Raw genomic sequence first — 51,799 nt, forward strand, 5'->3', positions numbered from 1 at the left:
GTGCTTTTAGTGGCGTGTAAAATTTAAATCATACAATTATGGCAGGTTTGGGAAAATATTCGTTTGGAACAGGTGATCGATTTGGAAAAGAGGGCGTGGCGCAGTTAAAAGCCGTTTTAAAAGCCAGGGAAGAAGGTATAGAAGTGACGCCCGTTTGGAATAAATCGCACCGTGAACATAAAACAGTGAATTCTAAACCGCATTTGGTCAGGGAAGAGGCTGATGCATCGGTTAAATCGCTGGGTTATTCCGGAAAATATTTTGTAGACGCCGATCATATCGATCTTGATATAGTTGATGAATACTTAGCTGTGAGTAATTTTTTCACCATAGATGTTGCCGATTATATTGGAAAAAGTGCTGCTGAAAAAGAGAAAGATGAGTTTTTAAAATATATTGCTAAATTTCAACAAAAAGTAAATATTCCGGGAATCGCTACAGAATTTAAAATTTCTGAAGCAGCCTTAAACGAAATTCTGAACACATTTTTATTCGCCGCAAAAAAGGCTTCGGAAGTTTATCAGTATATCAAAGAAAATAAATCAGAAGATTTTGTAGTTGAGATTTCAATGGATGAAGTTGAGAATCCGCAAACTCCTGTAGAGTTATTCTTTGTGCTGGCAGCCTTTGCTTTTTTTGAAATTCCAGTAAATACCATTGCACCAAAATTTACTGGAAGATTTAATAAGGGAATTGACTACGAAGGCGATTTAAACAAATTTACTAAAGAATTTGAAGAGGATTTATTAGTGTTGGCTTTCGCTAAAAAGGAATTTGGTCTGCCCAAAGATTTAAAACTTAGTATCCATAGTGGAAGCGACAAATTTTCCATTTACCCGATTATGAATCGGCTGATAAAAAAGCATGATGCAGGTTTACACGTAAAAACCGCAGGTACTACCTGGCTGGAAGAGATAAATGTAATTGCCGAAAGCGGTGATGATGGTTTCGAATTTGCTGCTTTCATTTATAAAGAAGCCCTGGACCGTTTTGAGGAATTAACTTCTCCCTATCCCGACGTTTTAGATATCGATAAAAGCAAACTCCCGGAAGTCAGTGAATTAAAAAAAGCCGGTAGGGAAAGAATGGGAAGAACTCTTAGACATAATCCTGAAGAACAAGACTTCAATCCACATTTCAGGCAATTAATGCATTGTGCTTATAAACTAGCCGGCGAAAATGAATTGGAATTTTTTCGGTTGCTCGACAAATATCGGAAGAAAATTGAGAAGCGTGTAACCGAAAATATTTTCGATAAACACCTCAGGAAAATATATCTCATCTAGTCTTTAATATCCGGATTATCAAGCCTATTTGTTATTCAAATTATTTCAAAAGCTTCTAACTTCAGAAACTTACTTCAATGCGCTTCCTCATTGCGTTCAGAAAAACAAACAACCGAACTGTAAATTTATGATAGTCAGTTTTTTGACTCTAATTCATTATTTTTGAATATGACGTCATCTCACCATGGTAAATGGTTAACTAATAGTATGAAGATGTTTGTCGGAACCTACAATCAATACTAACCCTAACCTTACTTTTTGGAGAGAATTCGGAAATCCACTTAATTATGAAAACACCAAAAGAAACCAAAGAGCAAAAAACCGGAGGCGCTTTTTTGATCCGTCCTGCGAAAGACAGCAATTTCCACGATGCCCTTTTTTCCGAAGAAGAGGAAATGATCCTGGGCAGCGTCAAAGAGTTCATAAAGCGGGAAGCTCAACCCCTGGCAGATGAGTTGGAGCACCAGAAAGAGCATAGCCGTTAAGTTGCCCTGCTGGAAAAAGCCGGGGAGCTGGGGCTTTTGGGTCTTGGAATCCCCGAAGAATATAGAGGCATGCCGGTTTCTTTCACCACCAGTCTCCGGGTAACAGAGGAGGTGGGCCGGGTATCGGGATTCTCTCCCACCTTTGGGGTGCAGACCAGCATAGGCATCGCGCCTATCCTTTTTTATGGTTCCGAAGCCCAAAAGCAGCGGTACCCTCCAAAATTGGTAAGCGGGGAGTGGAAGAGCTGCTATTGCCTTACCGAACCAGAGGCGGGATCTGATGCCAACTCAGGAAAGACCAGGGCCACGCCAGTGGAGGGCGGAGCCGCTTATCTGCTCAACGGGCAAAAAATGTGGATTACCAATTCGGGATTTGCCGATATTTTTATTGTATTCGGCAAAGTGGAGGATGACAGGAATCTCTCCGCTTTTATTGTGGAAAAGGAGTTCGGTGGTATCAGCCTGGGTGAATAAGAGCGCAAGATGGGGATTAAGGGCTCGTCCACGCGGCAGGTATTTTTCAATGACGTGCGGCTGCCTGCAGAAAATATGTTGGGGAAACGGGAAGAAGGATTTAAGATAGCCCTTAATGTGCTAAACACCGGGCATATCAATCTGGGGGCAGCGGCTATTGGAACCTCAAAAAGGGCGTTTGATCTCGCTGTGAAATATGCCTTGGAGCGGAAGCAGTTCGGGAGCTCCATTAGCAGTTTTGGAGCCATTCAGCATAAGCTGGCACAAATGGCGGTAAGGATATTTGCTATGGAAGCCGCAACCTATCGCACGGGGCAATTTATAGACGAAAAGATGGCTGCCCTGGAAGCCGAAGGCTTTTCAGTAGAAAAAGCAGAGGTCGCAGCAGTATCGGCTTATGGGATCGAGTGCGCTATCCTGAAGGTTTTTGGGTCAGAATGCCTGGCCCTGGTTGTAGATGAAGGGGTGCAAATCTTTGGCGGAATGGGCTTTTCTGAAGACGCGCCTATGGCCAGGCTTTACCGAAATGCCCGAATTACACGTATCTATGAGGGTACCAATGAGATCAACCGGATGCTGATAGTCGAAATGTTGCTGAAGAAATCCAATACCGGGGAGTTGGAGCTGTTACAGGCAGCAAAGCAGGTACAAAAGGAGCTCACCTCCAATCCTGCTGAAAAGAGGCAGGCCGGGGGTGGTCCGGTGGCAGCCTTTGCGATCCTGAAAGATCTTAAAAAGGCAACCCTTATCACCTTTGGGGCAGCGTCGCAACGGCTCGCGAAAAAGCTTAAGGAAGAACAAGAGGTGCTGATGCATATTTCAGATATGATCATTCAGGTATACCTTCTGGAAGCCGTGCTGACCAAAGCTGAAAATCTAAGAATCAACGGGGAAGTGAAGACTCTAATCACATAGCCGACATCAGCCGTGTCTTTTTGTATGAGTCTGTGGAAAAGGTTAGGCAAGCAGGCCAGGAGGCTATCCTCAGCTTTGCGGAAGGGGAGGAGCATTCACAGTTACTGATGGGTCTGAAACACTTCACCCAAGGCCAGAGATTCAATATCAAAGATGCCCGTAGAAGGATTGCCCGGACCATGATAGCTGAAGGGAAGTATGTGTAAGCTCTTTTCCCGGAGTCCAGGAGGGCTCTTATAACGAATTCCTTATTATTAAAAAGCGTTTAACTTCAGCAGCACACTCCTTTGAGATTCCTTACTCCACCTGTCCTGGACGGTAGTCGAAGGGTTTGGAATGACAAACAACGGAAAAGTGATACCCCTAATTATTCCTTTCCTCAATCTCTTTCAGTTTTTGGCCAATCTTTTCTTCCGGGTACCAAAGTCCGCGCACCATCACCCCGGCCCGATTTTGTACATTCGTGATATCTTCCAGAGGATTAGCGTTTAGCAGGATCAAATCTGCCCGACGACCTTGCTGCACGGTTCCAAATTCCTCCGGTGTACCAAAATAATCAGCCGCATTTTTGGTACCGGTGACCAAAACCTCATAAGGAGAGAGGCCGGTGTTCACCATCATCTCCAGTTCGTAGTGGATGGAGAAGCCCGGCACGTTAAAAAATTGCGGAGCATCAGATCCCAGCACTATTCTGGCCCCGGCTTCGTAAAGTTTTTCGGTGAGTTCCCTCCTAAATGCTACAAGAGCTGCGGTGTTTTCCGGTTGGAAATCTTCGTGTTGTACGTAATCATTTTTGAACTTTACCCAGTCGTTAAGGACAGGCTTGGGCATATAGCGCATTTCCGGCCGGATTACCATTTCTTCAGCGGCTTCTTCGCTGGCGAGATGTTCAACCAGACTTGATACTGATTGTATTAATTTGATATTTCTAAAACTAAAAATTAACCCAAAGAACTATAAAATGCATCAAAAGGCACTATTTAAGATTATGGCTTTTTCAGACATTTACTTTTTTCATCTGGAGCATTTTCCTTTTTGATGTCGAAAAGGAACAAAAGTATAGTTGAATGACAGTTTTTGACCCTTCTGTTCATTTACTTCTTTCAGCGCCTTCGCATTCCCTTTTGATGCCGCTGTATTTTCAAGCTTTGAAATTATAGAGGAGCTATAAATAGCCTGTCGTTTTATGTGCTCCGGTTAATTTTAAAGCTTGTTCCTTTAGCAGCAAAAGGGGAGGCGGTAAGCAAGAGGTTTTAAAAGAAAAAGAACTAAAGTTTTGATTGGTAAATTATTTATAAAAATCAGGATGCGTGTCGTCCTGCTCGTAATCTCTTTTCCTATTCGAGTAATTATTTTTTGGATCTGCAGCTTCCATTAAAGCTTCTAAAATGGCTAAAGTTGGGTTTATTTTCTTCTTCTCAATATCCTTTAAAATTGCGATTACTGCATCTATTCTTTTTTTGATAAGTTGTTCAATACTCACTTTTGAAGGCACTAAGGTTTCAAAAGGAGAGAGGTTATTTTTCTCAAAAAAGTCAAGAATCAGGTCTAAAGTTTCAGACTGGTTACTATTGTTCTTTTTAGAAAATTCCCGGAACCTTTTCGCTGTACTTGCTTTCACTTGAAGTCTTGATTTTGCTTTCATGGTTAAAAATTTTAATTAAACTGGCTACATTCATCTTGATTTTATAGGCTCTCCCAAGCGGATATATCCACCGAGGTGGATATATCTGTATTTCTTTTGTTTTTAAAACGTTAAAAAACAACGAGTTAGATATTCCGATAATCGAAAAACATCGCTCTGCGTGTTATCCTCTTGCTCTTCGATTTCGTCCCTCCAGGGACAGAAACTTCAACTATTAAATTGAATTTAATAGCGCTTTTGATGAATAAAAAATGAATCTTGATTTTTAAGATTGGAAAAGAAAATTTTTGAAATTAATTATAGTCGTTGGGGATAATTATTACGAATCCTGTAAAAGAAAAACGGATTTTAAGAAATTATATCCTTGTTAGAAACTTGAAAATCTTTAATAATCAGGAAACGATTTTTAGGAAGGTGAGGCGATTAAAATCCCAAATGGTCTCAAAAAGTTATTATAATTGAGTTGATTATTATAGTAGCCTCTGGAATTTAATTTCTCCCCAGCGGACTTGAGTTTAAAAGCTTTTTCATCTTATTTCATTTACAAATTATTTTCAAAGCTTTTTGGCTCGTGTCCAAGATAATTTGGAATGAATCTCTATGATTGAAACGAAGCTTTTGCGAAGTGGAGGGAAAGTGGTGAGTGGTTTAGAAATTCCATTTCTGATTTTTTACCCGAAAAGAGTTTACGATTATTTGAACCTGGTTTTGGATAATATAACCTGTAATTCAAATCTTTAAACTTTGTTAAAGGTGTGGAATTCGGTGAGTGAAAAATGTAAACCCCTGTAAGTCTTTAAAAATAGTGCTGTACGGATATTTCGAGATCGCATTCCGAAGTATCGGAAGTAAAAGCTCGTCAATTGAGAAGCTCTTTTATGCTCAAAAATTTGTGGTAAACCTCAAACTTCCATAAGATTAAGGAATCAAGCCTAATTGTTGTGTTTAAGCGAAAATTGTGGATCAATATATGTAAAAGGATTACATTTTTTACTCCTTTAAACTCTTTTTTAAATGATGCGATTAATGGTTCAAATCAGATGCCTTAAAAAATCACGAACAATTATTAAGTGTGAAAAAACAATTAAAATAATTTATTTAAAATTGGGCTAAATTTATAATTTACAAAATATGCAAAATATTTATCCTTTTGCCCTTAAAATTATAGGCATTTTTAGTGTAACTATATTATTAGGATTTAGTCTTATTGCCCAGGATTTAAAGCAGAATCAGTTTGATAATCCGTTAGCCTTACAAAGAGCAGATCCTTTTGTTACAAAATCAGAAAATGGAAATTATTATTTTATTGCGACCGTTCCCCAATATGATCGAATTGAAATTCGTAAATCAAAAACTATTAATGGGATAAAAGAGTCTGGGCCGGTGGTGATATGGCGTAAGCACAAAAAAGGTGTTATGGGCAATCATATTTGGGCACCTGAACTACACCGGATAGAAGGAAAATGGTATGTATATTTCGCAGCAGGTTCGGCTGAAGAAAAATGGAATATAAGAATGTACGCTCTTTCAAATACTTCAGATGATCCCACCAAAGGAAAATGGAAAGAGGAAGGCCAGGTTGTTAGTAACAGAGATGATTTTTCCCTGGATGCTACTACCTTTGAATTCAGGGGGCAACGATTTATGATCTGGACTGACAGAGCTTCAGACTCTATAGTCAATACAGGATTATATATTGCAGAGATGACGAGTCCAACTACTCTTGCTGATAAACAGGTGGTTATTTCACAACCTACTTATGACTGGGAAATACAAGGCCACAGGGTGAATGAGGCGCCTGCCGTATTGATACGGAATGGGAAGGTTTTTGTGACTTTTTCCGCAAGTGCTACAGATGCTAATTATTCAATTGGTTTATTGTGGACTAAGGAAGATTCAGACTTTCTTGATCCTGAATCATGGAATAAATTACCGGACCCTGTATTTTATAGTAATCCTGATCTTAATCGTTTTGGTCCCGGACATAATAGTTTTACTAAATCTGAAAATGGAGAGATAGATGTGATGATTTATCATGCCCGTGATTACAAAGATATTGATGGAGAGCCTCTTTACGATACCAATCGCCATACTCGTGCAAGGATACTGACGTGGACTGATGATGGGATGCCATACTTTGGTCAGAATCTGAGTGATGATGAAATGAGTTTGAAAAAGCTAATAAAGGACTAATTTTAAAAGTTCTAAATCACTACTGTTAAGACTGGAAATCTTAGTAAAAAGATGATCCGGACAGGTTAAATAACTAATTTATCCAAGGCTATTTTTTAATTACCAATTATGGTGAATTATTTTTATTTAGCTTGAAAAGCTTATCTATCACTGATTTTTTTAATCCTAATTTTTTTAAACTCTACACCTTGTCCTTCAGCTTGGAGGGCAATATAACCTTCACTAAGGGACTTTCCATCTTTTTTGATCTTGGGATCATAACCACTTACCACTTCACCGCCGATTTGAGGTTTGGTATATTCCAAAACTTTTTCTCCATTTACCTTGTGAATTACTAGGGAGTCGCCGTAAACGATTAATTCGGCTTGTACCCATTCTCCAAGGGAGTAAGTATCTGAGGAAGATTCTATACAGTGCCGGGGATCCATTTCCCCTTCAAAAAATACTTCGGTACCGGGAGAACACATGTTTCCGGTTGGCCGCGGCTTCCCGTCCCCAGCGTTGGCTAGCATCTGGTATTCTACTGATATTGGCCAGTCCTGTTCTTTTAAAATAGTTTCCGGCGCCTGGGAATGAAACATCACACCGCTGTTTCGGTAAGCATAATCGGGGGCGTCCTCCATCCACTGGTTTGTAAAGCGGTAATCAAATTGTAGGTGATAAGATGAAAACGGCTCCTTGTAAAATAAATGTCCGTATCTTTCATCAAAGCTTGTGTAATCTTCATAATTTACCTGAATAACTCCGTCTTTCACTCTAAATGTATTAGCGTAGTTTTCTCCCACCTCGTGATGATGAAACTTAGGAATCCAACCATCCAGGTTTTCTCCATTAAACAGGTTTACCCATTCGCTTTCCGATTCTTCTTCTTTATCATCTTTAGCATCTGATTTACAGGTCAAAAAAGAAATGATAGAAATTATTGATAGTAAAAGGATGTAATTTTTCATTTTATTCTTTTGATACGTTTTTTTTATTATTTAAATGTCCCGATTTAAATTCCGAACTTGAAAAATTGTGAAAGATTTAAGGATAATAAAAAAAAGAATTAGTCCCTATTTCCGGTAGATACAGTCTTTATAAATTAGACGCCAAAACTGAATGAAGTTTTTTGAATTTCTGGAAAAATATCGAAAATCTACCAAAACGGTTATTTACAATTTATAAGTTTAAAAAATATTTAGGGAGGATTTTTTATTGCTGCATTAGCTTTTTCAGAACTTCTTCAGGTACTTTTAATATACTCCCATGGCGAATATCTTCAGGGAAGCTAACTTTATCTGAAATATCTTCCCAGTTTTCCAGGTCATGTGAACGTACTGCCCCAAACTCTTTTTCAGTATACTTATCAAAAAACACAAAATAATCGTCCCCGATTTTTACTGAGGTTGGTCCTTCTGCCCAATAATCACCGGTTATGGGTTCGCTCGCCTCACTATAAGGTCCTTTGAGATTTTTGGCGGTAGCGATCCTAATATTTTTCTCAGCAGGTTTACGCGTTTCATCCTTAAGAAACATTACAAACTGATCTTTATACTTTTTTATACTTGCGTCAATAACGTTAAAGCCGGGTTCATAAAGAATTTTTGTGTCGCTAAAATTTTCAAAATCTTTAGTGCTTACATAGTACATTCGATGGTTATAACCATCGTCTGCATCTATTTGGGTTTCAGGAAACTTACCTTTAATAGTGGTTGCCCAGTATATGACATATTCATCATTTTCTTCATCGTAAGTAACCTCCGGAGCCCAGGTATTTCTTGCATTTTCTTCGTGTTCCATTACCGGTATGTATTGCTGTTCACTCCAGTTGATAAGATCATCAGAAGAAGCATAACCAATTCCTTTTTCGGTCCAGCCTACTGTCCATACCATGTGGTATTTACCGTCTCCGCCTTTTATAATACAGGGGTCGCGCATCAATTTTTCCTTGCCCAATTCAGGTTTTAAAAAGGATTCACCATTATTTAGAGCTTTCCAGGTATAGGCATCGTAACTATATGCCAGATGCAGGCCATCTTCGCCATTTCCGGTGAAGTAAGAAAAAACCATAGGTTCTTTTTTAATTAAACCGTGTTGATCTAACCATTTTTCAAGATTTTTTGGCCAGAAACTGTTGGTTCCTTTTTGTCCCAAACCGAAACCGTGGCCACCATCTTCAAATACGTGCATTTCCACAGGAACATTATTTTCTTTTAAAGCTTTATAATATTCCAGACTGTTTTCTACAGGAACAGCTTTATCATCTGTTGCATGTACTAAAAAGCTGGGAGGCGTTTGGGCTGAAACCAGGTACTCATTTGAAAATTTCCTTAGCAAGTCTTCATCTGCATTTTTCCCTAATAAACTCTCCTGAGAACCCTTATGTGTGAATTCGTTCATCATTGAAATCACCGGGTAAATGAGAATACTAAAATCGGGTCTTGCTGAAATACCCTGATCTTCTGAAGCTATTTTTTCCTCAAATCGAGTTGAAAGGCTCGCCGCCAAATGGCCGCCGGCCGAAAAACCTAATACACCTATTTGATCTGGATTAAGGTTCCAATCTTTAGCCTTATTCCTTATTAATCGCATAGCTTGTTGAGCGTCTGCCAGAGGAGCAAGGCTTTTATCTTCCATAATTTCATCAGAAGGTAACCTGTAGTGTAAAACAAATGCATTTAAGCCTAAAGAATTAGCCCATTTTGCAACTTTTCTCCCTTCCTTTTCTACTGATAGATGAGAGTAACCTCCTCCGGGGAGGATTAAAATAGAGGCATTTTTTCCCGGATTTTCAGTTAGGAATATTTTCAATTCGGGGGTAACTACTTTCGATATTCCGGTAACCACTCCTGTATCATTTTTATTTTCAATTTGTTTATAGTCTTCTGCTAAAATTGCTCCCGGCACCTTATTTCCCCAGATTTCTACAGACTCCTGAGCAAATAGGTTTGATAAACAAATAAGGTTTAAGAGTATAGCCAAATAGCTAACCCTTAAACCCTGTCTGGTTTTATAATTCATGTTTTTACTTTTAGCAATTCAAAATTACTCCATTTTATAAATTTCGGTACCAGCCAGTAAAAATAATCCCAGGCCGTAATCTTCAAAATCGGGAATTTTATCGTAGGATAGTGGCTGGCCGTCTTTAGGTTCTTTTCCTGTAGATTGCACATAACCTAAGAATCCATCGTCGTGGAGAGAATCTTCTATCATTGCCTTCCAGGCTTTTTCAATTATTGGTATGTATTTTTCTGCATCAAGTAAACCATTGTTTACGCCGTAAGCCATACCATATACAAATGAAGCAGTTCCTGAAAGTTCTTTACCTCCATAATGATCTTCATCGTGTAAACTTACATTCCAGAATCCATCTTCACGTTGAACTTCAGCCAAAGCTTCAGCCATAACTTCAAGGTCTTCTATGTATTGATCCCGATGTGGAGCATCTTCAGGAATGATATCCAATACTTTTGCCAGGGCAACAATTACCCAGCCATTACCACGACTCCAATAGGAATCCTCTCCATTAGGCTCAGTATAAGGTGGGTCAAAATCGGCATCTCGCCACCATAAACCATCCTCTGGGTTAAATAAACCATTTCCACCTTCTATATCACGGGAATACATATACATTTTATGCATCTTTTCAAAATAACGTTCATCGTTTTCCAGAACTCCCATTTTGGCAAAAACCGGCATTCCCATTTGAATAGCATCTATCCAATCCCAATCTCCATTTTGCGGGGTATGTAAAAACTTCTCCATTGCCGCTCGTGTATTTTTGAGTTTTTCGGGTTTGGGCTCCAGGTTATATAAATCTATATAAGTCTGTGCAGCGCAATAGTCATCAGCATTTCGGGTTATGTTCTTGCTTCTAAAGCCCCAATCATGAAATTTGGCCCAGTCAAGTGCGTAATTGTAAAAGTCTTGTTTGGGATAGATTTCGTGTAATGCCATAAGGCCTTCATAGTAAACTGCTCTTGTCCAAATGTGACTTGGCCGTTCCATATTGGTGATAATTGTTTTGCCAACATCAGGCCATTTTTCCATAAAGTACTTATTGGCCAATTCCATTTGATCTAAAACTTCTTCTCTATCTAAATCTATAGATTGTTGAGCAAATGAAGTTGCGCTAATAAAAATGACCAGGTAGATAAGTAAAGAATGTTTTTTCATGATTTATAACAGTTTTTTATTAATTGTTTGTTTCAGTTTTATGTAAAGGAGTAAGGATTAAAGTGTCTAAAAGACCTGAAGGCATAGGGTCCCATTTTGTGGCGTCAAATTCTTCATAGTCTTTATTTACCATATTTATTTCGTGAAAAATTTTCCATTCCTCGCCCCGCATTTCCATATCCCGAACACGGTTAGCTGCCAGGTTTGTTACTTTAATTTTTAGTTTATTGTTTCCTTCACGAAGATTTCCGGTTTTTAGTTTAAATGGAGCTGCCCAGGCCGTCCCAATATATTCATCATTTATGTAAACTGCAGCGCTTTCCCTTACATCTCCGAGATGAAGCTCCCAATTATCGGCTTCAATATCTGGTTTTTCAAATATGGTCTCATAAATTCCTGTTCCGGAAAATGCCACGGCTTTTTCTCCTAAATCTGTCCAGGATTGCATTTCCTCTAATTTTTTAGTTTCGGGAATTTCAGGGCCACCATTTTCAAAGGACAAAGTCCACTCACCGGTAATGTCGTAAGATTCTTCACCAGATTCATAGTATGACCATTGCTGTAATTCTTTTTGAAGTCCAGTTTTGATAAAAAAAGATTCTCCGGGTTCTATTTGAACCCTAACCTTAGTCACACCATCTTCTATTTTAGAATCTGCTCTTCCAGCCTCGCCATTTAGAGGATTAAATAGCATTATGCTCTCTGAAGAGGTTTGAAGTGGGATATATTCATTAATTGTGTTTGAGGTATGGTTTACCAAAAAGTATATTTTATCGTCGCCCAATTTCCTTCTTATAAATTTTAATCCTGTATTTACTAAATTTTCCGGAAGAACATTAGCGGTCTTCAAAGCCTCGGGCAGGTCATTAAGTTCAGTGATTTTTAAATTGGTGTCATTAATAAGTTCCTTAATCTCAGCTGTCCTCTCTTTGTAATTATGATATCCCGGAGCTGTTTCCGGCAAGCCATTAAACACAATATGAGCTCCATTATTTTTTAATTCAATTAGCTTTTGAAAAGTTTCCAAAGGCATATTTTTACTTTCGGGAACAATCAAACTTTTAAAAGTTCCTCCAGGCAACTTAATTTTACCGTCTTCTACACTGGCTTTTTGAATAAACCTACCAGAAATAAAATCAGTTGTATACCCATTATTCATTAAATAATTAGTGATTTCATAAAAGGGCCGATCGTGAAGCCATTCGTCCAGCGAATGAATTTTCAACTGAAAAAAGAGATTCCCCTTATAAAAATTATCCCAAACATCGTGAATTGGCCAGTAAAGAAGTGTTTCATTGTCAGCTTCCCCAGCTTGTAACATAGATTGAGAATTTTCTATATAATTAAAAAGCTGTGGAGCATCCTGCCATATCGTATTATTGGGACTAAAGTTGACGGAAGCATAAAATTTCCATCCCGGCCATTTCGCACGCTCAGGGGAGTAAGTGGTGCCGTGAAGAAAAATATGGTTTATCCCATTCAGGAATAATTCTTCAACTTCCGGTTTTGTTTGTGAAAGTGCAGTTTTAAAATGATCCCTGAGCCAAGTAAAGGTTTCGGAAGAGGTAAGTGGTTTTCCTGCTATATGTGCCGCGGAGGACGAAAATTTAAGCATAACAGGGTCAGCATCACCTTCTCTTATATCTTCTTTTTCCCTTCGCAATCCAGGAATGTCAAAAGGCATAGAGCCAAAAGTTTCACACTCAGGGATATCTGCCGATGCATACATGTCTATTAAATTCCCTGGAGAACCATGTGCCTGTAACCTTGTTTTGAATCCCTTTTCATTAGCCCACTCCGTCCACGGAATATTAAAATTTTCCAGCAATAAATCTGAAATAGTTTCCCTGTAATCACTTTTCACCCTGTTTCCTTCCTCAGAGCTATTTTCTTCTAAAAGAAGGTTGAGTTTTGTTTTAAGGTCGTAACCTCTTCTGGATTTAAATTCCTCAAAAAAATTGGGTGTGAAATCGGTATTGTAGACTTCATAGCTATCATTAAAAACGCTTCTTGGTTTTTTAGACATTTTGCTGAAGGCTTTATTAAAAGGTTTCAAGTATTGCTCCAGGGCCTCTGTTGAGTAATGATCAACGGTGAATCCTTCTCCGCCAGGGGCAGCCCTTTTAACCTGTTGGCCGGTTTTACCAGTGAAAACTGCAATAACTTTATGAGCCTCACCTTTAGATTTCCAGTTTACAGAAAGGTCTTTTTTAATTTTATGTGTAATGTCAGAATGGTTTCCATTTTCATCAAAAGCAACTAAATATTTGAGTTCAGCAGTTTTTTGATCCCTTTCGTTTTCTGGTTCTATTTTTTGCTTTAATCGTTCCCCCTTTTTTAATTCATAAGTTCTTGTTACCAGCTTGGTTGCGGCGTGTTCCTGATCTACCTGAGGGCCGCCGTATGGCCATCCCGTCCCTAAAACCATATCTACACCCATGTGAAGACTATCGGCTGTTTTAATAGTGTAATCCAGGATTTCAAGATATTCAGGAGACAAAAAATCTAGATAATTTTCTTCTTCCCCTTTAACCCCATAAATGGGAGTTATTTCAACTCCACCGATTCCCGCTTTGTGTAATTCGATAAGATTTTGCTTTACATTTTTTTTATCAATAGTACTACCCATCCACCACCACCGGGTCCAGGTTTTTGTGGTGTTGTCAACTTTATTCCAAGCTGTTTTCTGTTGTTGATTAGGATCTTCCTGGCTGTAAGATGGCTGAAGATATAAGGCCAAGAGTGGAAATAAAATGAATTTTTTTAGCATCAATTAAGGTTTAGTTCTATCTGATTTAACGTTAAAGAAAAGAGGATTTTAATTTTTAAAAATAGAAAATAAGTGTACTGAATGTGTCCTGTGCCGTCCTGTAAAATTGATCTCTTTCATAGAAAGAAATAAAATTTTACATCCTTAAATTATAAAACAATATTATTATAGTTGATTAATTGGCTTTGCGGTTTTTACTGATAAATTTAAAATCATTAACAGAAGAGATAAGGTGATTTCCTAATTTTATGTTAAGCATCACGGGCTAGTGACAGTGTATTTTTTGATATTTCTATAATAATTCACTTCAAATAATGCGTAAAAGACCCTTTATTAACTCATAATTTATTTGATTTATAAAGATATGCAGTACAGTACAGGATACCTAGATACAGAAAAGCAAATATATTTGAGTGTTAATATTTTGTAAACTCAAAAAATAAAACGATCAAATATGAAACAATTTGTATTTAAATTAATGATGTATACATGCTGTGTACTCTTCAGTGTGACGGGGTTGTCACAAGAAAAGCAGATTTCTGGTACTGTAACTGATGAGAACAACATTCCTTTACCAGGTGTTAATGTTGCTATTCAGGGAACCAACACGGGTACACAAACCGATTTTGATGGGGAGTACGCTATAGCGGCCAGTGCTGGTGATGTACTAGTATTTAGTTTCATAGGTATGGAAGAAACTCAAATTCAAGTTGGAGCTCAAAGTGTTTACAACGTAGTAATGATGGAAGGTAATTCAGAATTGGATGAAGTAGTAGTTATTGGATATGGTTCGGAAAGAAAGAGAGATTTGACGGGTGCTGTTTCTTCTATCAGTGCAGAAGATTTTAACCCCGGTGTAGCAATTGCTCCGGAGCAACTTATGCAAGGAAAGATTGCAGGTGTTAATATCGTACAAAATAGTGGTCAACCTGGAGCAGCTTCCACAGTGCGTATAAGAGGTACAAATTCTGTTTCTGCAGGTAATGACCCGCTGTATGTAATTGATGGGGTACCGCTCCAATTTGGCAGTTCTAATAATTTCGTTTCTGGCATGCAGGGATCTTCACCATTTTCTTCTCAACCAACAAATCCTCTTAATACAATAAACCCAGCAGATATAGCATCTATTGACGTTTTAAAAGATGCTTCGGCTACTGCAATTTATGGTTCGCGAGGGGCAAATGGTGTGATAGTTATAACTACAAAAGATGGTGGCGGAAATGATATTTTCAACTATGATGGATTTGTGGGAGTATCCTCAGTAAGAAAGACATTACCTTTTTTGTCGGCTGATGAATATAGAAATTATGCCAATCAAAACGGACTTGAATTTCCAGATGAAGGAGCGAATACAGATTGGCAAGATGAGATTTTTCGCACTGGTATAAGTCAAAATCATAATCTCTCATTTGGTGGAGGAAGCGGGAATACAAATTATAGAGCTTCGGTGGGATATACTTCACAGGAAGGGATTATTTTATCTTCTGGCTTAGAAAAATATACGGCCCGCTTAAATGCTGATCATAGGGCATTGAATGACCGACTAAAAATAGGTTTAAATATAACTTATGGAGATATATCCGAGGATAATGCACCTGTATCCTCCAATATTAATAATGAGGGAGGTAATTTATTAAAAGACGCCCTAAGATGGGCGCCTACCTTACCGGTACGCAACGAAGATGGGTCTTTTTATCAAATTGGAGAATTGAGAATAAACCCCGTCTCTTGGGGTCAGGTAGAAGATATTCGCGAGACAGATTTCTTTCTAGGAAGTGGTGATATTTCTTATAATTTGACAGATGAACTCACAGCTAGGGTTAACCTTGGTCTTAGCGATGAAAATGTGGAGCGTTATACTCATATGCCCTCGACCCATCCATCGGGAGAAACAGACGGAGGAAGAGCATCAATAAATAAAGCAAATAATTATAGTACTCTTTTAGAAACAACCCTGAATTATACAAAGAGCTTTGACAATAATAGTAATCTTAGTGTGCTGGCAGGATATTCTTTTCAACGGTTTGTCTATGACTATACCTTTACGGAAGCAAATAATTTTGTGTCCAGTGGTGTAAAATGGAATTTAATTCAATCGGGTAATATTTTAGCTAATAATTCATTCAAAACTGCCAATAGATTAGAATCTCTTTTTGGTAGATTTAATTATAGATTAATGGATAGTCGCTATTTATTCACAGTTACATTACGAAGAGATGGGTCTAGTAGATTTGGGGAAAACAACCGGTATGGTGTATTTCCGTCAGGTGCTTTTGCCTGGAGAATATCTGATGAAGAATTTTTCTCGACTGATTTTTTTAGCAATTTAAAACTGAGAACGGGATATGGTATAACCGGTAACCAAGAAATTCCAAACGATCTTTACAGACAGCAACTGACCATAGCAGGGTCCGCATCTTATAACCTGGGCGGCGAATCAATTCCAAGTGTATTGCCAAGTAATTACGCAAACCCAGACTTAAAATGGGAAGAAACTTCTCAATTAAATGTTGGTTTGGATTTTAGTATGATGGACGAACGTGTTTATGGTTCTATAGATTATTACCAAAAGAATACTACTGATCTACTTTTACAATTTTCTACAACTGCTCCATCAGTCGTAAGTACTCAATGGGCAAATGTCGGTGAAGTTGAAAATAAAGGTCTTGAAATAGATTTAAATGGAGTATTAGTGGAGAAAGATGATTTTACTTGGAATGCGAACATAAATTGGAGTAGAAATAAAAATGAAGTTCTCTCCCTTTCCAATGATCAATTTTCACGAGAGGAGATAAGAACTGCTCCTTTATCAGGAGTAGTAACACCAAAAGATTTTTCTCAAATAATAAGACCGGGTTATCCTTTGGGGACTTTCTATGGTAGACAATTTACCGGATATAATGAAGAAGGAATGGAGACCTATTTAGACGAGGACGGTGTAGAGGGTGCTGACTTAGTAGTGATTGGAGACGCTCAGCCGGATTTTGTATATGGTTTCTCAAGTAATGTAAGATGGAGAAATTTTGATGCTTCTGTTACTTTCCGAGGTGTTGTTGGGAATGATATTATGAATAATACAGCTGCGGAGTTTTCTTATCCCTTATCCGCACCCGGTGTAAATGTACTTGAAAGTGCAATTGAAAATACAGAGATTAGCAGGAGTCAAACACCACAGATCTCTTCAAAATGGATTGAAGATGGCAGTTATTTAAGATTAGATAACCTGAACATAGGTTATACTCTGAAGCCCGGAGATGACTCTGTTCTTAAGCGAGCTCGTTTTTATATCACAGGTCAGAATCTCTTTGTGATTACTAATTATTCCGGTTTTGATCCTGAGGTTCGAACAAATACAAATGCAGGAGGTACAGCTCCCATAGGGATTGATTATCTCGCATATCCAAGACCTCGAATATTCCAATTAGGAACAAGTCTATCTTTTTAAAAAATATTGAATAAAAAATGAAAAAAATGAAAAAATATATATCTACTTTTTACAAAAAAGCGATTATTGGTGTGATGACACTACTCTTATTTTTACCAGTTGGATGTGGTCTAGATGAGGATGTTTATTCAGTTTATACACCGGAAACTTTTTACACTAGTGATGAGGCAGTTTTATCTTCTTTGTCAGGAGTTTATAGGAATTTTGCCCTTATCACAGGTATGGGAATTGAATATCGAGTTTTAGAATTGCCTGCTGATCAAGTCATTCTTCATGGAAAAATTCAGGGGTGGTGGCAGAACGCGGAATCTGAGCAGTTAATGGAACACGAATGGGATGCTAGCCACGCTTATTTCACTACTACATATAACACCTTTTTTAATACTGTAGGGCAGGCGAATGGATTAATAGCCTCGCTGGAGGCTTCTCCTATGGAAGATATTGATGGTCCCCTAGCGGAGTTAAAAGCTTTACGAGCTTATGCTTATTTCTTCCTAATGGATTTGTTTGGAAATGTTCCCATATTTTTAGAATCAAAAGTTGATCCTAATAATTTACCTCAACAAAATTCTAGAAGTGAAGTTTTTGCTTTTGTAGTAGCCGAACTTCAAGAAGCCGCGGAATTATTGCCATCAGCCACGACCGTGGGAGGAGAATACTATGGCAGATTAACCAAGGAGGCAGTATACTCTTTATTATCAACTGTTTACCTTAATGGAGAGGTTTATACTGGCACACCTTATAACGCTGAGGCTATAGAATATGCTAATAAAGTAATTAATTCCGGGGCCTATAGTTTGTTGCCGAATTATTTTGACAATTTTGCTCCGAACAATGAAAGAAATAACGAATTTATTTTTGGAGGCGTTTATACGCCCAATGTCCCAGGAGGTATTGGACAGCCATTTGTACAGAAAGTTCTGCCAGGTATAGGTGGTGGACTATTTGGGTTGCCTTATACACCACAGAATGGTTTTGGCACCCGTCCGTCGATTGAGCAATTGTATCAAGAGGGAGATGACAGAAAGGATATGTTTCTTTCTCACGGAGAGTTAAAGGATCCTAGAACCGGTGAAACTGTTATGGTTGAACGAATTGTTCCAGACAATAATTCACAGTTATATGATCCCGAAACTTCTAGTTTAGGTCCTGTTCCTTATGAAATTATTCCTGCCACTGGAATTAGAAATCAACCAATGAATGCCGGAATTAAATGGATTAAGTGGCAACTAGATCCTAACACAAATGGAGGAAATGCCGGTAATGACGTAGCATTTATAAGGTATGCAGATGTTATTCTTACTAAAGCAGAAGCACTCGCAAGACAAGGGGATCTTGATGCTGCCCTTGTGCTGATTAATGATATTAGAAGAAGAAGCGATGCCGCTCCTCTTACCTCTATTACATTAGATGATATTTTGGATGAAAGAGGAAGAGAACTAGCTTTTGAAATGACGAGAAGAAGAGACTTAATTAGATTTGGGAAATTTACTGATGCATGGGAGTTTAAGGAAGAGTCAGAACCTTTCCGCACAATTTTTCCAATTCCTAGAACTGCTATTGATGCAAATCCTAATTTAGAGCAAAACCCAGGATACTAGAATTTTTTGAATTAGTTTGATATAGTTTAGATGGATTGTAAGAAAGGGTTGTTGTTAATCAACGCCCTTTTTTAATTCAAGAGGGTAAATACTTCGAGACTTGCCTCGTTAATATATTTTGTAAAGTTGAAAAACGTTTTTTAATAAAATGCTCTGTGGGCTAGACCCGTATCTACTATACTTTAAAATAATAATCATGATAACAAAAAATGTAGTTTATAAAATGGATAATACATTTGGCTCGATAATAAAAACTTTAGTTTTGGTTATCCTTCTTTTTTCGGGCATTTATCAATGCTTTGCTCAAACTGTAGAGGGAAAGGATTATTCTTCCAGGACCAATGTAGATAACACTTTCGATATGGCAGGAGAGGATGTTTTCGGCCAGCGATTTCCTTCAGAGCATCTTATTATCAAAGATGGGGTGACAGGGGTTAATATAACTGCTCTTACCACTTCTCGACATAATAACTCTAAAATATATCAGACTCATCCGCAATGGACTCCCGATGGAAAATATATAATTTTTCGATCGGACCGAGCAGCTAAGGATGGTCGTGGAGAACATGCTTATGCAATTTCAATGGATGATTATGAAATTGTTCAGGTGACAACTGGTGATACAGGAAGCGATCTTCACCTGGGCTGGAAAAAAAATTTAGCCTATTTATTTCGTGATGAACAGTTAATAGAGCTGAATTTAGAACAGCTGTTGACAGATAGTGAACAGCGGATAGTGAAAAAACCGGAAGATTATGAACGGGTTGTAACGACCTTACCAGAAGGGGTTAGAGAATCTGGCGGTATTGGCTTGGATATTAACGAAGAAAGAATATTTTTTGCTGCCCGTCTAGCAGATAATTTATCTGCTATCTATAGTATTGACCTAATATCAGGAGATCTAAAGAAGCTTAAAGAAGTACCTTTTAGGGCAAATCATTTACAAGCAAATCCTTGGGTTTCAGGAGAAATTATGTATTGTTGGGAGACCGGAGGCGATGCTCCGCAAAGGATGTGGTATTTATCTGTGGATGAAAGTGGAAAAGTTAATAACCGGCCGGTTTATGATGAGAAGCCCGATGAATGGGTTACTCACGAAGTATTCGCTGGACCGGATCATATTCTTTTCAATGTGATGGCACATCTGGAACGTTTGAAAAGTAATGATACCGGAATTTTTTCTTATAATTTGAGGACAGGAGAGGTTCAAAAGTTCGACCAGGCGGATCGGGGTGGCTATTGGCATGCGGCTGGCACCAGGGACTTAAAATGGGCGGTTGGTGATACTTTTGATGGTAATCTTTATCGCCTTAATCTGGAAGATGGTGATGTCACGCTATTAACTGCTGCACACAGACCCAATAGCAAAAGTCCGTTTACAAGGGAAGCACATTCTCACCACTCAATTAGTCCAGACGGTAAGTGGGTGCTTTTTAATTCAAGTATGTTAACAGGAAGTGATATAATGATGGTTCCTTTATTACCTCCAAATCTTGATTAATTATAGGATTTAAATTGAATTCATTTGAAAATAAAGTATAAATATGAGAGGTTTTTATTTTCGATAAGAATCTTTGCGCTTAACACTACACTATGATAGGTCTTGATATTTTTATTTTCGTAACGAACCGAGTATCTATATTTTTGGGGGCTATTTTTCTTTTTACCGTTAGTCAAATGGCCGCTCAGGATAGGGAGGGAGTAGAATTGTCATGGCTTGGGGACAGTAGCCCGGAAATTTCTACCGGGGTAAGTTGGGGTGTGCCATTTCCGGAGGGGGAAGTTAAATCTATTAATCAGTTTGAGCTTATAAACAAAGAGGGTGACCAATTACCTTTACAATCATGGAATTTAGCATACTGGCCAGATGGCACTTTGAAATGGCTGGGATTTGCCACTGTAGTAGAAACTGGTGATGGTTCAGGGTTTACTTTGATGTCTACAGATAGAGGTGCTAAAAGTACTACCAAATCAAATTTGATAGTAAAAGAAAATGCAGATTCTATACAAATAGATACAGGGGTACTGCAATGCAGGATCCCTAAGAGGGGGAGTCAAATTTTTTCTGACTTGCGAATAGGAAACGAGGTGATTAGTTCTGCAGCACAGCTTGTGTGCATCAATCAAAACGGACCTGAGAAGGAGCTGGGCGAACAGCCAATAAAAGAGGAGTTTAAGGGAGAAATATCTAAAGTTACATTAGAACAAAATGGGCCGGTAAGAGCTGTAGTAAAGATTGAAGGCCGTCACGTTACAGCGGATGGAAGCAGAAGCTGGTTACCATTTGTAGTAAGGCTTTACTTTTATGCAGATTTGCAATCTGTTAAGCTAGTACACACGATTATTTATGATGGTCATCAGGATAAGGATTTTATCCGTGGCTTAGGGGTTACTTTTGATTTGCCTATGGATGAAGAGGTCTACAATCGTCACATTCGGTTTTCAGGAGAAAAGAGTGGTTTTTGGGATGAGCCCGCACAACCACTTGTAGGTCGGGTGCCTTTTTCGACCACTAAAGAAAATACGTATGAGTCGCAACTTAAAGGCCAACGTATTGCCGAACAGAGCGACCTCACAAAGGAACAGGTATTCCTTGTGGAAAACCTTGCATCATGGAATGATTTTAAGCTCGTTCAGGATAATTCAGAAGGATTTCGAATACAAAAAAGAACCGGAAGTGAAGTTGCTTGGATTGATGCAGGAGTAAGTAATCGATCTGAGGGAATGGCTTTTGCAGGAGATGTTAGTGGGGGACTTGCAGTTACCATTCGTGATTTCTGGCAGTCGTACCCGGCCTCTCTTGAAGTGCGTAATATGAGGAAAGATACGGCACAAATAAAAGCTTGGCTTTGGTCTCCAGATGGTCCAGCAATGGATATGAGACATTACGATACAATTCCCTGGGGACATACTTTAAAGGCTAGTTATGAAGATGTTCAGCCGGGGTTTAGCACGCCTGAAGGAGTTGCTAGAACCAGTGAAATTCTCTTGTTTGCCACTTCGGGAGTGCCGTCTCTTGATAAACTTAATGAGATTACTAGTTTAGGAAATACCCCACCATTACTTATCGCTTCACCGGAATATATTCATAAAATCCCGGTATTTGGGATCTGGAGTTTACCTGATCGTTCTACAGTTGGAAAAGCCTGGGTGGAGGACCAATTGGAGAGTGCTTTTGAATATTATCAAAAGGAGGTTTACCAACGCGATTGGTACGGCTTCTGGGATTATGGGGATGTTATGCATGCTTATGACGAAGACAGGCGGGAATGGAAATATGATGTTGGCGGCTACGCCTGGGATAATACTGAGCTTATGCCACATATGTGGCTTTGGTATTATTATTTGCGAACAGGAAAAGAAGATGTTTTTAGAATGGCAGAAGCTATGACAAGACATACCTCGGAGGTGGATGTACATCATATTGGTAAATTTGCAGGTCTGGGCTCCCGGCATAATGTGCGGCATTGGGGAGACGGTTCCAAGGAAGTGCGGGTATCACAAGCTGCACCCGGAAGGTTCTATTACTATCTTACAACAGACGAACGCATTGGAGATCTTATGAGGGAATCTGTAGAGGCATCAAATAAAGCCATAGGAGACCTTGATCCACTACGTCTTATATTAGATAAAAGCGAATATCCTACCCATGCCAGAGTGGGACCAGATTGGTTTGCTCTTGTTGGCAATTGGATGACAGAGTGGGAGCGAACGGGAGATCCTAAATACAGGGACAAAATTTTAACTGGAGTCGAAAGCTTTTCAGAGATGCCGTATGGGTTTTTTTCCGGTAAAGCAGGTGCCTTTGGCTATGACCCGGAAAGTGCAAAAATGTACCAGTTGCAAACGGATCATATTGGTTCTTCACACTTATCTGTTTTGATGGGAGGACCAGAGATCGCATACGAGCTGACACAACTTCTGGACAGCCAGCAATGGGATAGGTTATGGTTACAATTTGCAAAAATTTATGGTGCTTCTTCAGAAATTGTTGAAGAGGAATTTGGAGTGCGAACCAGCCTGGGAAACCCGGGGCCTTGGTATGCCCGGCTTCCGGCTTATTATGCAAAAGTGAAGGGGGATAAACACTATGCAGCAAGGGCTTGGGAAGATTTCTTAGGCCGTAGCGAATATAATATTCTTACCAATTTTAAAATGGAAAAATATGAGGGTAATGAAACCCTGGAACCTGTTTATGAAGTTCCGGGGGTTTCTACAAACAACACGGCGCAATGGAGTTTAAATGCTATTCAATTACTGGAATTAATAGGAGACGATCTACCAGAAAGTCATCCCCGATTTAAGGATAATAATTAATATGACGCTTCGAAATTTTTTAATTGAACATACACTTAGAAGAATATTGAAAAGGTGTGCATTGCTGTTTTTTTTACTGTTTTCAACCCTCATTTTCATAGGTTGTGGCAGGGGCGATTATAAAAGGGATGAGCTTATTTTTGAGGATGATTTTGAAGATACTCTCTCCAACTGGATTATAGAAACAGAGATTTCAGAGGATGCTAAAGCCACTATTACAGATGGGAAACTGGTTATTGATGTAGACAGGGGAGCTACTGTATGGCTGGATAAAAAATTATCTGGAAATATTAGTATCGAATATCACCGCAGGGTGGTGATGGAAAATGGTAAAAATGATAGACTTTCAGATCTTAACCAGTTTTGGATGGCTGGTGATCCAGGGAATGAGGATCTTTTTACCCGCAGGGGCGTTTTTGAAGAGTATGATTCCTTGGAATTGTACTATTTCGGAATAGGAGGAAACAGAAATACTACTACGCGCTTCCGGAAATATACAGGAACCGGAAAGAAGGATCTTATACATGATTTTCAGAAAGAGAAATATATGCTGGAACCAAATAAAACCTATCGGGTTAAGACCATAATTTATAATGGTGTTACAAAGGTATTTCTGGACGGCAAGGAATTGTTTTCTTATGAAGATAGCGATCCATATAAAGAAGGTTATTTCGGAATTAGAACAACTGAATCAAGACACGAAATAGACAACGTAAAAATCTATAGTTTAAAGTAATAGGTAATTTTTAATAAAAGGGAATTAATATTATCAATTTCAGTATAAATAAGTATTGATTCAAAATTAAAATTATGGCTTCAAAAAGATCAAATATTTTCCTTTGTGTATTCACTCTTATGTTTTTCGTATCTCATTTTGAGAGCGTTTGCCAGGAAAACAGGTCTTTTAAAATTTTTCAGTTTCCATCAAATAAAATTCCGGTAATTGATGGTAATTCAGATGATTGGGGAATGGTGCCGGAGGATTATTTTATAGGCATGGATCAACTATGGGATGACAGCGGTAAACATGCAAGTGCAAATCCTGAGAATCTTGACGTTACAGTAAAAGTAGGTTGGGTTAATGGACTAAACCGATTATACTTCCTTTATGAAGCTTACGATGACTATTGGGATTTTTCATCTCCCGGTTTACATAATGATACATTTGAACTTATAGTAGATGCCGATAGATCTGGAGGCCCATTTATAGACCGGTTCCATCCTAATAAAGATTTGGATGAGATGGAGGCTTACTTTTCATTTCATGGGGTGCACGCACAAAATTATCACATTTTTACTCCTGCAGAAGGAAAGGACTGGACATTAGTGTGGGGTAGCCAGCCGTGGATCAAAGAGTTGCCCTATGCAAATGCAGCTTATAATTACGACTTTAAGCCCGGGCAGAGTGGAAAATTAAAACTTGAATTTTGGATAACACCTTTTGATTATGCGGGAAATGATCCGGACCGGGCAATAGAGTCCATTTTAAAGGAAAATAAAATTATTAGTCTAGCCTGGGCTGTTATTGATTATGATGATGCCAACAAAGAATCGAATAATGGATTTTGGAACCTCTCTAAAGAACATACCATGTACGGTAACGCTTCCTATAGTTTACCTTTTACGCTAATGCCGCTTGAAGCTAAATTCAAAAACTCAATTGAAGCAGAATGGTCTTTTAATATTGTAGATATGAATAGACGTATGGTAGCTTTTATTGATGAATCAAAAGGAGAAGTCAATTCCTGGAAATGGGATTTTGGTGACGGGGCAACTTCTACAGAACAAAACCCTTTACACCAATATAAGGAAGCGGGAAAGTATGTGGTGATCTTAAACGTTGAGGGACCAAAGGGGAAATCGCGATTGTCTAAAGTGTGGGATGTAGCTGTACAATGAAAACTAAAGTGAAAATACAAATTATGAATTATTTTAATATTCAGAGATGGGTATTATTTCTTCCTGTCCGTATGTTTTCCAAGGTCTTTAGTAATATAGATTATTCTGAAATAAAGTTCAGGTTTACTGCATTCTTCGTTGTATTAGTATCAATAATTTCTTTAAGCTGTAAAGAGGAAGAAAATAAAACCGAAAAGGATAATATTCCACCAAACTTTCTGGTAATCATTGCAGATGATGCCGGCTGGAATGACTTTAGCTACCACGGGTCCAGGATACAAACACCAATAATAGATTCACTTGCGGAAAATGGGCTTAAGCTGGAGCGTTTTTATGCAGCTCCTACCTGTTCCCCATCACGGGCTAGTTTGTTAACAGGGAAACCTGCAAGCCGTATGGGAATTGTTGCGCCAATAAGTGGTCGTAGTGAGTTAAGCCTGCCAGATTCTATTACTACGCTGCCCCAGGCATTAAAGGAGAAAAATTATAAAACCTCATTATTTGGTAAATGGCATTTAGGGCTAAAACCGGAAAGCGGTCCGCAGGCTTATGGCTTCGACTACTCCTATGGATTTTTACACGGACAAATAGATCAATACACTCACCAGTATAAAAATGGTGATTCCAGCTGGTACCGTAATAAAGAATTCATTGAGGAAGAAGGCCATGCCACAGATCTTATAACCAACGAGGCGATTAAGTGGCTGGAGGAGGAAAAAACCGATACACCTTTTTTTATGCAGGTTGCCTACAGCGCGCCTCATTTTCCGCTTCAGGAGGAGGAAAAATGGAAGCAACCCTATAACGGCGTTTTTGATGATCCTACACGTCGGGATTATGCGGCTGCTATGGCACATATGGATCACAGCATTGGGAAATTGCTCAAAGCTTTAAAAGAGAAAGGTTTAGAAGAGAACACTGTTATCGTTTTTTTAAGTGATAATGGTGCTATGGAGAACTGGTACCCTGATGATCAATATAATGGGAAATTTGAACCTCATACAGAGATGGGTAGCAATCTCCCACTTCGGGAATGGAAGAATTCAAATTATGAAGGTGCCATTAGAGTACCCGCAATAATAAGCTGGAAAGGAAATCTCTCATCAGGTACATCGGAGGAATACATATCGGTATCAGATCTTATGCCTACTTTCCTGGAGCTTGCCGGAGTAGAAAAAATACCGGAAAGTATTGAAGGACAAAATGCGTGGCCGGTTTTGACCGGAGAAAATCAACTCTGGAAAAACAAAATATATATTAGAGGGCATCTTCAGGAAAGTCTCATCCAAAAACCCTGGAAATTAATTAGGACCAGATATTTGGAGGAGCCTTCTGTTCATGAATTATACAATATTGAAGATGATCCCGAAGAGAAGCATAATATTTTAGAGGGAAATTCTGACATTTTTGATAATTTAAAAAATGATTTGGAGGCTGAATTTGCAAAGGATGCCCCAGAGGTTAATCTCGATTTAATACAATAGAGTAAATTTAAAATTAGGATAAAAAGTAGGAATATGATCCCATTTTTCATTAAAAATAAAAAGATGATGACAAAACGAGCTTCTTTAATACAGATAATAATATTTATACTTCTCCTTTCCGGTTGTAAATCGGAGGAAAAGTCAGTCGTAACAGAGATTCTACTTATAAATACTTCCAACATTGAACTTTCAGAAAAAGCCGTTGTTATAGAAAGGGCAAAAATCTTTGAAGCAGAAAATGAAAAATATCCTGTACTTACTTCCGCTTCAGATACTATTCCTTCCCAACTCACAGATCTTGATTGGGACGGAGAGTGGGATGAGCTGTTCTTCCTGGCGAATTTTTCAGCAGAAGAAAGGAAAACTTTTGAACTGCACTGGGTAGATGAGGAGCCGCAATATACCACCCGCACCAGTGTAAGATTTGGAAAGAGGGAATCAGTGGACGAACCGGTAACCCCTGCAACAGAAGAAACGCTTACAGCTACAGATATGCCAAAAAACCTTGGTTTCCAAAAATATCAAACTGACGGCCCCACCTGGGAAAATGATAAAGTTGGTTTCAGGCATTATTTGGATGGTAGGAATTCCAAAGACATTTTTGGTAAGACATCGGCTAATATTTCCCCTGAAACAGTTGGTGTGAATGATACTGGTGCTGTTGAGGATAATTATCATACGATGGAAGACTGGGGCCGGGATATTTTTCCGGTAGGAAACTCTGTAGGATTGGGAGGCTTTGCTTTGCTTGTAGACAATGAGGTTCAAAGGCTGGGAATTACTGTTGATGATACCCTGAGCAATATTGAAGAAACTACCTTTAGAATTCTAGAAGAGGGTCCGCTAAAATCTATAATGAAATTTGAATATAATAACTGGGATGCTGCAGATAATACTTATAATGCAGAAGAGGTTACTACTATTTGGGCCGGGATGTATGGATTTAAAAATACGGTTTCTGTTAGCGGAATGCAGAATGATGAAGTTCTTCTTATTGGACTTTCGAATATTAATATTGAAAAACCGCTTCAGGAAGTTGAGGTAGGGGATTTTGTCGCCCTTATCCTGCACGATTATCAAACCTATGAACGGGAATGGGCACTAGGTACGGCTTTGCTTATTCCTAAAGCCGATTACAATGGATATATAGAAGCTCCGGAAGAAGGGAAGGTTACGAGCTCATATCTGGTGAAAACTAAGAGAGAAAATGGAAATCCAATAAGCTATTATGCCATAGCTGCCGGTGAAATGGCGCCGGATGGTGGCTTTGAAGATGCTGAAACCTTCAGGAATTATGTTGAAGATCTCGCCCGCCAGCTTTCTGCAACAGTTGAAGTAGTAATTAATTCATCTGAGAACGAATAGATACAAAAGAAACTTTCAAATTAATCTTAAAATGAAGAACCGTTCTTTTATAGGATTTTCTTCATTTAATAAATCGAATATTATGAAAACATTCAATAGCAATTTCCCTATCCTACTTGTAATTCTTTGCCTTTTAGGTTTTGAATCCAAAGCCCAAGTGACTGATGTAAATACGCCCCTGCACTTATTGCAGCCAGATTATCCCACTCCCTATATGGATAATGAAGTAGAAGATGTTAAAGAAGTTCTGGATAGAGTTTATGATTTCCTGGAAAACAATACAGCATCCGGGATGATCGATAAAAAAACCAAGAAAGCCCTCACAGAGACAAACAGGTTTAAGGGAGATATAGATTTTGAAACAGGAGCCTTTAGGCTTACCAGCTACGAGTGGGGTGTGACCTATGCGGGAATGCTTTTAGCTACACAGGCAACGGGTGATGATAAGTATGCCCAATATACCCATAAACGCCTGAAACTTCTTGCAGAAGTGGCTGAAAATCATAAGGTAAGCGACGTAAAGGACTCCCCAATTCGTTCGATTTTAGATCCTCATGCCCTGGATGATGCCGGTGCATTATGTGCCTCTATGATCAAGGCTAAAAGGGATGGGTTGGATGCCAATTTGGATCCTCTAATCAGTAATTTCATTACTTATATAAGTGAAAAAGAATATCGTCTTGAAGATGGTACACTTGCCCGGAACAGGCCTCAAAATAACACACTTTGGCTTGATGATCTTTTTATGAGCGTTCCTGCACTGGCCCAAATGGGGACATATACTGGAGAGACCAAATATTTTGATGATGCGGTGAAGCAGGTGAAACAATTTTCTGAAAGAATGTTCAATGAAGAAAAGGGTCTATACATACACGGCTGGGTGCAGGAAATGGAAGTGCATCCAGAATTTCACTGGGCCCGTGCAAATGGTTGGGCAGTAATGACCCTGGTGGAACTTCTTGAAGTTTTGCCAAAAGATCATCCGGGATATCAGGATGTGCTAATTCAATTACAGGCACACGTAGAAGGCCTGGCAAAATATCAGCACGGTACCGGGTTCTGGCACCAGCTAATAGATAGGAATGATACCTACCTTGAAACATCGGCAACAGCTATTTATGCCTATTCTATGGCCCGTGCAATTAATAGAGGTTATATAGACGGTCTTGCCTATGCTCCTGCAACACTGCTTGCCTGGAATGCTGTAGCAAGCAATGTGAATGAACAGGGACAGGTGGAAGGTACCTGTGTAGGGACCGGAATGGGTTTTGATCCCGCTTTTTATTTTTACCGCCCGGTAAATAAATTTGCAGCTCATGGATATGGACCTGTGATGCTTGCTGGCGCAGAGGTGATCCTGATGTTAAAAAACAAGGAATTCGAGATCAATGATAGTTCTCTTCAGCTTAAGGTAACTCCCTAATATTATTTTTAAAGATGAAATTATCTGATAGATTAATCGCGGTTGCAACCATATTGTTTCTTATTTCCGGAGCAGTTTCAGCTCAAATAGGTAAACGTTTCCCGTCTGAACGAAAAGTAGTGACAGATCCTGTTACGGGGTTAGATTTAATATTTCTTACCAGTAAACAGGAAGGGGATTCGAAAATTTATCCCACTCACCCACAATGGACGGCAAATGGAGAATGGCTCATCTTTCGCTCTAACAGGGTGAAAGGAGAGGCTATGGCTGTAAATGAGCAAACAGGAGATCTTGTACAGGTTTCAGAAGGGGGATATACAGGAATGTTGAACATTGCTCAAAAATCCATGAAACTTTATTTTATGCGAAATTTGGAAAACGAGGGGCAGGACCATAATGAAAACAGGTCCTTACAGGTAATTGAGACCGATCTCGCCAAACTTTTTGCAGATAGTGAGGCCGGTAAAATGAAGAAAGCTACAGCTTATGAGCGGGTAGTTGGTACTACGCCACCAGAGATAGCTGCAGGGGGAGATATGGCTCTGGATGCAAATGAGGACTGGGTGTATTTTAGAATAGGATCTGAAGAAGCAGCGAGACATTTGCCGTCGGGCACTAAAGTCGAAGAAAATTTTGGCCCGCGTAATATGGGCTCGGGTCCAGGAGGAATTGGTAAAATGAACGTAAAAACCGGAGAAGTTGCACATGTTGTTTCTGTGCCTTTCCAGGTGGGACATATACAGGCGAACACCTGGAATCCCGGTGAGATTGTTTTTTCTTGGGAAACCGGAGGAAAATCTCCACAGCGTACCTGGACGGTAATGGCAGATGGAACCGGCCTGCGGCCCTTATATCCTGAAGCCGATTATGAATGGGTTACTCACGAGGCCATAATTTCGAAAGATGAGGTAGCACTGGCAATTATGGGCCATAGGGAGGTAGATGTTATGAAGGAAGCTCCGGTGGAAGTGACAGGCAGTAAGGGGGTAAGAAATCCAGAGAATCCCGGGCAGGAAAGTAATTGGGGACCATCTGGTACTCGAGAAAAACCTACAGGACTTGCAATAGTAAATTTAAGAACAAGAGAAATGACCATTGCAGGACAAACCCATGACGGGAGTGGGCTCTGGCACGTCCACGGTTCACCCGATGGTCGCTGGGCTGTGGGTGATGACTTCTCAAGAAGCTTGTACCTAATAGATAGAAATAATCGTGAAATGAAGATGCTTACCACCGGTCACAAAATTACCGCTGCAGATCATCTTCACCCGACCTTTAAACCGGATGGTACAAAGATACAGATTCAATCGGCCATGCTTTCAGAAGATGGCCGGTCGATGAATATCGTTATTGTTCCGGTGCCGGATACCTGGCTGGAAAGAACGTATTCGGAAATAGTAGAAAAGTAACCAGAACTAATTATTAGAATTTACTAAAAATGGATTCCAAAGCATTTAAGATGAAACTCCTACCTGGTTTTCAGGCAGAATATAAAAAACGTCATAATGAAATCTGGCCTGAGTTAAGCAAGCTTCTTTCGGATAGAGGAATTTATGACTATAGCATCTTTTTGGATGAAGAGACTTTGATTCTCTTTGCTATACAGAAAGTAAGGCCGGGAGCAAACCTAGAGAGTTTAACAGAGGAGCCTATTCTTAGAAAATGGTGGAAGTATATGAGTGATATAATGGAAACAAATCCTGATAATTCCCCAGTAGAGAAGCCATTGAAAAAGGTTTTCCATATGGAATAGAATAAGAGAATTTATTTGATAATTATTATAATTAAGAGAACAATGATAAAGCAACCTAAAACCATTAATTCCTATAAAATACTAAGCATTTCCCTGTTTCTTTTTTTCAATATTGCAGTAAAAGCAACCGAAAAAGATTTTAACATCCAGGATTATGGAGCCGTGGGAGATGGTAAGAACCTGGATACAGAAGCTATAAATAAGGCGATAGAAGCGGCTTCTGAAGCTGGCGGAGGTACAGTTTATTTCCCGGCAGGGACCTATTTAAGTTATTCCATACGTTTAAAAAATGATATCCACCTTTACTTGGGAGCCGGAGCTATTTTAAAAGCAGCAGGAGAAAATGATGGTGGACGATACGATGATCCTGGGGAAGGTGCCGGTAATGAATATCAGGATTTTGGACACAGCTATTGGCGTAATAGCCTTATTTGGGGGGAGAATTTAAACAATGTTACTATTTCAGGTCCTGGAATAATTCAGGGAGAAAATTTGAGTAGGGGCTTTTATGATTATGAAAAGTGGGATGAAAAAGGAATTCCCGCGGGTAACCTAATGTGGAAAGGTGGAGGAAATAAAGCTATTGCTTTAAAGCTATGCACCAATGTGATCCTGAAGGATTTTACAATTATAAAAGGTGGACACTTTGGTATTCTCGCTACAGGAGTGGATAATTTTACCATAGATAACCTTAAAATAGACACTAACCGTGACGGAATGGATATAGACGCCTGCAGGAATGTGCGGATTTCAAACTGCACCGTAAATTCCCCAAATGATGATGCAATTGTTTTAAAAAGCTCTTTTGGATTAGGATTTGCTCGTGCTACAGAAAATGTAACCATCACCAATTGCCAGGTCTCTGGTTACGATGTGGGAACCATGATTGACGGTACTTACCAGACAAAAGAAGGACACCTGGTACCGGATCAGGAGGGGCCAACCGGGCGAATTAAATTTGGAACAGAATCCAACGGAGGCTTTAAGAACATTACCATTAGCAATTGTGTTTTTGACCGTTCACGTGGCCTTGCACTGGAAACCGTGGATGGCGGACTTCTGGAAGATGTTAGCATTAACAATATCACTATGAGAAATATCACCAATTCCCCATTTTTCCTCAGGCTGGCAGGTAGAATGCGAGGGCCGGAGGGTGTAGAACCGGGAAAATTGCGGAGAGTCAATATCAGCGATATTACGGTTTATAATGCCGATTCCCATTTTTCAAGTATTATTAGTGGAATTCCAGGTCACGACATAGAGGATGTTCGTTTTAGTAATATTGATATTTGGTACCGCCCGTTGGACTCTGCGAGAACTCAGATCCAGAAAATAGTACCGGAATATATTAAAACCTATCCTGAACCTGCTAAATTTGGTGTGATGCCCTCTTATGGATTTTTTATTAGACACGTTAAAAATATTGAAATGGTAAATGTTAACGTGCATTATATGGGAGAAGAAGATCGGCCGGCTATTATTCTTGATGATGTAAAAGGTGCGAAATTCCAGAATGTGGATGCACAAAAAGCTGGAGACGCACCAATTTTGAAATTGGAAAAATCTGGAAAGATAAAAATCAGGCAAAGTGAAGGTTTAAAAGAGGAAGAAATTACGGAGCTGACCACTAAAGAGTTTGGTTAATATATTTTAAATATGTTTTATTTTTTTGTTTTCCTTTAGGTCATCAGATTTTAATTGAAATCAGCTCATATTGCTGTTTTTTGTAAAGCTGCAATTTTTCTCCTTGTCTCCTTTTTAAAGTTTGTGTAGTATAAAATTTTTATATTTGTTCTTTAATTTTTCCGAATGATTTGAAGAGCCATAATGATATTTTATTATTAAAATAATCTGTTCATAAAATTCAATTTCTACCATTCGCAATTGACCTGTAGTATTGGCGAATATTTTCGAACTCTATAATTATCTTTTTGTTTTCGACTTATTTTGGGAGCATGATTTTTTTCAGTACCGAACGATCCCTGTAGTAAGTTCATCGATCGATTTTGAAAGGCCTCTTCATTATTATACGCAGAGGGTTGTGTAATCTCCTGCAGGATTTATCATTAAATCATGATTTCTCCGCTACCGGGAAATCACCTGCTTTCACTTTCCAATCAGGATTGAAGCGATACGCCTCTCTTAAAACCGGGAGGGATAGGAAATAATATAAAAAACACTCTATAGGATTTTATATGAAATAGTTTTCTAGTGTTTTGAACTATTAAACATACTAATTAAGTTAATTATGAAATGAGAAAATTTAATTTTAGATTAAATGAATATTGTGAGTTAAAAATTATTCTATATCCTTTGGAATATATATGTAATCCCTTAGATTAATCTTCTTATTTTGTTTAAGTAATTCGGCTATAAAGAGTGCATTCAATTCCGCACCTTCCATATTGGTATGCGTATGGTCTTTTGGGAAAAATTCAGCTACTTTCTCAGGCCCCATTTCTTCATATTTTCTAGCGATAGAATCATTTAGGTCAATAAAAATCGCATCTTCCTGGTTAGCGGCTTCTTTAGCCCATTTTCCATAAGTGTTATCAACACGTTCTACCTTTCCGTTATTCCATTTGTTGCGGGGAATATGGCTAAATACAATTGGAGTAGCACCTTGCTCTTTAGCTTCGCTAATGTATTTTTTCATATACCATCCATATGTATGAACTTCTTCCTTTGAGCCATCGGGTTTTGGAACCTCCTGTATAGAGTCGCTCATTCCTTTTAATGAGGCTCTGTGTTTAGGTTTGATTACATCCCCGCCGTCATTGTGGCCAAACTGCATCAATACAAAATCGCCTTCCTCAATACTGTCTTTTACTGCTTCCCACAAGCCTTCATTCCTAAAGGTACGGCTGCTTCTGCCTCCGCGTGCCTTGTTGATTACATTAACCCTTGTAGTGTCAAAATATTTTTGAATAGGCACTCCCCAGCCTACTGCCTCTTCGTCGTTGTTATTGGCAACTGTAGAGTCGCCGATAAGGAAGACGTTCCTTTTAGAGGGCAGGCTTATTTGAGGATCTTCAACAACAAAGTTTTTTAAAGAATTATCACTTTCTTTTATTCCTTCAACTACAAGTGAAGCAGCAAGTACAGCTCCTTTGGCAGAGGTGTGTGTATGGTCACGCTCGTAAAAAAGATTGCCAGTAACTTTTAGCTGTCCCTGGTGCTCCATAGCTTTTGCCATCTTATCATTCAGGTCAATGAAAGTCACATTTTCTTCTTCAGCTACCTGTTGTGCCCAACCACCATATGATTGGTCATTCCGCGGTACACTTCCGTTCTCCCAGTTGTTCCTTGGTATAGGAGACATCACAATGGGTATGGCTCCTTGCTCTTTGGCATCCTTTATTAATTTCCGGATATACCAGCCGTAGGAATGAACAATTTCGTGTTTCCCGGTTAGCATATTATCAATTTCTTCTGTTTCATCTCCCACACCTCCTATAGTTCCCCTGGCACGGAAATCATCATTAACAGGACCCGCATCATTATGACCAAACTGAATTAAAACATAATCTCCTTTCTTTAAACTGTCTTTCACCGGCTGCCATAATCCTTTGCTTTGAAAGGTGCGGCTACTGGTGCCTCCTAAAGCATGATTTTCCACATCTACTTTGGTGATGTCGAGGAACTGACCTATATAATCGCCCCAGCCCCATAATCCGCCGGCCCCATCACCCTGTCCATTTTTTACAGTGGAATCACCCACTAAGTAAACGCTGGGTTTTTGTTCTTCTGAATCGTTATTGTTGCAGCCTATCAATAAAATAACTGAAACAAAAACTAGCAGGAAATAGGTTTTTAAACTATTCATTTTTTCTAATTTTATTCCTGATTTTTTCTAAAATCGAACCACAATTTCATAGTAATTCCGTCATCTCCTTTTTTAATGCGGATATTGGTGGGCTGACTGCTTGGTCCCTGATGATCCAGCGGTTTAAAAGCTCGCATGCCGGGAATTTCATACATAAATGAAATATCGCCTTCCGGAAATTCTGGCTGGGGGTGTACATTGGAAACCGCATGTTCAGGCTCAGCAGGAGTGAATAAGCGCAGGAACATCTTATCATTCTCACTAAAAACCCTGAAACTATTATCACCGGCATCTAAAAATCCTGCCAGGAAGTTGGCGTGATATCCTTTGAATTCAGGGTAAACGAGGTTCTCAAAACTTTCACCGGTAATGGTGTTGTTATAATCTTTTTGCCAAATGGAATATTCGGTTCCTTTCATTCGGTTTTTCCAAACTCGATATGGTCCTTTTCCAAACCATTTAAAACCTTCAACCCCTTCTTCTGGGAAATCGAAAGTAATCCCGAATTTATCGATATTTCCCTCATAGAAGGCTCCGTCAAAACCATCGCCTCCTCTTGCATTTGTTAGGGCGGTCATATGCATATGTAAGCGACCGTCTGGGTACATCGTCCAAAGAATACTCTCTATGCCTCCGCCGTAATTGGCTTTAAAAATTGCTTTATCGTCATCCTTGCTAATTTGGAAGTCTTGAAATTCGGCCTTCATTCCTATTGGTCTTGGACCATTTTGAAAAGGAATTTCATCCTCATTGTTAGAGACTGAAGTTATTAGACCAGAATTTTTGTCAAAACTTACTTTTACATCACCTCCAGAAAGGGTAATGCTGTTTCCATTTTCCTTAGCAGAAGCAGCCTGGCTGTTCTCTTCTTCCAGTAAAAATTTATCGGCGAAATAATCTGCGCGGTGAATAGGCCAGGTCCAGGTGTAAATTTCTCTTTCGTGTTGATCCCAGGCCGTAATTTCCAGCCAGTCACCTTCAAAGAAATTATCACCAGGCTCAAATTTAATTTTTCGTGTTTCTCCCGGTACCGCATCTGGTAAGCTTATTTCTCCGGAAGCAATCTCGTTAGCTTCTGAATCACTATAAAGTACATCTTCCGGGGCTTTCATTACCCGGTATTTCATCTTGGCAGAATTAAGATTGCTAAAAAGGAAGTCGTTTTCTACTAAAAATGAACCGTCAAATGCTTCCGAAATTAAGCGGGGTTCAAACTGAATGGGTGCCCAAACTTCTTTAATGGTATAAAAACTTCCTTCTTTTTGACGGTGCGGTCCTAAAATTCCATCGGCTGCGAGATTTCCCTTAGAATCGTATTTCCTTTCGTCTTCCCAATCGCTTCTTATTACGGCATTATCACTAAAATCCCATATAAATCCACCGGCGAACAGGGGGCTTTCTTTATATTTATTCCAGAAATCATCTAAACCAGCACCGTGACCGTTATCGTAGGTGCCGTGCATAAATTCGGTAGGAAAAAAGACATTTTCTCCAGACCCGAATCGATGCACCCCGGTTTGGTAAGTGGGGTAGTGGTGGGTATCCCAGCCGTTAAAATCGGCCCAGGGATGAATGACTATTCTTTTTTGAGGATCATAATCATGAAAAACCGAATCCAGTTCATAATTCCAGCCTCCTTCATTTCCCTGGTCCCAGATAATAACTGAAGCGCTATTTACGTCCCTTTTTACGGTTTCTTTCACTAGTTGACTTCCAGTTTCAGTGTCATAGGGATTTTGCCAGCCGGCGAGCTCATTTAAAACGAAAAGTCCTAAAGAATCAGCCACTTCCATAAAATGCTTATCGGCAGGGTAATGAAAACGAACGGCGTTCATATTCATATCCTTAATAAGGTTTACGTCCATTACACTAATACGTTTACTGGTGCTGCGACCCGATTCAGGCCATAGACTATGTCGGTTGACTCCTTTCATCAATATCTTTGTGCCATTTACGTAAATACCATCTTTCTTCCTGAATTCGAGTGTTCTAAACCCGATACGATCTGAAGTTTCATGTAAGGTTTTTCCATTTTGAACGAGTTTAAGATGGAGATTATACAAGTTTGGATCTTCAGGATCCCAGGGTTTTACGTTATCCCATTTCGCTTTAATTGTTTCTGCTTTAGCGTTTTCGGAAATTGGAAAGCTGAAGGTTTTAAATTCCTGGATTTGTTCGCCTACAGGGGAAATTGTAGCTTCAACTATAGTGTTTTTTGGTACATTATTTAAGTCCAGTTCAGCGGTTAAAGAACCATCCATTTTAGCATCTACGGCAAAATGATCTATATGAGAATTTGGATAAACCTCCAACCAAACCGGCCTGTAAATTCCTCCAAACAACCACCAGTCGGCTTTTCGTTCAGCATTGTTTACTGTAGGATTTGCCGAATGCTTCCATACGTGAACCTCCAGCAGATTTTCTTCTCCATATTTTAAAAAATCAGTAATATCATATTCAAATTGGTAAAAACCTCCCTGGTGTTTAGGGCCTACCACTTCACCATTGATCTTAACTTCGGTATCGGTCATAGCACCACCAAAAACAATTTTAATGGTCTTACCCTCGTCTTCCCCGGCAACTTCAAACTCATATTTATAAAAGCCTTCCTCTTTACTGGGCTCCTCCAGGTTCAATTCTTTATACCAACGACCGTAGGTATAAGTACCAAATCCTTCTACCTCCCATTGGGAAGGTACTTTGATGCTACTCCATTTGTTACTTTTTCTTCCGTCGCTTACCTTAAAATGCCATTCTTTTGGATCTTCAAAGCTTTTGCCTGAAAGGTAAATTTTTTGGGTTTCCTGAGCTTTGGTTTGAAAAAAACCAAGTAAGACAAGAGCTAGTAATAATTGTTTTTTCATCTATTTAAAATTCATAAGCCATTTCTTATCGGTTCTTAATGGCTTTTGGTTGTTAAATTAATTTCCTTCTGGTTTGGTGCTCTCAAAACGTGAACTTCCGGGTAGGTTCCAGTCTGAAAAATTATTAGGGTTATTTGGGTCATAACGAGGGATTTCTTCCCTGATTTGGTTTTTTAATTCTAAATCAGAATTTCTTATTTCCTCAATTATCGCAAGTGCAATCTCATTAGCTCCAAATACATTGAAGTGAGTATTATCAGCCAAAGCCTTATCCTGCCCTGGAAAAGTATTGGCAGGATAATGTACCAGAGCATTTTTTGATTCTTCTGCGCCCCAGGCTTCGTACATTTTTGTAGTAATTGTAGTAAGGTCTATAAGAGGCACATCTAGTTCTTTAGCTACTTTACGCATCGCGTCCGGAAAATCACCATGAGTAGGCTCTAATTTTCCATCAGGATTAAAATGACGACGTTGTGTGGGAGTAAGCAATACCGGTATTCCGCCTTTTTTTCGGGCTACGGTTACGTATTCTTTAAGAAGTTGCGCATACAGGCCATAAGCGCCGTTTCCTTTGCCTTTTATTTTTTCGTCATTGTGGCCAAATTCAATAAATAGGTAATCACCCTTTTGCATATTATACATTATTTTTTTTAACCTATTTCTTCCTTTAAAAGAACCAAGCGATTCTCCTGAGGCTGCATAATTGGCTACCACTATTTCTGATGAAAAAAATTGAGTTATCATTTGACCCCAGGATGCCCAGGGCTCCACATCCTGATCTGTGACCGTAGAATCCCCTGCAAGGAAAATACTTTTGTAAGCTTCTGCCGGTTTAATACGTAGAGCCCTTACGGCAACTGTTCCTGAAAACTCAAGTGTTAGTTTTTGATCCCAGTTTAAATCATCTTCTTCGCGTGATTTAAGATTTATTGATTCTTCAGGGGAAATTTTAATCCCTCTTAGGTTTACTGTAAATATTTCGGTTTTTGTGTCTCCTTTTTGTACAGGAATATGGCGATGCATTAACCGTCGTGACTCAGCTTTTATAGTTGTTTCTGAAGACCTTTTGTTACTACCTAAATCAACTTCAATGGTATAATTTCCTTCAGGAAGCTTTATTGAAAAATAAGAAGGGTTAGTAGAGGTAAACGCATTTTTTTCAAAAGTTATGTTTTCTGAAGCATCAAAACCGAAGCCATAACCTCTTTCTACATTGTAAGAAACCGGGGATGTGATTTGTATTTCCTTAGACGATTTTTCCAAACCGAAATCAAATGTTTTAATTTCAGATTGACTAAAAACTATTGAGAGGTTCAGAGATAATAAGAGAATAGTAAAAGTAAAATCTTTCATCTAAGACTGATTAAATTTTGGTAACCAGCCTAAAATTAACTTAAAGTAACACTAGCACTATCCTGTACTGTTATGTGGTCTTTATATCAAATTCCAAAAGAAAAAGGATAGCTAAACAGAATTACGTTCAATATATTTAAAAACGTTTTTTACCTTTTCTTTTTTATTTTTTAAAAGCATATAAGCAGCAGATTCTCCCATCACTTTAAAATCGGTACTGATTACTGTAATTCCCAATAATTCCTTCAATGGTGTTTCATTGTAAGATATTATTCCAATGTCCCTTCCCAGTACCAAGTTCTTTTTTCTAACCTGGCGCACTAAGTTTACCAAATCCCTTTCCTGAATGGTAATATATACGTCTTTACTTTGAAGATCCATTTCGTCGTATATTTCATCTAGAATTTCAAAATCCAGATTATGTTCCCAGCAGAATTGCTGAAAACCGTGCAATATACGGCGGGGATAGGGATTAGCGCTCTTGTTGGGATAAACAAGGATTATTTTATCGTATTTTTTTATTCTCTCTAGACCCTCGTTTAAAGCTTTATAAATATCGTTTTGAAAATCCTGATAAATAGCACCATAGTTACCGGAAATCCCGGGTTTGGTATTATCTAACATAATAAGTTTGTCTTTCGGAATTTGTTCCAAAACCTTAATTACATTCTCCGTATAGCTGACGTGATTAGAATTTTCGTCTCTGAAATGAGGCATAATTACATAATAATCGTAAGCACCCATATTTCTTTCCAGGGATTTTATAAATAAAGATTCATCACAATGGTAAATAAACATATTCACGTGTCCATTTACCCCTATGGTATCTACGAAAGAATTGTAAATGATCATTTTATAAGTGCTGGGCTTATTAACCAGGAAAAAAATATTTACTTTAGAAATAAGATCTGTCTTGGCTGTATAATAGCCTTTCCCTTTAACCGAGATAATAACCTTGCGTTCTTTTAACTGTTTATATGCTTTTTCGACTGTGTCTCGAGAGAGGTAACAGGTTTCGCTTAACTCATTAATTGAGGGAATTTTTTCTCCTACCTGCAAATTTCCTTTAGAAATATCCGAAATAATAGAATCCACAATTTGTTTGTATTTTGGGATACGGGATTTTTCATTTATTTGTATTTGAAAGGTCTCAGCCATTTAAATTTATTAAGGAAAAACATTTAAGGTAATCGATTACACAATATTAAGCTTAATTTGTGAGAAATAAAAGATAGTAATCGCTAAAAATCTGAGATGTTGATATAGCAGTACACTACAGGATACTAACCCAAAGTTTATAAATTACATTTGAAATATTAATGTTAATTTTTGGAATAATCATGGAAAAAACTTTTAAATACGTAGACTATCTCTGGGACGAGAAACAAGCTACAGACCTGGGCGATGACCAGGTCTCATTATTTCTTTACAGATCTAATATCCTGGGTGCAGATTTGAGAATTACCAATTACGGTGGTGGGAACACCAGTTGCAAAACAATAGAGAAAGATCCTTTAACCAATGAGGATGTAGAAGTAATGTGGGTGAAGGGGTCTGGTGGAGACATCGGCACTTTAACCAGAGAAGGTATTGCGGGATTATATACCGATAGATTGCGAAACCTCAAGAATGTCTATAAAGGTATTGAGGATGAAGACCGTATGGTCGGCCTTTTTAACCATTGTATTTACGATTTAAACAGTAAAGCTCCTTCCATTGATACTCCTTTGCATGGTCTTCTACCATTTAAGCATATAGACCACCTTCATCCCGATGCACTTATTGCAGTGGCAGCGGCCAAAGATAGTGAGAAAGTGACCAAAGAAATCTGGGGAGACACTATGGGTTGGGTTCCCTGGCAACGTCCCGGATTTGAACTTGGCCTTATGCTAGAAAAATGTCTGGAAGAAAATCCCGGAATCCGAGGAATTGTTTTGGGAAGTCACGGACTTTTTACTTGGGGAGATACTTCTTATGATTGTTATATAAATAGTCTGGAAGTTATTGAAACAGCTTCAGAATATATAGAGAATAAAATAAAAGAGCAGGGGGAAGTTTTTGGAGGAAAGAAAATAGATAGTCTTGTTTCTTCTGAAAGAAAGGAAAAAGCAGCAGAGCTAATGCCGTTGCTTCGCGGTTTGGCCTCTTCAGAGAATAGAATGATCGGGCATTTTACCGATAGTGATACCGTACTGGAATATATTAACAGTAATGATCTTAAAAGATTGGCACCGATGGGAACCTCCTGTCCAGATCACTTTTTACGAACAAAAATTCAACCTTTAATTTTAAAATTGGACCCTTCGGAAGATCTCTCAGACCCGGAAGCAGTTCTTAAAAAATTAGAACCCGATTTTGATCAATATCGTAAGGAATATAAAGCTTATTACGAGAACTGTAAGCACGATAATAGTCCTGCGATGCGAGATCCCAACCCGGTAATAATTATTTACCCGGGAGTTGGAATGTTTAGCTTCGCTAAGAATAAACAAACAGCGAGAGTTGCCAGCGAATTTTATGTGAACGCAATAAATGTAATGCGCGGTGCAGAGGCTATAACTGAATATACTTCCCTGCCTCGTCAGGAAGCATTTGATATTGAATACTGGCTTCTGGAAGAAGCAAAATTGCAACGAATGCCAGCCGAGCAACCACTTTCTAGAAGAGTTGCTATTGTAACAGGAGCAGCTGGTGGTATTGGTAAGGCAATAGCCGATAAAATGGTAGCCGAAGGCGCAAATGTAGTGTTAACCGATATTACCAAAGAATCTCTAGAAGAGGCTGTTAAGACTTATAAAAAAGACCAGGTGAGCGGTGTGGTTTGCGATGTGACCGACGAAGCTTCAATAATTGCTGCTTATAAAGAGGCTAGTTTATCCTTTGGTGGAGTAGATATTATTGTACACTCTGCCGGTTTGGCAATCTCAAAATCTTTAGAAGATACTAGTATGAAGGACTGGAATTTGCTTCAGGATGTGTTAGTTAAAGGTCAGTTTTTAATGGCACAACACGGGGCATCGGTAATGAAAAAGCAAGGATTAGGCGGTGATATTATAAATATTGCCAGTAAAAACGGAATTGCATCCGGGCCTAATAACGTAGGTTATGGTACTGCAAAAGCCGCTCAGCAACATATGTCTAGACTATTGGCAGCAGAATTGGGGCCTGATAAAATTAAAGTAAATATTGTTAATCCAGATGGAGTTATCGTTGGTAGTAAAATTTGGGAAGGAGCCTGGGCAGAAGGTCGTGCTAAAGCTCACGGTATAAAAGTAGAGGACCTGCCTAAGCACTATGCAAAGCGCAATTTGTTACAGGAAATTATTTTACCGGAAGATGTGGCAAACGGAGTTTTTGCCTGTATTGGAGTTCTTGATAAAAGCACCGGAAATACAATAAATGTAGATGGCGGAATGGCCAATGCCTTTGTGCGTTAAGAAAATAAATTAGCCTTAAGCCTCACAGGTTTTTATAAAGCTGTGAGGTTTTTTAATATAAACTCTGAGTGTATATGAAAATCACTACTGATAAAATATCAGATTTAAATAAAAACCAGAATGATCCCTATAGTTCAGAACTGGATTTTTTAAAAAATAAAGTTACCAAACAGGGGATTTCTGTAGAAGAAATAATTTCTAAAATTGCCGATTTCCAGGTGGCCATTCCAAGTTGGGCACTGGGTGCTGGAGGTACGCGTTTTGGAAGATTTTCTTATGGGGGCGAGCCTGCTTCTTTAGAACAAAAATTAGACGATATAGGTGTCTTACATGCACTTACCCAATCTGCGGGAGCGGTTTCTTTACATATTCCCTGGGATATTCCCAATGATGTAAAGGCCATAAAGGAAATAGCCCAAAGCCACGGGATTGTATTTGATGCAATGAATTCCAACACTTTTCAGGATCAACCTAATGCTAAAGAAACCTACAAATACGGTTCTTTAAGTGCCGTAAATAAAGCATCAAGGGATTATGCTATTCAGCATAATCTGGATGTAATCAAAATAGGTGAAGAGTTAGGATCAAAAAGCCTAACCGTTTGGCTCGCAGATGGCGCTAATTTTCCGGGACAGAATAATTTTCAGGAAAGCTTGCAAAATACCGAAAACAGTCTAAAAAGTATTTACAATAAAATGCCTGAAGACTGGAAAATGCTTATAGAATACAAACCTTACGAACCTAATTTTTACAGTACTGTAATCCAGGATTGGGGCACTTCTTTTATGCTTGCCAATGCGTGTGGCAACCGTGCTTTCACTTTAGTAGATCTGGGACACCACCTTCCCAATACCAATATTGAGCAAATTGTAGCTACTTTAATGCTGAAGGGAAAACTTGGCGGTTTTCATTTTAATGATAGTAAATATGGGGATGATGATATCACGGTTGGTTCCATAAAACCTTATGCCTTGTTCCTTATTTTTAATGAACTGGTCTATGGGATGGAAAACAATCCCCAAAACCCGGATTTAGCTTGGATGATAGATGCCAGTCACAATACTAAAGATCCCCTTGAAGATTTATTGCAATCCCTGGAAGCTATATTAATCGCTTATACCCAGGCACTTTTAGTAGATCAAAAAGCCTTGAAAGATGCTCAGCAGGAAAACGACGTGGTTACCTGCCAGGAGATTTTACAAAACGCTTATAGAACAGATGTTCGACCATTAATAAAAGTTGCCAGAGAAAAATCGGGTGCGGCTGTAAATCCGGTTAAAGCTTACCGTGACCTTCAGGTTAGAAATACATTAATTAAAGAAAGAGGAACGAAGACCAAGGCCACCGGACTTTAAAAAGGATTAGAGATGACTAAAACTAAAGTAACCGCTGTTTTCGATATTGGAAAAACCAATAAAAAATTCTTTCTTTTTGACAAAAAATATAAAGAGGTTTTTCGGGAGTATAAGCGTTTACCCGAGACTACGGACGAGGATGGCTATCCTGCGGAAGATCTGATGGCCCTTCAAAACTGGATGAAATCTATTTTTGAAGCTATTCTTGAGAAAGATGAATATAATGTAAAAGCAGTAAATTTTTCTTCCTATGGTGCCAGCTTTGTTCATTTAGATCACAACGGAAATGTACTGACTCCACTTTATAATTATACGAAATCGATTGAAAAATCGGTTTCCGAAGAATTTTATAAAAAATATGGAGACGAATTAGCTATTGCTACCCAAACGGCATCTCCACAGTCTGGATTTTTAAATTCAGGAATGCAATTGTACTGGCTTAAAAAAACAAAGCCCGAAATATTCAGTAGAATAAAATACAGTTTGCACCTTCCTCAGTATCTATCTTATTTGTTCACCGGGATTCCCGTAAGTGAATTTACGAGCATTGGTTGCCATACCAATTTATGGGATTATAATAAGAAAGATTATCATAATTGGGTTTATGAAGAAAATATAGATAGAATATTAGCTCCATTGGTGCCAACCTCGGCTAGTATGAATACTTCCTATAAAGGAAAAAAGTTAAAAATTGGAGTCGGGATACACGACAGTTCTTCAGCCTTGTTGCCTTATATTCTTAGTAAGAAGAAGCCATTTTTACTTTTATCAACAGGTACGTGGAGTATTGCCTTGAATCCTTTTAGCAAAGACGCAATTACCGAAGAAGACATAAAGCACAACTGTCTCAATTACCTTAGAGTAGATGGAAAACCGGTAAAAGCTTCCCGATTTTTTATGGGAAATGAATATCGCTTGCAGGTAGAAAAACTGGGTGAATATTATAAAAAAGAATATGGCTATCATCGCAATGTTAAATTTGATAAAGATCTTTATTTAAAGCTAATTGAAAAGCCCTCTATTTATTTTAAGTTTGAAGGTATTTCCCTTCAGCGTAAAAAAATAAATAAAACCGACCTGGAATCTTTTAAAACTTTTGAAGAAGCTTTTCATCAATTAATGATCGAATTAATGGAATTGCAAATCCAGACCATAAGAAAAGCTATTGGGAATTCAGAAATCAAAACTATATACATAGATGGTGGTTTTACAGATAATGATGTTTTTATGAAACTTATGTCTCACCATTTTAGTGAATTTAAAGTTTTATCTACCCAGTCTCCATTAGGTTCTGCCCTTGGTGCAGCTATGGTGATTTCAAATAAAAAAGTGAAAGCTTCCTTTTTAAAGGAGAACTACCGAATGAAGAAACTGGTTCCTTTATTACTCAATATAGAATAGAAAATATGGCTTTTCCCTTTAATACAGAATATCCTTCCATTGAATCTTTACGGGAGCGTGCAGAAAAAAGAATGCCGAGGTTTGCTTTTGAATACCTTGACGGCGGCTGTAATGAAAATATAAATATACGCCGTAATACAGATGAAATTCGGGAAATACAATTAAAGCCCCGCTATCTTAAAAATTATAATTCTTCAAAACTAGAAACCGAACTTTTCGGGATAAAATATGATGCACCGTTTGGGATTTCACCTATTGGCCTGCAAGGATTAATGTGGCCAAACGCTCCTGAAATCCTGGCAAAAGCCTCTTTAAAACACAATATTCCATTTATTTTAAGTACAGTAACCACCACAAGTATTGAGCGAGCAAGTGAGCTTACAGAAGGACGGGCGTGGTTTCAATTGTACCATCCTACAGAAGAATGGCTGCGTGATGATATTTTGAAAAGAGCTGAAGCTGCAGAAGTTCCGGTTTTAGTGATTCTGTGCGACGTGCCCACTTTTGGATACCGTCCAAAAGAAATCAGAAATGGTCTTGCAATGCCACCACAAATGAATTTTAGAAATATTCTGCAAGTGATGGGGAAACCGGCCTGGGCTGCCCAGACTTTAAAACACGGTGTTCCAAACTTTGCTACCATGAAACCTTATATGGAAAATGGAATGAGCATTAAACAACTGGGAAAATGGATGAATGCTACATTCTCAGGAAGACTTAATGAAGAAAAAATCAAGCCTTTGCGTGATATGTGGAAGGGTAAGCTGGTATTAAAAGGAGTAGTTTCAGATGAAGATGCTGAAGAAGCTATTCGCCTGGGATTTGATGGAATTATTGTTTCGAACCACGGGGGACGGCAACTGGATGCAGGAGAATCTACTATAAAACCTTTAGCTCATATTGCAGAAAAATATGGAGATAGAATAACTGTGATGATGGATAGCGGTATACGATCAGGCCCCGATATTGCAAGGGTTATGAGCAGTGGAGCTGATTTTAGCTTTTTAGGGCGGTCCTTTATGTATGGTGTTGGTGCATTGGGCGATGAAGGAGGAGATCATACCATTGCTATGCTTAAGATGCAACTACAACAAGTCTTGGAGCAGGTATGCTGTGAGAATGTAAAAGATTTACCGAACTATTTGGTAAAATAATATTTGAAAAATCAGGTCAATAATTATCCTGTTCTGGTCATTCTTCTCCTGACCGATATTAGAAATTAATTTAAAATTAGAAATAGGATTAACTAAGTCTAAAAGAAATAAAACCAATAAATAATGAGTGAAGCCCAGATAGAAACGGAAATATCAGGTGAATTTGAACGCCAGAGTGTGCCTCGATCCAAGTGGAAAGACTGGAAAAGTTTTTTGGGAATGTATGCAGGGGAACATGCTGCCGGAACCGAATTTGTTATTGGCCCCCTTTTCCTAACTACGGGTGTTAGCGCTTTTGATCTTATTGTTGGATTATTGATCGGTAATTTGTTGGCGGTTTTGAGTTGGCGATTCTTGACAGCTGAGATCGGCACTAAATTTCGGTATACTCTGTATTTCCATTTAGAAAAAATTTGCGGTACCCGTCTAGTGACTCTTTATAATCTTGCTAACGGTCTTCTTTTTTGTTTTCTGGCTGGTTCTATGATTACTATTTCTGCAACCGCCGTGGGTATTCCATTCGATATGCAAATGCCCCGTCTTACCGATACCATGCCCAATAGTATAACCTGGGTTATTATTGTTCTCTGTATAGGTGCAGTGATCTCAATTATTGCCGCCAAAGGCTACAATACTGTAGCAAAAGCTGCGAACTGGATGTCACCCATTATTGTTCTTGCGTTTATAGTTTGTGGAATTGTTGCTTTATATCAGCTCAATGTAAATAGCTTCTCTGATTTCTGGAATGTTTGGGGAGAAGGTAGTGAGCCATTCCCTGGCCAGATAAAATATACTTTCTGGCATGTAGTTCTCTGGTCCTGGTTTGCCAATGCAGCAATGCATATTGGAATGTCCGATCTTTCGGTATTCCGTTTTGCGGAAAAACCGAGTGTTGGCTGGACCACTGCGGGTGGAATTTACGTTGGGCACTATATTGCCTGGATAGCCGCCTGTTTATTGTATGCAGTGTACCTGCAATCTCCCGAAGCGCAGGTATTCGTAACTAATGGGGAAGCTCCCCCGGTTGCTCCTGGTCCTTTGGCTTATAACGCCATTGGGGTATTTGGGATTTTAGCGGTTATCCTGGCTGGATGGACTACTGCCAATCCGACGATTTATAGGGCCGGGCTCGCATTTCAGGCTATTATGCCGAAAGTATCAACTTTTTGGGTGACCATCACGGCTGGAGCAGTAGCTACAATAGCAGGTTTGTTCCCCGCATTTGCTATGAAATTGCTTGACTTTGTAGCTATTTATGGATTTATCCTTGCCCCGATTGGTGCTGTAATCGTTTTTGAATATTTCTTTGGAAGAAAGGCGGGTATACAAACTTTTTACGCTGAAAAGACAGGAATTAAATTCAACCAGGCAGTATTCTGGGCCTGGGCGGTAAGTTTTGGTGTTTTCTATACCCTGTCCATTCAATTTGATATTTTTCTTTCATTCTTAACCTTACCTGCCTGGATATCCTGCGGAATATTGTTTCTGCTGTTTAGTAAATGGTATCAGAAAAAAATAGCGTAGAAATTTTAAGTGTGTTTTTTATGCTAACCACCATTGGATCTCAATGGTGGTTTTTTTATTCAGGTATGTGCAGGATACCTTTTGAAACTAAAATTTAGAAATTGTTACTGTTTTGTTTAACCGAAAATCTATTATGAAATTTTATACTATTATTTTTAGTTTTTTCCTGTCAGTCGCGCTTTTATCATGCAAGAGTGAAGATAATTCTCAAAAAGAGGTAGAAGAAATTTCCAAAACTGCTGAACTTGAACCGGAGTGGATAAGCAAAGTAGGTGCTGAAGATTTTCAAACCAGGGATGAAATTTTTTATGTAAACGATTATGATGCTATTGATGACGGGTCAGCACTTACCACTGAAGCTATCCAAAAAGCAATTGATGAGTGTGCTAAAAACGGAGGTGGTACGGTAAGTTTCAGACCTGGAAAATATTTATCTGGATCGATTTTCATAAAGGAAGGAATAAGATTTAATATTCCTGAAGGGGTTGAAATTTTAGGAAGTGAAAGCATAGCAGATTATCCTGAAATTGACACCCGTATAGCTGGTGTAGAGATGCAGTGGCCTGCAGCTTTAATTAACGTGTTGGACCAGGAGAATGTAATTATAGAGGGCGATGGACTGGTCGATGGACAAGGGAAGGTGTATTGGGATTATTACTGGAATTTACGTGAGGAATATGAAGCAAAAGGCTTGCGCTCCATCGTAGACTACGATGCCAAACGTCCAAGGACTTTTTTAGTTCAGGAGTCCAAGAATGTCTTTTTAAAAGACCTTAATATTCAGCGAGCAGGTTTCTGGACTGTGCAGGTTCTTTATTCAGAATATATCACCGTCGATGGTTTAACCATTAGAAATAATATTGGGGGTCATGGTCCCAGTACCGATGGGGTAGATATAGACTCTTCAAAATGGATTTTAGTCCAAAACTGTGATGTTGACTGCAATGATGATAATTATTGCCTGAAAGCGGGTCGTGATTGGGACGGGCAAAGGGTTGACCGGTCTACGGAATACGTGGTAATTCGCGACTGTATTGCCCGAAGGGGCGCCGGACTATTCACCCTTGGTAGTGAAACTGCCGGAGATATTCGTCACGTGTTTGTTTCAAATGTTAAGGGCATAGGAACCTCAAACGGGTTAAATATAAAATCTGCAATGACCCGGGGTGGTACCGTGGAAGATATTTATTTGCAGGATATAGAAATGGATAGCGTAAGAACTTTTATCGAAGTTTCCATGAACTGGAATCCAAGTTACAGTTATACCAAACTCCCTGAAGGATATGATATAGATTCTGTGCCTGAGCGCTGGCAAACGCTTTTAAAGAAAGTAGAACCCAAGTCTAAAGGAATACCAACTTTCAAAAATATTTATCTTTCAAATATAGATGTGAAAGGAGTACAGCGGGCAATTAACGTTAATGGCCTGGAAGAATCCTATATCGATAATTTTTACCTGAATAACGTAAGTATTCAAGCTGAAACGGCTGGCCATATTTCATATAGCAGAAACTGGAATTTAGAAGATGTGACAATTAAAACCTTAGACAGTTCACGTGTAAAACTAAATCATACCTCAGGAATAAATTTTTCCGATGAGGTTTATGTGAATCCATAATCGATTTAAAACTTATGAGACTTTTATTCCATAAAAGTTTCTCTGCTATTAATGAGGTAAATATCTCTAAGTTGGCTTCTTTAGTAAGTCATGTGAATTTTATTTTTTTAAAATTTTATGCATATGGTTTTCCTTTAAAGCTTTACAATAGTTTGCTGATCAAATTAAGCTACCATTTGTTAGAGATCTGCAAAATCTAAAAAGGTGGATAGTTTAGTTTTTCCAATTAAAAATTAAGTGACTGAGCAAATTTCTTCTTAATTATCATCATTTAATGATTTAATATCAATTGATTCAAAACCATTATCTTAATGTTAAACCTTGTTAAAGGTGCCGAATTCGGTGAGTGCTAAAATAGGCGCTTCCGGAAGCCTTGTAAAATAAGGGTTTTCAAAAATAGTTCGAGTCTCGTCCAGACCGCAAAATTGCAAAAGCCTTTCAGAAATGAGAGGCTTTTTTTGTGGGTACATTTTTGCAAAATTGTGGAAACTCCCATATTTAGGGATCAAGCCTAATTGTTGTGTTTAAGCAAAAATTGTAGTTAATCTATATAAGAAGAATTCTACATTTTTCACTCCTCTAAACTGAGGGATCAAGCCTAATTGTTGTGTTTAAGCAAAAATTATGGTTAATCTGTACAGAATTATTCCCGGTAAGAAAATATTAACTTCTATAGGTAGAAGTTAATATTTTCTTAAATTCGCTCATCTAACTCTTTTCTGTTTGAAGCCTGTTTTTTTATTTCTGTGTTGTTTTTTAACATTAAATCTTGCCGCAGCCCAGTGTCCTACAGGGGATGTTCGGCTAAATGATCAGAATGAAGTAGAAGAATACCTTAACTCTTACCTTTCCTGTGAAACCATAACAGGAGATCTTTATATAGGCAGTGGGGTAATAGATCTTTCCCGTCTTACCGCAATAAAAAGAATAAAAGGTGATCTTATCATTGAAGGAGCTCAGATTACAGAATTTTCAAATTTTGATAATCTGGAATTTGTAGAGGGTAATTTGACTTTCAATGGACTCATCAAAGCAGATGAACTTAATGATTTTAATAACCTGAAGAAGATTGGTGGCAGTTTTACAATAACAAATTGGGAAAGTCTTAGTTATATAGATGCTTTTTATGCCCTGGAAGAAGTAAAAGGCGATTTTCTTATTACTGACAGTGGACTCATTTCTCTTATCGGATTTATGAAGCTTGAAATTGTCTATGGAGATTTTGAGTTGAGTGATTATCCACATGGGCTTGATGACTTTGCTAAATTACATAGTGTAGGAGGCGATTTTATTATACGCGATACCGGAATAAATTTTATTACTGGCTTCAACACTTTGACTTCTGTGGGAAGTTTGTCTCCTACCGGTGGAGATCTTATTATTTCCGGGAATATAGAACTGATTGAAATAAGTGGATTTAATAATCTAACCCATATCTACGGTTCCATGGTGATTGACAATAACGAAAACTTGCCCGATATTAAAGGGATAAGAAGCCTTAATGAACTCAATGGTACTTTGCAGATCACAGATAATCCTTTGCTAAATACCCTTGAGGGATTGCAAAGTCTATTATATGCAGGAGATCCCGCCTTGCAGGAGCTACCGTGTGTACACATCTTTTGCCAGTTCTAACCCTTCCATAATATAGTTGAACCTTTCCATTCCTCTTTTTAGAACGATTACTCCAGGTGGACCTTGAGATTGATACCCTTTCCATCCACCAAGCCTACCTAATATCCAAGCAGCCCAAGCCGTTTTATCAGGATCAAATCGGTTTTTAAGTTTCAGGGTTTTTCCCTGTATTTTAGTATTAAGTACTTTGAGCACACCTATTTGCTGATCATCAAAAACTTCAGTTATAGGTTGCCCGCCTTCAGGTCGCGCATAAGCTATATTCATTTGTAAGATTTTCAACAATGCAGTTATCTGCATAACCACTAATTTGCGTATCGCCCACCCACTCTCTAGTTCGGTTTCTTCGATTCCAAACCCCTGTTTTTTCAACAATCGGAACAGCTGCTCGATATACCATCGTGCGGAATAAAATTCGA

The 51,799-nt window shown here is 38.6% G+C and carries 36 protein-coding genes and 1 pseudogene (1 of these 37 only partly in view); 26 read left to right on the forward strand and 11 right to left on the reverse strand.

All coding sequences use genetic code 11. The features are described from left to right. The 6 genes from LB465_RS04590 to LB465_RS18470 all read left to right on the forward strand — a co-directional run. Positions 1-20 carry the final stretch of an SDR family oxidoreductase gene (locus tag LB465_RS04590; protein WP_224467542.1) on the forward strand. The gene continues 787 nt to the left of window position 1, outside the view, so the window shows 20 of its 807 coding nt (coding positions 788-807); its start codon lies off the left edge, out of view; the stop codon is at positions 18-20. 18 nt (positions 21-38) lie between these two features. Next, the gene (locus LB465_RS04595; RefSeq protein WP_224467544.1) at positions 39-1,286 is read left to right on the forward strand and encodes a tagaturonate epimerase family protein; all 1,248 of its coding nucleotides are present in this window, start codon (positions 39-41) and stop codon (positions 1,284-1,286) included. Positions 1,287-1,573: 287 nt separating this feature from the next. After that, positions 1,574-1,771: an acyl-CoA dehydrogenase family protein gene (locus tag LB465_RS04600; protein ID WP_224467546.1), complete on the forward strand. Its 198-nt coding sequence runs from the start codon at positions 1,574-1,576 to the stop codon at positions 1,769-1,771. A gap of 9 nt (positions 1,772-1,780) precedes the next feature. Then, positions 1,781-2,245: an acyl-CoA dehydrogenase family protein gene (locus LB465_RS04605; protein ID WP_224467618.1), complete on the forward strand. Its 465-nt coding sequence runs from the start codon at positions 1,781-1,783 to the stop codon at positions 2,243-2,245. Between the two features lie 9 nt (positions 2,246-2,254). Next, entirely contained in the window at positions 2,255-3,160 is a 906-nt protein-coding gene (locus LB465_RS04610; protein WP_224467548.1) for an acyl-CoA dehydrogenase family protein, read from the forward strand. Positions 3,161-3,192: 32 nt separating this feature from the next. After that, positions 3,193-3,366 (forward strand): hypothetical protein, encoded by a 174-nt coding sequence (locus tag LB465_RS18470; protein ID WP_394370919.1) that lies wholly within the window; start codon positions 3,193-3,195, stop codon positions 3,364-3,366. Positions 3,367-3,523: 157 nt separating this feature from the next. Here the strand turns inward: LB465_RS18470 and LB465_RS04615 are convergent, their stop codons facing one another. Both LB465_RS04615 and LB465_RS04620 read right to left on the reverse strand, forming a co-directional pair. Further along, complete coding sequence (locus LB465_RS04615) at positions 3,524-3,991, reverse strand: amidohydrolase family protein (protein ID WP_224467551.1); 468 nt, start codon at positions 3,989-3,991, stop codon at positions 3,524-3,526. A 457-nt stretch (positions 3,992-4,448) separates the two neighbouring features. Continuing rightward, the gene (locus LB465_RS04620; protein ID WP_224467553.1) at positions 4,449-4,805 is read right to left on the reverse strand and encodes a BfmA/BtgA family mobilization protein; all 357 of its coding nucleotides are present in this window, start codon (positions 4,803-4,805) and stop codon (positions 4,449-4,451) included. A 1,131-nt stretch (positions 4,806-5,936) separates the two neighbouring features. On the opposite strand from LB465_RS04620, the gene LB465_RS04625 reads away from it, so the two are divergent. Next, entirely contained in the window at positions 5,937-6,998 is a 1,062-nt protein-coding gene (locus tag LB465_RS04625) for a glycoside hydrolase family 43 protein (protein WP_224467555.1), read from the forward strand. 140 nt (positions 6,999-7,138) lie between these two features. Here the strand turns inward: LB465_RS04625 and LB465_RS04630 are convergent, their stop codons facing one another. The 4 genes from LB465_RS04630 to LB465_RS04645 form a co-directional block, all read right to left on the reverse strand. Beyond that, positions 7,139-7,948 carry a 3-keto-disaccharide hydrolase gene (locus LB465_RS04630; protein WP_224467557.1) on the reverse strand — a complete coding sequence of 270 codons (810 nt, stop codon included), beginning with the start codon at positions 7,946-7,948 and terminating at the stop codon, positions 7,139-7,141. A 244-nt stretch (positions 7,949-8,192) separates the two neighbouring features. After that, positions 8,193-10,001, reverse strand: a complete 1,809-nt coding sequence (locus LB465_RS04635) for an alpha/beta hydrolase fold domain-containing protein (protein ID WP_224467559.1) — start codon at positions 9,999-10,001, stop codon at positions 8,193-8,195. A gap of 24 nt (positions 10,002-10,025) precedes the next feature. After that, the gene (locus LB465_RS04640) at positions 10,026-11,156 is read right to left on the reverse strand and encodes a glycoside hydrolase family 88/105 protein (RefSeq protein ID WP_224467561.1); all 1,131 of its coding nucleotides are present in this window, start codon (positions 11,154-11,156) and stop codon (positions 10,026-10,028) included. Positions 11,157-11,175: 19 nt separating this feature from the next. Then, positions 11,176-13,926 carry a glycosyl hydrolase gene (locus LB465_RS04645; RefSeq protein ID WP_224467563.1) on the reverse strand — a complete coding sequence of 917 codons (2,751 nt, stop codon included), beginning with the start codon at positions 13,924-13,926 and terminating at the stop codon, positions 11,176-11,178. A gap of 454 nt (positions 13,927-14,380) precedes the next feature. On the opposite strand from LB465_RS04645, the gene LB465_RS04650 reads away from it, so the two are divergent. The 12 genes from LB465_RS04650 to LB465_RS04705 all read left to right on the forward strand — a co-directional run bounded on the left by LB465_RS04650 (position 14,381) and on the right by LB465_RS04705 (position 32,857). Further along, positions 14,381-17,371, forward strand: a complete 2,991-nt coding sequence (locus tag LB465_RS04650) for a SusC/RagA family TonB-linked outer membrane protein (protein WP_224467566.1) — start codon at positions 14,381-14,383, stop codon at positions 17,369-17,371. Positions 17,372-17,397: 26 nt separating this feature from the next. Beyond that, positions 17,398-18,972 (forward strand): RagB/SusD family nutrient uptake outer membrane protein, encoded by a 1,575-nt coding sequence (locus LB465_RS04655; protein WP_224467569.1) that lies wholly within the window; start codon positions 17,398-17,400, stop codon positions 18,970-18,972. Between the two features lie 262 nt (positions 18,973-19,234). After that, entirely contained in the window at positions 19,235-20,473 is a 1,239-nt protein-coding gene (locus tag LB465_RS04660) for a TolB family protein (RefSeq protein WP_224467571.1), read from the forward strand. A 92-nt stretch (positions 20,474-20,565) separates the two neighbouring features. Then, entirely contained in the window at positions 20,566-23,289 is a 2,724-nt protein-coding gene (locus LB465_RS04665) for an exo-rhamnogalacturonan lyase family protein (protein WP_224467573.1), read from the forward strand. A gap of 61 nt (positions 23,290-23,350) precedes the next feature. Then, positions 23,351-24,025 carry a DUF6250 domain-containing protein gene (locus LB465_RS04670; protein ID WP_224467575.1) on the forward strand — a complete coding sequence of 225 codons (675 nt, stop codon included), beginning with the start codon at positions 23,351-23,353 and terminating at the stop codon, positions 24,023-24,025. A 74-nt stretch (positions 24,026-24,099) separates the two neighbouring features. After that, positions 24,100-25,188, forward strand: coding sequence for a PKD domain-containing protein (locus tag LB465_RS04675; RefSeq protein WP_224467577.1), 1,089 nt, complete (start codon positions 24,100-24,102; stop codon positions 25,186-25,188). A gap of 23 nt (positions 25,189-25,211) precedes the next feature. Next, positions 25,212-26,672 (forward strand): sulfatase-like hydrolase/transferase, encoded by a 1,461-nt coding sequence (locus tag LB465_RS04680; protein ID WP_224467579.1) that lies wholly within the window; start codon positions 25,212-25,214, stop codon positions 26,670-26,672. 63 nt (positions 26,673-26,735) lie between these two features. Further along, positions 26,736-28,037: a DUF4861 domain-containing protein gene (locus LB465_RS04685; RefSeq protein WP_224467581.1), complete on the forward strand. Its 1,302-nt coding sequence runs from the start codon at positions 26,736-26,738 to the stop codon at positions 28,035-28,037. 82 nt (positions 28,038-28,119) lie between these two features. Next, positions 28,120-29,460: a glycoside hydrolase family 88/105 protein gene (locus LB465_RS04690; RefSeq protein ID WP_224467583.1), complete on the forward strand. Its 1,341-nt coding sequence runs from the start codon at positions 28,120-28,122 to the stop codon at positions 29,458-29,460. Between the two features lie 14 nt (positions 29,461-29,474). Next, positions 29,475-30,869 carry a TolB-like translocation protein gene (locus LB465_RS04695; RefSeq protein ID WP_224467585.1) on the forward strand — a complete coding sequence of 465 codons (1,395 nt, stop codon included), beginning with the start codon at positions 29,475-29,477 and terminating at the stop codon, positions 30,867-30,869. 50 nt (positions 30,870-30,919) lie between these two features. Next, positions 30,920-31,213 (forward strand): L-rhamnose mutarotase, encoded by a 294-nt coding sequence (rhaM, locus tag LB465_RS04700; protein WP_237690495.1) that lies wholly within the window; start codon positions 30,920-30,922, stop codon positions 31,211-31,213. A gap of 42 nt (positions 31,214-31,255) precedes the next feature. Further along, the gene (locus LB465_RS04705; protein ID WP_317198420.1) at positions 31,256-32,857 is read left to right on the forward strand and encodes a rhamnogalacturonidase; all 1,602 of its coding nucleotides are present in this window, start codon (positions 31,256-31,258) and stop codon (positions 32,855-32,857) included. 655 nt (positions 32,858-33,512) lie between these two features. Here LB465_RS04705 and LB465_RS04710 read toward each other — a convergent pair. The 4 genes from LB465_RS04710 to LB465_RS04725 all read right to left on the reverse strand — a co-directional run bounded on the left by LB465_RS04710 (position 33,513) and on the right by LB465_RS04725 (position 40,414). After that, positions 33,513-35,039: a rhamnogalacturonan acetylesterase gene (locus LB465_RS04710; RefSeq protein WP_224467590.1), complete on the reverse strand. Its 1,527-nt coding sequence runs from the start codon at positions 35,037-35,039 to the stop codon at positions 33,513-33,515. Between the two features lie 11 nt (positions 35,040-35,050). Next, complete coding sequence (locus tag LB465_RS04715; RefSeq protein WP_224467592.1) at positions 35,051-37,903, reverse strand: glycoside hydrolase family 2 TIM barrel-domain containing protein; 2,853 nt, start codon at positions 37,901-37,903, stop codon at positions 35,051-35,053. Positions 37,904-37,960: 57 nt separating this feature from the next. Beyond that, entirely contained in the window at positions 37,961-39,256 is a 1,296-nt protein-coding gene (locus LB465_RS04720) for a rhamnogalacturonan acetylesterase (RefSeq protein WP_224467593.1), read from the reverse strand. A 111-nt stretch (positions 39,257-39,367) separates the two neighbouring features. After that, a complete protein-coding gene (locus tag LB465_RS04725) occupies positions 39,368-40,414 on the reverse strand; it encodes a GntR family transcriptional regulator (protein ID WP_224467596.1) in 1,047 nt (348 codons plus the stop codon). A gap of 182 nt (positions 40,415-40,596) precedes the next feature. On the opposite strand from LB465_RS04725, the gene LB465_RS04730 reads away from it, so the two are divergent. The 7 genes from LB465_RS04730 to LB465_RS04760 all read left to right on the forward strand — a co-directional run bounded on the left by LB465_RS04730 (position 40,597) and on the right by LB465_RS04760 (position 51,380). Further along, positions 40,597-42,693, forward strand: a complete 2,097-nt coding sequence (locus LB465_RS04730) for a bifunctional aldolase/short-chain dehydrogenase (RefSeq protein ID WP_224467598.1) — start codon at positions 40,597-40,599, stop codon at positions 42,691-42,693. A 74-nt stretch (positions 42,694-42,767) separates the two neighbouring features. Continuing rightward, a complete protein-coding gene (locus tag LB465_RS04735) occupies positions 42,768-44,048 on the forward strand; it encodes a TIM barrel protein (protein ID WP_224467601.1) in 1,281 nt (426 codons plus the stop codon). 12 nt (positions 44,049-44,060) lie between these two features. Further along, positions 44,061-45,449: an FGGY-family carbohydrate kinase gene (locus tag LB465_RS04740; RefSeq protein WP_224467603.1), complete on the forward strand. Its 1,389-nt coding sequence runs from the start codon at positions 44,061-44,063 to the stop codon at positions 45,447-45,449. A gap of 5 nt (positions 45,450-45,454) precedes the next feature. Next, a complete protein-coding gene (locus LB465_RS04745) occupies positions 45,455-46,603 on the forward strand; it encodes an alpha-hydroxy acid oxidase (protein WP_224467605.1) in 1,149 nt (382 codons plus the stop codon). 123 nt (positions 46,604-46,726) lie between these two features. Then, positions 46,727-48,127: a purine-cytosine permease family protein gene (locus tag LB465_RS04750; RefSeq protein WP_224467608.1), complete on the forward strand. Its 1,401-nt coding sequence runs from the start codon at positions 46,727-46,729 to the stop codon at positions 48,125-48,127. A 133-nt stretch (positions 48,128-48,260) separates the two neighbouring features. Continuing rightward, positions 48,261-49,745 carry a glycoside hydrolase family 28 protein gene (locus LB465_RS04755; RefSeq protein ID WP_224467610.1) on the forward strand — a complete coding sequence of 495 codons (1,485 nt, stop codon included), beginning with the start codon at positions 48,261-48,263 and terminating at the stop codon, positions 49,743-49,745. Positions 49,746-50,468: 723 nt separating this feature from the next. Continuing rightward, positions 50,469-51,380 (forward strand): receptor L domain-containing protein, encoded by a 912-nt coding sequence (locus tag LB465_RS04760; RefSeq protein WP_224467613.1) that lies wholly within the window; start codon positions 50,469-50,471, stop codon positions 51,378-51,380. Here LB465_RS04760 and LB465_RS04765 read toward each other — a convergent pair. Then, positions 51,348-51,799 (reverse strand): annotated as a pseudogene (locus LB465_RS04765) (IS4-like element ISSysp3 family transposase); the annotation flags it as partial. The gene LB465_RS04760 and the pseudogene LB465_RS04765 overlap by 33 nt on opposite strands.

Source organism: Salegentibacter lacus (genome assembly GCF_020164555.1).
In the GTDB taxonomy this organism is placed as follows: domain Bacteria; phylum Bacteroidota; class Bacteroidia; order Flavobacteriales; family Flavobacteriaceae; genus Salegentibacter; species Salegentibacter lacus.

What these genes read in the sequence shown, in the direction of transcription:
- LB465_RS04595 (WP_224467544.1), top strand. Translation starts at nt 39, where the DNA reads ATGGCAGGTTTGGGAAAATATTCGTTTGGAACAGGTGATCGATTTGGA.
- LB465_RS04600 (WP_224467546.1), top strand. Translation starts at nt 1,574, where the DNA reads ATGAAAACACCAAAAGAAACCAAAGAGCAAAAAACCGGAGGCGCTTTT.
- LB465_RS04610 (WP_224467548.1), top strand. Translation starts at nt 2,255, where the DNA reads ATGGGGATTAAGGGCTCGTCCACGCGGCAGGTATTTTTCAATGACGTG.
- LB465_RS04615 (WP_224467551.1), bottom strand. Translation starts at nt 3,991, where the DNA reads ATGCCCAAGCCTGTCCTTAACGACTGGGTAAAGTTCAAAAATGATTAC.
- LB465_RS04620 (WP_224467553.1), bottom strand. Translation starts at nt 4,805, where the DNA reads ATGAAAGCAAAATCAAGACTTCAAGTGAAAGCAAGTACAGCGAAAAGG.
- LB465_RS04625 (WP_224467555.1), top strand. Translation starts at nt 5,937, where the DNA reads ATGCAAAATATTTATCCTTTTGCCCTTAAAATTATAGGCATTTTTAGT.
- LB465_RS04630 (WP_224467557.1), bottom strand. Translation starts at nt 7,948, where the DNA reads ATGAAAAATTACATCCTTTTACTATCAATAATTTCTATCATTTCTTTT.
- LB465_RS04635 (WP_224467559.1), bottom strand. Translation starts at nt 10,001, where the DNA reads ATGAATTATAAAACCAGACAGGGTTTAAGGGTTAGCTATTTGGCTATA.
- LB465_RS04640 (WP_224467561.1), bottom strand. Translation starts at nt 11,156, where the DNA reads ATGAAAAAACATTCTTTACTTATCTACCTGGTCATTTTTATTAGCGCA.
- LB465_RS04645 (WP_224467563.1), bottom strand. Translation starts at nt 13,926, where the DNA reads ATGCTAAAAAAATTCATTTTATTTCCACTCTTGGCCTTATATCTTCAG.
- LB465_RS04650 (WP_224467566.1), top strand. Translation starts at nt 14,381, where the DNA reads ATGAAACAATTTGTATTTAAATTAATGATGTATACATGCTGTGTACTC.
- LB465_RS04655 (WP_224467569.1), top strand. Translation starts at nt 17,398, where the DNA reads ATGAAAAAATATATATCTACTTTTTACAAAAAAGCGATTATTGGTGTG.
- LB465_RS04665 (WP_224467573.1), top strand. Translation starts at nt 20,566, where the DNA reads ATGATAGGTCTTGATATTTTTATTTTCGTAACGAACCGAGTATCTATA.
- LB465_RS04675 (WP_224467577.1), top strand. Translation starts at nt 24,100, where the DNA reads ATGGCTTCAAAAAGATCAAATATTTTCCTTTGTGTATTCACTCTTATG.
- LB465_RS04680 (WP_224467579.1), top strand. Translation starts at nt 25,212, where the DNA reads ATGAATTATTTTAATATTCAGAGATGGGTATTATTTCTTCCTGTCCGT.
- LB465_RS04685 (WP_224467581.1), top strand. Translation starts at nt 26,736, where the DNA reads ATGATGACAAAACGAGCTTCTTTAATACAGATAATAATATTTATACTT.
- LB465_RS04690 (WP_224467583.1), top strand. Translation starts at nt 28,120, where the DNA reads ATGAAAACATTCAATAGCAATTTCCCTATCCTACTTGTAATTCTTTGC.
- LB465_RS04695 (WP_224467585.1), top strand. Translation starts at nt 29,475, where the DNA reads ATGAAATTATCTGATAGATTAATCGCGGTTGCAACCATATTGTTTCTT.
- rhaM (WP_237690495.1), top strand. Translation starts at nt 30,920, where the DNA reads ATGAAACTCCTACCTGGTTTTCAGGCAGAATATAAAAAACGTCATAAT.
- LB465_RS04705 (WP_317198420.1), top strand. Translation starts at nt 31,256, where the DNA reads ATGATAAAGCAACCTAAAACCATTAATTCCTATAAAATACTAAGCATT.
- LB465_RS04710 (WP_224467590.1), bottom strand. Translation starts at nt 35,039, where the DNA reads ATGAATAGTTTAAAAACCTATTTCCTGCTAGTTTTTGTTTCAGTTATT.
- LB465_RS04715 (WP_224467592.1), bottom strand. Translation starts at nt 37,903, where the DNA reads ATGAAAAAACAATTATTACTAGCTCTTGTCTTACTTGGTTTTTTTCAA.
- LB465_RS04720 (WP_224467593.1), bottom strand. Translation starts at nt 39,256, where the DNA reads ATGAAAGATTTTACTTTTACTATTCTCTTATTATCTCTGAACCTCTCA.
- LB465_RS04725 (WP_224467596.1), bottom strand. Translation starts at nt 40,414, where the DNA reads ATGGCTGAGACCTTTCAAATACAAATAAATGAAAAATCCCGTATCCCA.
- LB465_RS04730 (WP_224467598.1), top strand. Translation starts at nt 40,597, where the DNA reads ATGGAAAAAACTTTTAAATACGTAGACTATCTCTGGGACGAGAAACAA.
- LB465_RS04735 (WP_224467601.1), top strand. Translation starts at nt 42,768, where the DNA reads ATGAAAATCACTACTGATAAAATATCAGATTTAAATAAAAACCAGAAT.
- LB465_RS04740 (WP_224467603.1), top strand. Translation starts at nt 44,061, where the DNA reads ATGACTAAAACTAAAGTAACCGCTGTTTTCGATATTGGAAAAACCAAT.
- LB465_RS04745 (WP_224467605.1), top strand. Translation starts at nt 45,455, where the DNA reads ATGGCTTTTCCCTTTAATACAGAATATCCTTCCATTGAATCTTTACGG.
- LB465_RS04750 (WP_224467608.1), top strand. Translation starts at nt 46,727, where the DNA reads ATGAGTGAAGCCCAGATAGAAACGGAAATATCAGGTGAATTTGAACGC.
- LB465_RS04755 (WP_224467610.1), top strand. Translation starts at nt 48,261, where the DNA reads ATGAAATTTTATACTATTATTTTTAGTTTTTTCCTGTCAGTCGCGCTT.